At 45.8% G+C, this 57,671-nt stretch carries 49 protein-coding genes (2 of these 49 cut by a window edge); 15 read left to right on the top strand and 34 right to left on the bottom strand.

The window, feature by feature from the left end; all coding sequences use genetic code 11:
* From DPF93_RS02535 to DPF93_RS02390, 30 genes are all read right to left on the bottom strand, one after another.
* Nucleotides 1-710, bottom strand: partial view of a protein kinase domain-containing protein gene (locus DPF93_RS02535; RefSeq protein ID WP_114764652.1) — the 5' portion only. Its footprint begins 31 nt before the window's first position; the window shows 710 of its 741 coding nt (coding positions 1-710); its start codon is at nt 708-710; the stop codon falls past the left edge of the window.
* Nucleotides 701-4,093 carry a type VI secretion system membrane subunit TssM gene (gene tssM / locus DPF93_RS02530; protein WP_114764651.1) on the bottom strand — a complete coding sequence of 1,131 codons (3,393 nt, stop codon included), beginning with the start codon at nt 4,091-4,093 and terminating at the stop codon, nt 701-703. Before tssM ends, DPF93_RS02535 begins: the two co-directional genes overlap by 10 nt.
* A 9-nt stretch (nt 4,094-4,102) precedes the next feature.
* Nucleotides 4,103-5,278, bottom strand: a complete 1,176-nt coding sequence (gene icmH, locus DPF93_RS02525; protein ID WP_114764650.1) for a type IVB secretion system protein IcmH/DotU — start codon at nt 5,276-5,278, stop codon at nt 4,103-4,105.
* Between the two features lie 4 nt (nt 5,279-5,282).
* Complete coding sequence (gene tssK / locus DPF93_RS02520) at nt 5,283-6,611, bottom strand: type VI secretion system baseplate subunit TssK (protein ID WP_244204665.1); 1,329 nt, start codon at nt 6,609-6,611, stop codon at nt 5,283-5,285.
* A gap of 11 nt (nt 6,612-6,622) precedes the next feature.
* A complete protein-coding gene (gene tssJ, locus DPF93_RS02515) occupies nt 6,623-7,123 on the bottom strand; it encodes a type VI secretion system lipoprotein TssJ (RefSeq protein ID WP_114764648.1) in 501 nt (166 codons plus the stop codon).
* 2 nt (nt 7,124-7,125) lie between these two features.
* Nucleotides 7,126-8,106, bottom strand: a complete 981-nt coding sequence (locus DPF93_RS02510; RefSeq protein ID WP_114764647.1) for a type VI secretion system-associated FHA domain protein — start codon at nt 8,104-8,106, stop codon at nt 7,126-7,128.
* A 20-nt stretch (nt 8,107-8,126) separates the two neighbouring features.
* Nucleotides 8,127-8,855 carry a type 2 periplasmic-binding domain-containing protein gene (locus DPF93_RS02505; RefSeq protein WP_244204664.1) on the bottom strand — a complete coding sequence of 243 codons (729 nt, stop codon included), beginning with the start codon at nt 8,853-8,855 and terminating at the stop codon, nt 8,127-8,129.
* A 27-nt stretch (nt 8,856-8,882) separates the two neighbouring features.
* Entirely contained in the window at nt 8,883-11,486 is a 2,604-nt protein-coding gene (gene tssH, locus DPF93_RS02500) for a type VI secretion system ATPase TssH (RefSeq protein ID WP_114764646.1), read from the bottom strand.
* Nucleotides 11,486-12,475, bottom strand: a complete 990-nt coding sequence (locus DPF93_RS02495) for a type VI secretion system baseplate subunit TssG (RefSeq protein WP_244204663.1) — start codon at nt 12,473-12,475, stop codon at nt 11,486-11,488. Before DPF93_RS02495 ends, tssH begins: the two co-directional genes overlap by 1 nt.
* Complete coding sequence (tssF, locus tag DPF93_RS02490; protein WP_114764645.1) at nt 12,466-14,238, bottom strand: type VI secretion system baseplate subunit TssF; 1,773 nt, start codon at nt 14,236-14,238, stop codon at nt 12,466-12,468. Before tssF ends, DPF93_RS02495 begins: the two co-directional genes overlap by 10 nt.
* Nucleotides 14,231-14,659: a type VI secretion system baseplate subunit TssE gene (tssE, locus tag DPF93_RS02485; RefSeq protein ID WP_114764644.1), complete on the bottom strand. Its 429-nt coding sequence runs from the start codon at nt 14,657-14,659 to the stop codon at nt 14,231-14,233. Before tssE ends, tssF begins: the two co-directional genes overlap by 8 nt.
* Complete coding sequence (locus DPF93_RS02480) at nt 14,656-16,080, bottom strand: type VI secretion system contractile sheath domain-containing protein (RefSeq protein WP_114764643.1); 1,425 nt, start codon at nt 16,078-16,080, stop codon at nt 14,656-14,658. Before DPF93_RS02480 ends, tssE begins: the two co-directional genes overlap by 4 nt.
* A gap of 31 nt (nt 16,081-16,111) precedes the next feature.
* The gene (gene tssC / locus DPF93_RS02475) at nt 16,112-17,590 is read right to left on the bottom strand and encodes a type VI secretion system contractile sheath large subunit (RefSeq protein WP_114764642.1); all 1,479 of its coding nucleotides are present in this window, start codon (nt 17,588-17,590) and stop codon (nt 16,112-16,114) included.
* Entirely contained in the window at nt 17,590-18,093 is a 504-nt protein-coding gene (gene tssB / locus DPF93_RS02470; protein ID WP_114764641.1) for a type VI secretion system contractile sheath small subunit, read from the bottom strand. The genes tssC and tssB overlap by 1 nt, the downstream gene beginning before the upstream one ends.
* 23 nt (nt 18,094-18,116) lie before the next feature.
* A complete protein-coding gene (locus DPF93_RS02465) occupies nt 18,117-18,641 on the bottom strand; it encodes an Hcp family type VI secretion system effector (RefSeq protein WP_114764640.1) in 525 nt (174 codons plus the stop codon).
* Nucleotides 18,642-18,688: 47 nt separating this feature from the next.
* Nucleotides 18,689-19,999 carry a type VI secretion system protein TssA gene (locus tag DPF93_RS02460; protein WP_114764639.1) on the bottom strand — a complete coding sequence of 437 codons (1,311 nt, stop codon included), beginning with the start codon at nt 19,997-19,999 and terminating at the stop codon, nt 18,689-18,691.
* 13 nt (nt 20,000-20,012) lie between these two features.
* Nucleotides 20,013-21,068, bottom strand: coding sequence for a hypothetical protein (locus DPF93_RS02455; protein WP_114764638.1), 1,056 nt, complete (start codon nt 21,066-21,068; stop codon nt 20,013-20,015).
* A 48-nt stretch (nt 21,069-21,116) separates the two neighbouring features.
* Nucleotides 21,117-21,416 carry a PAAR domain-containing protein gene (locus DPF93_RS02450; protein WP_114764637.1) on the bottom strand — a complete coding sequence of 100 codons (300 nt, stop codon included), beginning with the start codon at nt 21,414-21,416 and terminating at the stop codon, nt 21,117-21,119.
* Nucleotides 21,416-21,994, bottom strand: a complete 579-nt coding sequence (locus DPF93_RS02445; protein WP_244204662.1) for a DUF6931 family protein — start codon at nt 21,992-21,994, stop codon at nt 21,416-21,418. Before DPF93_RS02445 ends, DPF93_RS02450 begins: the two co-directional genes overlap by 1 nt.
* The gene (locus DPF93_RS02440; protein ID WP_114764635.1) at nt 21,994-24,048 is read right to left on the bottom strand and encodes a type VI secretion system Vgr family protein; all 2,055 of its coding nucleotides are present in this window, start codon (nt 24,046-24,048) and stop codon (nt 21,994-21,996) included. The genes DPF93_RS02445 and DPF93_RS02440 overlap by 1 nt, the downstream gene beginning before the upstream one ends.
* The gene (locus tag DPF93_RS02435; protein ID WP_114764634.1) at nt 24,045-25,109 is read right to left on the bottom strand and encodes an ABC transporter substrate-binding protein; all 1,065 of its coding nucleotides are present in this window, start codon (nt 25,107-25,109) and stop codon (nt 24,045-24,047) included. The genes DPF93_RS02440 and DPF93_RS02435 overlap by 4 nt, the downstream gene beginning before the upstream one ends.
* Entirely contained in the window at nt 25,109-27,229 is a 2,121-nt protein-coding gene (locus DPF93_RS02430; protein WP_114764633.1) for an MFS transporter, read from the bottom strand. The genes DPF93_RS02435 and DPF93_RS02430 overlap by 1 nt, the downstream gene beginning before the upstream one ends.
* Complete coding sequence (locus DPF93_RS02425; protein WP_244204661.1) at nt 27,226-27,981, bottom strand: hypothetical protein; 756 nt, start codon at nt 27,979-27,981, stop codon at nt 27,226-27,228. Before DPF93_RS02425 ends, DPF93_RS02430 begins: the two co-directional genes overlap by 4 nt.
* A gap of 530 nt (nt 27,982-28,511) precedes the next feature.
* Entirely contained in the window at nt 28,512-29,270 is a 759-nt protein-coding gene (locus DPF93_RS02420; protein ID WP_114764631.1) for an SDR family oxidoreductase, read from the bottom strand.
* A 9-nt stretch (nt 29,271-29,279) separates the two neighbouring features.
* The gene (mmsB, locus tag DPF93_RS02415) at nt 29,280-30,188 is read right to left on the bottom strand and encodes a 3-hydroxyisobutyrate dehydrogenase (RefSeq protein ID WP_114764630.1); all 909 of its coding nucleotides are present in this window, start codon (nt 30,186-30,188) and stop codon (nt 29,280-29,282) included.
* 28 nt (nt 30,189-30,216) lie between these two features.
* Nucleotides 30,217-31,347 (bottom strand): enoyl-CoA hydratase/isomerase family protein, encoded by a 1,131-nt coding sequence (locus DPF93_RS02410; protein WP_114764629.1) that lies wholly within the window; start codon nt 31,345-31,347, stop codon nt 30,217-30,219.
* Between the two features lie 8 nt (nt 31,348-31,355).
* Complete coding sequence (locus tag DPF93_RS02405) at nt 31,356-32,132, bottom strand: enoyl-CoA hydratase (RefSeq protein ID WP_114764628.1); 777 nt, start codon at nt 32,130-32,132, stop codon at nt 31,356-31,358.
* A gap of 116 nt (nt 32,133-32,248) precedes the next feature.
* Entirely contained in the window at nt 32,249-33,403 is a 1,155-nt protein-coding gene (locus DPF93_RS02400) for an acyl-CoA dehydrogenase family protein (RefSeq protein WP_114764627.1), read from the bottom strand.
* Between the two features lie 84 nt (nt 33,404-33,487).
* The gene (locus DPF93_RS02395; RefSeq protein WP_114764626.1) at nt 33,488-34,981 is read right to left on the bottom strand and encodes a CoA-acylating methylmalonate-semialdehyde dehydrogenase; all 1,494 of its coding nucleotides are present in this window, start codon (nt 34,979-34,981) and stop codon (nt 33,488-33,490) included.
* 72 nt (nt 34,982-35,053) lie between these two features.
* A complete protein-coding gene (locus DPF93_RS02390; protein WP_114764625.1) occupies nt 35,054-36,232 on the bottom strand; it encodes a thiolase family protein in 1,179 nt (392 codons plus the stop codon).
* A gap of 210 nt (nt 36,233-36,442) precedes the next feature.
* Here DPF93_RS02390 and DPF93_RS02385 point away from each other — a divergent pair, with 210 nt between their 5' ends.
* The 6 genes from DPF93_RS02385 (at nt 36,443) to DPF93_RS02360 (ending at nt 43,501) form a co-directional block, all read left to right on the top strand.
* Complete coding sequence (locus tag DPF93_RS02385) at nt 36,443-36,829, top strand: MerR family transcriptional regulator (RefSeq protein WP_114764624.1); 387 nt, start codon at nt 36,443-36,445, stop codon at nt 36,827-36,829.
* A gap of 82 nt (nt 36,830-36,911) precedes the next feature.
* On the top strand, nt 36,912-38,081 hold the full coding sequence (locus DPF93_RS02380; protein WP_114764623.1) for an isovaleryl-CoA dehydrogenase: 1,170 nt from the start codon (nt 36,912-36,914) through the stop codon (nt 38,079-38,081).
* A 59-nt stretch (nt 38,082-38,140) separates the two neighbouring features.
* The gene (locus DPF93_RS02375; RefSeq protein ID WP_114764622.1) at nt 38,141-39,748 is read left to right on the top strand and encodes a carboxyl transferase domain-containing protein; all 1,608 of its coding nucleotides are present in this window, start codon (nt 38,141-38,143) and stop codon (nt 39,746-39,748) included.
* A 72-nt stretch (nt 39,749-39,820) separates the two neighbouring features.
* Complete coding sequence (locus DPF93_RS02370) at nt 39,821-40,594, top strand: enoyl-CoA hydratase-related protein (protein WP_114764621.1); 774 nt, start codon at nt 39,821-39,823, stop codon at nt 40,592-40,594.
* 1 nt (nt 40,595) lies between these two features.
* Nucleotides 40,596-42,596: an acetyl/propionyl/methylcrotonyl-CoA carboxylase subunit alpha gene (locus DPF93_RS02365; RefSeq protein ID WP_114764620.1), complete on the top strand. Its 2,001-nt coding sequence runs from the start codon at nt 40,596-40,598 to the stop codon at nt 42,594-42,596.
* Nucleotides 42,596-43,501: a hydroxymethylglutaryl-CoA lyase gene (locus DPF93_RS02360; RefSeq protein WP_114764619.1), complete on the top strand. Its 906-nt coding sequence runs from the start codon at nt 42,596-42,598 to the stop codon at nt 43,499-43,501. Before DPF93_RS02365 ends, DPF93_RS02360 begins: the two co-directional genes overlap by 1 nt.
* Nucleotides 43,502-43,526: 25 nt before the next feature.
* Here the strand turns inward: DPF93_RS02360 and DPF93_RS02355 are convergent, their stop codons facing one another.
* Together DPF93_RS02355 and DPF93_RS02350 are read right to left on the bottom strand one after the other, a co-directional pair.
* Complete coding sequence (locus DPF93_RS02355; protein ID WP_114764833.1) at nt 43,527-44,318, bottom strand: CLCA_X family protein; 792 nt, start codon at nt 44,316-44,318, stop codon at nt 43,527-43,529.
* 322 nt (nt 44,319-44,640) lie between these two features.
* The gene (locus tag DPF93_RS02350) at nt 44,641-45,780 is read right to left on the bottom strand and encodes a PDDEXK-like family protein (RefSeq protein WP_114764618.1); all 1,140 of its coding nucleotides are present in this window, start codon (nt 45,778-45,780) and stop codon (nt 44,641-44,643) included.
* 494 nt (nt 45,781-46,274) lie between these two features.
* Between DPF93_RS02350 and DPF93_RS02345 the strand changes: the two genes are divergently transcribed.
* From DPF93_RS02345 to DPF93_RS02305, 9 genes are all read left to right on the top strand, one after another.
* Nucleotides 46,275-47,027 carry an electron transfer flavoprotein subunit beta/FixA family protein gene (locus DPF93_RS02345; RefSeq protein ID WP_114764617.1) on the top strand — a complete coding sequence of 251 codons (753 nt, stop codon included), beginning with the start codon at nt 46,275-46,277 and terminating at the stop codon, nt 47,025-47,027.
* Nucleotides 47,024-47,950, top strand: a complete 927-nt coding sequence (locus tag DPF93_RS02340; protein ID WP_114764616.1) for an electron transfer flavoprotein subunit alpha/FixB family protein — start codon at nt 47,024-47,026, stop codon at nt 47,948-47,950. Before DPF93_RS02345 ends, DPF93_RS02340 begins: the two co-directional genes overlap by 4 nt.
* A 59-nt stretch (nt 47,951-48,009) precedes the next feature.
* Complete coding sequence (locus DPF93_RS02335; protein WP_114764615.1) at nt 48,010-50,001, top strand: acetoacetate--CoA ligase; 1,992 nt, start codon at nt 48,010-48,012, stop codon at nt 49,999-50,001.
* A gap of 555 nt (nt 50,002-50,556) precedes the next feature.
* Entirely contained in the window at nt 50,557-51,651 is a 1,095-nt protein-coding gene (gene pdhA / locus DPF93_RS02330) for a pyruvate dehydrogenase (acetyl-transferring) E1 component subunit alpha (RefSeq protein ID WP_114764614.1), read from the top strand.
* Nucleotides 51,644-52,627, top strand: a complete 984-nt coding sequence (locus DPF93_RS02325) for an alpha-ketoacid dehydrogenase subunit beta (protein ID WP_114764613.1) — start codon at nt 51,644-51,646, stop codon at nt 52,625-52,627. The genes pdhA and DPF93_RS02325 overlap by 8 nt, the downstream gene beginning before the upstream one ends.
* Nucleotides 52,624-53,775, top strand: a complete 1,152-nt coding sequence (locus tag DPF93_RS02320; protein ID WP_164675293.1) for a dihydrolipoamide acetyltransferase family protein — start codon at nt 52,624-52,626, stop codon at nt 53,773-53,775. The genes DPF93_RS02325 and DPF93_RS02320 overlap by 4 nt, the downstream gene beginning before the upstream one ends.
* A gap of 110 nt (nt 53,776-53,885) precedes the next feature.
* Nucleotides 53,886-55,529, top strand: a complete 1,644-nt coding sequence (locus tag DPF93_RS02315; protein WP_114764832.1) for an electron transfer flavoprotein-ubiquinone oxidoreductase — start codon at nt 53,886-53,888, stop codon at nt 55,527-55,529.
* Between the two features lie 375 nt (nt 55,530-55,904).
* Nucleotides 55,905-56,555: a winged helix-turn-helix domain-containing protein gene (locus tag DPF93_RS02310; protein WP_114764611.1), complete on the top strand. Its 651-nt coding sequence runs from the start codon at nt 55,905-55,907 to the stop codon at nt 56,553-56,555.
* Nucleotides 56,509-56,931, top strand: a complete 423-nt coding sequence (locus tag DPF93_RS02305) for a hypothetical protein (protein WP_114764610.1) — start codon at nt 56,509-56,511, stop codon at nt 56,929-56,931. Before DPF93_RS02310 ends, DPF93_RS02305 begins: the two co-directional genes overlap by 47 nt.
* Nucleotides 56,932-56,979: 48 nt before the next feature.
* Here DPF93_RS02305 and DPF93_RS02300 read toward each other — a convergent pair whose 3' ends face one another.
* Both DPF93_RS02300 and DPF93_RS02295 read right to left on the bottom strand, forming a co-directional pair.
* Nucleotides 56,980-57,390 (bottom strand): hypothetical protein, encoded by a 411-nt coding sequence (locus tag DPF93_RS02300; RefSeq protein WP_123777502.1) that lies wholly within the window; start codon nt 57,388-57,390, stop codon nt 56,980-56,982.
* On the bottom strand, nt 57,356-57,671 hold the 3' end of the coding sequence (locus DPF93_RS02295; protein ID WP_114764608.1) for a winged helix-turn-helix domain-containing protein. It continues 320 nt past the right edge of the window; the window shows 316 of its 636 coding nt (coding positions 321-636); its start codon lies beyond the right edge, outside the window; its stop codon occupies nt 57,356-57,358. The genes DPF93_RS02300 and DPF93_RS02295 overlap by 35 nt, the downstream gene beginning before the upstream one ends.

The following is a 57,671-nucleotide window of genomic DNA, read 5'->3' as shown; positions in this document are numbered from 1 at the left end:
AGTTGTATCAACCTCTCTGCTAGATCGGAAGAAAGGTTTGAAGCATCAACGTTCGCTTTGAATTGTTGTAAAAAGCCTAATGCATTGTCAGGTTGGGTTGATGGAGAGTCACCGTACAGTATGGCGAGAGAAACTAACACCGAGTAGTAGTCATATAACACCGAGGCATGCTTGCTATGACGAGGATAGGCAAAACCATGCGTTTGCTGGACAACTCGGCGCTCGACCCAAGCATCCCCTACTCTTCGAGCATTAGAGAAGTCGATGAAACATAGAGTGCCATCTTTTTTTAGCAGGATATTACTCGGTTTCAAATCACCGTGCACTATATCGACTCGATGCAGTTCCTCCAATTTATCGAGTATCAAGCAAGTGATCTGCTGCCTCTTATCAGCGAGAGAGGGAACTCTTTCATGACACTTCATCACCTCATCAAGCGACTCACCTTCAATATAGCTCGTCAGTAGAATGCCCCGTTCGCCATCTTTTTCAAAACCCAGACAGTGGTGAGTTTCAATACCAAGCGTCGAGACGCGCTCTAGCCAAAGCGCCTCCCGCTGCAGCAAAATGGTCGAGAGCAAGTCCTCAGTATACTTAACCCTCACATTCTGCTTTCTATCAGCCAATATCTTTTCGCCGTAAGTCCTCTCTAACTCATATTCAGCCAAATACGTACTCGCCCACTTCGGTGTTAACGGGTCTACAACCATGAGGGGACACTAAGCTGACTAAAATAGGAGCTATCCAACGGCTGCTCTGTACCTTCACCACGCACAAGCAGATTTACTTCATTCGTTCCGCTTTGATAGCGCCATACCATTTCGTTGCTACCAACTTGAGTTGATGCATGCATCTTGTCGGCAACCTTGAACCAGCTCCAAACGCCTGCTTCTTTACTTCGCTGCATCACACCCAGTGTATCCTCGAGCAAAATCGATATTTCTTGCTGTTGATTACTCGGGATGGGCCACGCTTGTGTACGCCAGAGTTTAGGACCATTTTGATATTCAAATAGTTTGCTACTGCTGGTTAGCGCAAAGCGTGTAATATCCGGTGACATCTTGACTGCCTTAACCGCGAACTTAAATCCCAGCTTGTTGCCATCGAACATCTGTTGCTGAATACGTGTGATTGCATCATTGAGCGGCTGATATTGCCACGACAGCGCAAGATATTGGTGTGGGATGAAACCGTGGATAAACAGCTCTCTATTTACCGTAATATCAAACTGGCTCGCGTACTTAGCAGCAAAGCGATCAAACTCTCCATTGGGTTTAAAGAATGCTTCTACATCCGCTAACTTTGCATCCGACGCTGCGCTTGAGCTAAATGGGTAATGATTCGCTAACCTTGCTTGGTAAAAATCACTGACTGTGCTCCAATCCTGATTAATCACTTCTCGAACCGAATCTAAAGCTAAACCATTAACCAACGAGGCTTGCTGTTGCATCAACTCAGGTAAAATAGGCACATTATAGTCGTCCGCCAAACGATTTAACTGCGCAACCGGGTTGCTGGCATCTTTGTTTTCCAATTGCTCAAGGAAGTAGTGACCTTTGAATTGAATCTCTTTCGATTTCGCTGTCCAATCTCGAAGTGAGTTTAAATTGCCTATAGCGATATCATAATGGCTTTGTCCGGTTTGATTCGCTTCAATAACTTGATGCAAATGGCGAAACGGAAAAGAGATCGATTCTGCGACTTTTTCCATTGCAACACCTTCAGATGAAGTCACCGGTGAAGTGCTCTGCTCTTCTGATTTGGTGTTTAGTTGTTTTTCGTCAGGCGACTTCGACAGATTAGTATTAACATCTATCAGTTGGTAAAACTGAAACAGCGACGAAAAATTCGCATCAGTCACCAGAGCTAATTGCTGCTCACTCCCACCCCAACTATTGACCTCGGTCAAATGAACATTATTGGTTAAGGTCATCCAGTAGCGAATATAGTCTTTGACATAACGATCACGCAATTGGCGATTAATGCGGTTCATTTCTGCATCACCGTTAATTCGACCCATTACCCCCTCATAGTCTTGAATCGCTTGTGATGCTAACTGAAAACCAGTTTCATCGCTTAGTTCTTCAAAACCATCACGTGTAAATACATAAGGAATTAAGTAACCACTGAAGTCGTCACTAAAGTGAAAGACCTGCTCATAGCTTGGGTTTAGCTGCTTACGTATATCAACCCGCTTGGCAAACTCTTGATGCTGCATGATATGTTGATAGAGCAGTTCGCTTACATCATTGGACGAAAGCGATGACTTCACCAGTTCAAGCAACTGCTCATCGAATGCTGGAGGTGTCGCGGAAGTCGCCAGTACATCTTTCGCTAACAACTGAAAACGTTCGATAAGGTTGGCATAACCGCTCCCTTCTTCATTCAGTGCCTGCGTATAGTAGTCCACCAACGGTTGTGGTGAGTGGCGCTGTGCATTATAGAGAATTTGTTGCAAGTTAAGTAACTCAAGCGTCTTCACCTTATCATCTAACGAGTTGTAGACGAACATATCTTTCATCAGGTAATCCCGCATAAGGGTCAAAAGTTCTGACTTTAGCTCGCGATAATACGCTTTCGTAACCTCCTCTTGGATACTGGAATTAGGTAGCCAAGAGGAAATGTACCAAGGATGATTATCTTGCTCATAGAGTTGAACAATCTCACGTAGTTCAAACAAACTGAATACGGGTGATGCAAGATCATCAGGCTGAATTTTGTTCACGCTGAGATTTTCTTTGTACTGAGTCAGCATCATTTGTGCTTTGGCGTCTAGATCTTGCTGATAGAGATAGCCCGCTCGCAACATAGAGACAAAACCTACAAATAGCGCAACCATTGCTGTTACGACAACCCATCGACTGGCACGGTAAGTGACCTCTTTTTTCTTATTAACCCCAACCAATGTTGACTCTTTCAAAATACAGGCAGAAAAAAGATCTTTGGCAAACAAACTCAAACTCCTATTTGGCGTCTCAAGTTTTGCCATGGAGTCATAACCAAAATCAGCAGCATGCATCGCCGAAACAATATCTCGAGCTGAATTATCTCCACCACTATTCACCAAAAAATAACCACGGAAGAACAATTCAACATTATCAAATTGATGCTGATTAAAGGTGAGAGAAAGAAAGTCCTCAATTTCGTAACGTAAAGCTGAAAGCTGGAAAACACCTGCAAGTGCCGCATCTCTATAATCAGCGTTTAGCTGATGCTTGAGCGAACTTGGTAGACACCCTGCAATGTTTTTCATCAATTGCTCGAAAGATTGGTCAAACCATGCTTTGTCATATTGATGACTTTCTTCAATATTCCTCAACACACCAAACGGCAAATCGCGTTCATTTTCATCTAGTGGTGAAAACAGCTCACATAAGTCTTTGACTTGCGACATGTCAGTAAATGCGCAGTAGACTGGTAAAGTTAATCCTGATGAATGGTTTAACTCTTCTAACATTGCACGATATTTTTGGCTAAGTTCACTGACCGATATTTCAGAACGATCGAGTAAGCTACCTAAACTCACAGAACACAAGATGCCGTTAAAAGCCTGTCGTGCTCGTTTGGCTAAAACGAGCTCGATCAGCAGTTGATAACTTTTAGATAGGCTTTCTTTCGACTTCGACAGGTCAATTGTTACCATAATTACTGAATCAGAAGCCCAAAAGCGCAGTGCTACTAACTCCTCAGGTAAATCGTCGCTTGGTTCGACTTGCTCAAATCCCATTTGCTGCAACCAAAGTTGCTCAGAGCTTGGAGCTTCAGTCAAATGTACATACCACGGAATGGCATAAGGGTTGCTAAACAATTTGCCATGTTTACGCCACACGAGATTGAACAAACGCCTAATCTCTTCAACTCGCCAATTGTCTAACTGCCTCTCTTCTTGATTGACCTTTTCTCGGCGAAGTATGAGAAATATGCCCCAAAATGTAATAGCGAGAACAGACAGGATAGCTAAAGTTTGGATTACCACTAGCCACGCGGGCTCCAAGCGATAGGCTCCGGTTAACCACATCAATGCGGCGATCACACTGGTAATCAGCAATGCGGCTATGCTCGCGAAAGTGATTGCTTTGTTTTTACTTATCATTGATGAATCCTACTGCTTTGCCCTGGTAATAAAAGCGTCGTCTATCCCTGCACTTTTTGCATCATCAAGTACTTTTCTTGCCTCTTGGCTGGTGGCAACGTAAGTCGAGACTATATAAAACTTACCTTGTTGAATAACTTCTGCATTTGGCAACATACCGCCATTTTCTGAAAGGAAACTCTGCGCTGAAGATTGAGAAGACAGCGTTGCTAACTGCACTCGCCAACCGTTTTTTAATTCAGAATTATTTTTGAACGTAGAAATACCGTTTGCCGTCTTAGAGAGTTCTTCATCCGTACTGACATAGACATACTCTTTTTCTTGCACGTTCGCTTGGCGATAATAATTTTCGGTAAACGCAGGTAAGTTCGTAAAAGCCTGCGCATTAACTGGAATGATCAGGCTATACCAATAAGAAACACCAAACCAACTGCAAACAACTAGCGCGCCAAACAGCATAATGCCTTTTGACAAACGTATAGGTCTCTGTGGTCTCGAGCGACGTTTCTCTGTTGCTGGTTTGGGTCTTGATATGGAGTTTTGTAACTGTGCACTGCCTTCCTCGCTTTCGATAAATATCGCTTCTTCGAGACGCTGAACCAGTACACCCAAGAGCTCCTTGCCTTCAACGCGATACCTGCCTCGAAAACCTAACTTAATCATCAAATAGATAAGTTCCAGCAAATCCTTAAGTAAAACAGGTTGTAACAAAGCTCGCTCGGCGACTAAGTAAAACTGCTCGCCACCATTTTTTACCCCAAACAGCTCACTCACTATAGTTTGATTTACCCAACCAGACTCTTCGCCCCATTCCGAGTGAAGGATCTGCTCATCCAGCATGACAGCAAAAAGAAAACAGGTTTTGTCGGCAACCGAAGGCGGATAGTCGAGTTGGGCAACCTTATATTTTAAGTCAGTCAATTGCCCTTTGATTGCCGAGCGAAACGCGTACATATCTTTTGGTGCTTCAATGCGCTTCACCGAGATAATCAGAGACAGAAGATCGGAACTAACACGCAGGATTTGGTTATCAAATAGATCAGTTTTACGTTGAGCAAGGCTGTATCTTGCCTGATTTTTAATCGCGTTCAGACCACTGAGTCTTACTGTACCTGTTTGCGTATCTTTGTCGTCTGCAGTTGATACTTGTATCGGGACTGTTACTTCGTCGAGCAAATCGTTCATACACTTACCCCAATGCGTAGAGCTTGATCGCTAAGTCAGGAATTCGGCTGTCGACGTGCAGAGCAATCGCCTCACGTTTAGCCTTTAATTGCTGCCAGTAATCATGCGATGTTTCGATTTCAAAATAGGCTAGATCCGCCTGAGCTTTAAGCTCCGAAGGCGCAACAGGTAAAGGTTTTATCGTGACACCTGATTGGCTATTGCGTACCAGTTCTGCGATTAAGCTAATCCCGCTTAACGTGCAAGCGTTAGGAAATACGCTCGTTAGTGATGAGGCTCCCATAGCGGACTTGGCGGAAATAACTAAACGACGACCATCCATCTGCGGTAAAGTTGGGATCGAGAGGCGCAACAAGCGACGTTTTTCAAATAAATTACTATCCCAATCAAATTCAGACACTTTATCGCTTTGAACCATAGATAGTTTTTCACGTAAGCGGGCAAACAAAGGTCCGAAAGCGACATGCATATTCTCTTTATTTAATACAGCATGCTCAATACTCCCCATTGCTGGTGCAAAGCTGTCTAACTCTGCTGAAAAACACGCCAGTTTTTCATACAAAATCTCTACGCGAGTTTCGGTTTTTTCCGCTAATATCGACAGTTGAGGTAGCCAGCGATTCAATGTTTGTAACCACAAAAACTCACGCATCAAAGTAAGGTCGCTTTTGGTTTGTTCGCCGACACTGATGCGCTCTATAACATTATTGGCGCGAGCCTGAACTAGGATTAACAGCTCCTTAAGCCGCTCTTTTAGCAAGGTTGACGCGCCATATTGTAGACACGCAGGAATGAAACCGCGATCTAGGACAACTTCACCGTCCTCTCTTCTTTCCAAGATCCGAGCGACTGGGATAAGCACTAGTCCATTGCTGTCTTGCCCCTCTAACACCAAACGCACGTTCGCTTCTGCCAAGGTTGCACTAATGCCACTTTGCTCAGAATCAGTCGCATCAAATAAGCTGTGTTCGGCGGTGACATAACGCTTTAACTCTTCACGTTCACCATATTCATTCTCTCCCTCTATTGAGAGGGGTAACGCTAAGTAGATAACTTTGTTTAACGTATTTTCGGGGATCTCGATGATCAGTTCTCGAGAACAATCAAATAGTGTTCCGTCTTGAAAGATTCCACTGCAACGCACAACACTAAATTTGCCAAGTTTTAAGTAATTAGCTTCTGTCTCTAGTGCTGATACCCCATAGCTTTTGCCATCGGAGGTAATATCAACGTACTTTTGAATATATTGTGTGATATATCTTTCTGTCTGTTGAAAGTGTTGGGGTGCCACAAACATCCCTTCTTTCCAAACTACTTTTCTCTGATGTTTCAAAATGGGTCTCCTTACCACCATGAACTATCAACTGGCTGAGAAATCTCAATGCTCGCTTGCGAGATTTTTATGATAATTGGGTTTTCATCTGGCTCTTCAACTAACGCAACGACTGATTTAGCCGTAGCCACCTCATAATCAGCAAACTCAGCAAACACCGCTATGTACTTCGTATCCTGTTGTACTTCGACAACAAATGAACGCGCTTCTCCTGGTAAGACGGGCGTCATTACCTTGGAGTCAACCAATGAACCGGCGAGAACACTATCTCCCGATTCATAAATACTGACAAAATCCGCACTTTCAAACGCACCAGAGTCTCGTAGTTGATACAACCTAACCACAAGGGGACGCGCAAGTTCGTCATCAAAAGTGTTGATATCTTCAACCGCCTGCATCTCGACTGGCACTGAGATTGATGGTTGAAAAACAACGTCATCGCCAGAGCTACAAGCCATCAACACAAAAGCCAAGCAAGCAGTTAAAAAGCCATGAAAACAACTTTTACGCATGACTATTTCTCCCTTAGTTCTTCCATCAGCAGCGCCGTAAACTGGCGTTTAAATTCGCTCTTTTGCTGTTTGCGCATAAACTGCTTCTTGTACAAAGACCAATACTTCTTGTCCTTGTTTCCCCAGCCGGAGATATAGTCATTGAACTCATCTTCTAATGCCTCGGGATTGAAGTCAGCGAGAAACTTATCAAGCGTCACTTCAATGCAAGAAAATAGCCTTTCACGATCAATAGCGGCAGTCAGTGAGGTTTGTTGATGTTTAACTAACTGATTGAGACGCTCGATGCTGGTATCCAACGCTTGAAGCTGAAGATCGTTACTCAAGGTGATGCCAGGATCACTAGATTCAGCACTAACTTGATGCTCGGTCACCATCACAACGTTGCCGCTGCTTTCACTCTCGGCAGCCAGCATTGAAAGCTCATCATCTTCTTCAAAAGGGTCGTATGCATACGCATCTTCACTGAAGACATTTTCAGAGGAAAACGTGACTGCATCTTTTCTTGTTTTTTCCGGTGTGATTGACTCAATGTCATTAGCAAAAAAAGCTTCCGTTGGCTCTTCAATTACACTGTCAAAACTAAACTCAGCATTTTTCACCACGTCTTTATCACTGTTGCCCACTCTGCGTTTCTCTGAGTGAGCAACATCGGAGAATAGCTCATCCATGTTGCTGACCAGCATCAGATAGCCACCAATACGAACATTGTCGCCATCATTGAGTTTTATTGATTGGCCAACACCAAGATCGACGCCATTGACCTGACAGCCGTTGACACTGCGATCAATTAACTGAAAGCCTCCGTCCTTTAGAGGGGAAATTTCCACATGCACGCGAGACAAGGTACAGCTGTGGTCTGGCAGTTGAATGGTACACTCGTAGGAACGCCCTATCGTACCGCCACTGCTAGGAAGCGTGATTTGTCGACTTAAGACCTGCTCATTTTCAGGCAGCTCAACCAATTGAAAGCTTATATTCATGGTATTCCCTTACCTCTACTTCAATAACACTTGCGCAAGGAAGTATTAAATTTGTCTAGAAAGCCTGGCGATTGACGTAAAAAGTCATTAGAAAAATGAACCATCAGATCTTGTTTCTTTACCCTCACCCGTTGAAAGTAATCCAGCGGCACTTCGGCTTTTTTCATCGACTCTTCAAAAACCAGTTCATATTCATAGGCAACATCCAAATCACCTTGCCAAAGCATCTGCAGCAGTGAATCTGCATCGCGTGGCTTTCTAATTACATTGTAGCCATCTCTTTTCAAAGATAACCATTTGTTTGTATTAAACTTAGCTCCATACCTTAAGCTGTATTTTGTGGTTTCATCATTTACATCAGCGTAAACATTTGGCGCAATAAACCACGCCAAATTTTCCGACACCACTGGGTATGACGCAGTTGCAAACGTCGCCCGGCGACCATTGGCTGAACCCGAGAAAAAGCCATGCATTTCACCCGTTTCGACCATTAACTGTGCCTTATCCCAGCGCATAACATGAATTTCGTAAGGTTGCCCCATGTTTTGTAAAGCACACTTAACACGCTCAACTGCCAGCCCACCAATCACACCGTTACTGTCCACAGTTTGATAAGGTGTCCATACCTGAGTTGCTAGCACCACTCTTTCTGTGGCAGCTGCGGCAAATGTACTTAGGCTATATAAGCCAAACATTAAACTCAGCTTTAACCCTATTACTCCAGCCAGTTGCCAAGCATGAGTTACCATGCGACCTCCATCACTACATTCATAGATTTAGCTAATCTCGACCAACAACTCGCCATTAGACGGGTTTGTGGTAACAGATACATGGTTAACACCAAGCCCTTGGCTTAAGCGATGAATACAATCAACCGCAAGCTTTGGCATTAAGGAGCGATTGATAATTTGTTCAATCGCACGGCCGCCCGTGGTTGGGTCAGTGTTTCTGCTGACGATAAAGTCGATAAATGCCTCATCCCAGACAAAGTCTGCTTTGTATTTTTCAGCCAGTTTCTTAGCAACACGATTCAAACTGATTGTCGCAATTTGGCTTAACTCTTCTCGATTTAGCGGGTAATAAGGGACAATGGTTGTACGTCCCAAAAACGCAGGCTTGAAGTGTTGTTGCAACGCCGGGCGAATATCTTCAAGCAGCTTCTCATTTTCTAGTCGTTCTTCATTTTGATCACAGATATCGACAATCGCTTGATCTGCCGCATTTGAAGTCATGATGATAATGGTGTTCTTAAAATCCACCGTGCGACCTTCACTGTCTTTGATGTGCCCTTTATCGAAGATCTGATAGAACAGATCGTGCACCCCCTGATGGGCTTTTTCCATTTCATCAAGCAAAAGCACTGAATATGGATTGCGGCGAATAGCCTCTGTCAGTACGCCACCTTCACCAAAGCCGACATAGCCAGCTGGTGAGCCAAGAAGCATAGAAATCTTATGCTCCTCTTTGAACTCGGTCATATTGATAACCGTCAGATTATCTCCACCACCAAACACTTCATCTGCCAACGCCATTGCGGTTTCAGTTTTACCCACACCACTCGGACCACACATTAGAAATACACCAACAGGTTTGCGGCTATCGGTTAACCCTGCACGTGAAATTTGAATACTCTTAACCAATTCACGAATCGCGACGTCTTGACCAATAACACGCTGATGTAAGGCATCTTCAAGAGAGAGCAATTTCGCCACTTCTTCTTGCACCATGTTACCTGCTGGTATGCCAGTCCAATTCTCAATCACTGTAGCGATCACTTGCTCATCAACTACTGGGAAAACTAAAGGTGATTCGCCTTGGATTTCGCGCAGCTCTTGCATGGCAGTATGTAGCTTTTGCTGGCTCTCGGTATCAAGCTCGTTCTGCTCACGGCTTAGCTCGATGTTGTCACATAGAGCGGTGATCACTTCAACCAACTCACGCTCTTTGCTCCACTGCATGTTAAGAGCCTCAAGCGCTTGGCTCTGCCGTGTAATCTTGTCTTTTAAGCTCTGCTGATCTTGCGCTTTATCGATAAACACCGCGCCTTCTGCATCAAGGGCATTTAACTCACTTTCTAGGTAGCGAATATTTTGCTCCAGTGATTCAATGGACTCTGGCTTTGCTCCTTGGGTTAACGCAATACGGGCACACGCGGTATCTAAAAGACTGATCGCCTTGTCGGGTAATTGGCGAGATGGTAGATAACGAATTGATAAGTTTACTGCAGCTTCAATCGCGTCTTCTAAGATGTACACACCGTGATGTTTACGCAGGGCTTGGCCAACACCACGCAATATCTGTTTGGCGTCTTCAGCATTGGGCTCTTCGACACTGATAACTTGAAAACGACGAGTAAGTGCAGGATCTTTCTCAAAGTACTTTTTATACTCAGCCCATGTGGTTGCGGCAACAGTGCGAAACTCACCGCGCGCTAACGCAGGCTTTAATAGGTTCGCCGCATCATTTTGCCCAGCCGCACCACCCGCTCCAATTAGGGTATGTGCTTCATCAATAAAGACGATAATTGGCACTGATGAACTCTTCACTTCATTGATGACATCTTTAAGGCGATTCTCAAACTCGCCTTTGATACTTGCTCCCGCTTGGAGTAAACCAAGATCTAAAGTGTGAATTTCTACCCCTTGAATTGACGGGGGAACTTCACCAGCAACAATACTGTGTGCCAGACCTTCAACAACCGCCGTTTTACCTACACCCGGTTCACCGACCAAAATAGGGTTGTTTTGACGCTTACGACAGAGAATATCTATCACCATACGTACTTCACTGTTACGACCGAGTACTGGGTCTAGCTCTCCGTCACGAGCTTGTTGAGTTAAGTTAACGGTATATTTCTCAAGCGCGCCGCCTACGGTGTTTGCTGGCGCCGTTTCACCATTTACGGCTGGTACTTTGGCAAGTTTCAATGCTGCTAATTGAGCAGACAAGGCTTCAACAGAGATCGTCTCAAGCGCTGATAATTGAAGCTTTTTCATACCCAACGAATCGGCTTGCACAAGCGATAGCAATAAGTGCAGGCTGGTTAGCTCCTGGTGCCCAAAGTTCACCGACGCTTGCATCCAAGCATCTTCCATCAACTCGCTCAGTGCTCGGCTTATGGTTGGCTGACCTGTCGAACCTGTGCGTAAGCGGTTGATTCTATCGGTTAGTTCAGCGAGCAGCACTTTGCTGTCCACATTTTGTTTGCTGAGAAAGTTCACCAGATTGGTTTCATTTGCTGTCAACAGTTGTACAAACCAGTGCTCAATCTCTATCGCTACCACGGTTTGAGCCATAGCAGCACCGGCTGCCTCTTCCAATGCTGCTTTTAAATTACTATCCAATTTAGCAACCAGGTTGCCCAACTTAATTTGTGACATCAAACTTTCTCCTGTTGAATAAGTATCTTGCGAAACTCCGATTTTCGCTTTTGCGGCGCAAGGCAATTTGCTTCACCGAGTCGTAAGCCATGACTGGTTTGAGTGAGTCTTGGTTGTTCGATAAACTCTCGCTTCACATACATGTAGAGTTTGATATCAAGACTTTCGCGCAAATAAGCCTGCACCAAAGATTTCATTGCATGGGCAAAGTGCAGATTGTTGAGTAAGCCCAAATATTCACTGCGCGTTTTCGGCGTGATATTAATTTCAAGCGCTTTGAAGGCTTGCGTTCCCCGCGAGCCCAGCCAAAATCCTTGACCCAGACGTTGATTTTGCCCTTGCAGCTCACCTAGCTTTGACTGGTATTTGGCGTGAATTCGATAGAAAGAAGATGGAGCCACGGCAGGTGAAATGGCTAGGGAAAAATAATTGCAAAGCAAACGCTTCAACCCATTGAGGTTTCGACTCTTGTTTCCAAGCGCTAACCCATGTCGAAGCATACTCGAATTACTCTTTTCTCGATTAGCACCCGGAAGCGCAAACATGCAAGCAAGTGCTGATTGTTGACTCAATCGCCCAATAGAACCAGTGGCTAACATGTCGTTTTCTTGTTTGAGCAGCATGCTGTTATTAGTTTCAATAAACGCTCTTAGCTCAAAGTAGCGCTGATTAAAGACATCGATGAATTTTTGTAATGCATCCTCGTCTTGATGCAAGCTGCCAAGCAATTCAGCGTATAAATAATCTGGCATCAATCCTTTGGCTCCGGACAACGCCTCAAGACCTAATTTGATCCGTACTTTATCGCTATCGAAACGGATGCTGGTTACATTAGATGGACTTCCTTCCGGCATCACCTCAGGCGTTAACGACAAGCGTTTCTCTTTTGGTAAATCCAGCGCGCGCAGTAACCTCACAACTTGGATAAAGTCAAAAGCACTAGGTTGATGCACTAAGCTTTGTTGCACGGTCACTTGTGTTAAAGACATAACTGACTCCCATGCAACTTTTCAAAGTCAACGCCGGGAGCGTCACTACCGAAACGTTGTACCGACAATTGGATAAACCTGTCAAAGCTACAGTGCTGGGCAAACACGGCATTGAGGACCTGAGCAAATACCGAAAAATCGACGCCCAACAACTCATCATCGACGAGCACTTCCACCTCAGTGCCCGAAGCAAAAATACTCTGTCGATCAATCGTGATTGGCGCGACAAGATGACGATAGCTCACCTTTTTAATCGCGTAGGCTTGTGCACATTGAATCGTGTTGCAGCTCAGTCTCAGCACATCTTGTAATGCAAGAGTTGGCTCTTCTGTTTGTACTAAGGTGGCAAAATTAGCATTCAAGATCGCTAAAAAGCGCCATGTTAATTGGTTATCAAGCGATGGATATTGAGGAGCGGTCGGTGTTTTAATCACGGTCAATTCTCCCGGCAGCGAAACCGCTGCCATCGGCACACCCTCACTGCCTGTTGGGATCAAACACGGCGTTCTGCCATTACACACCTTTAACTTGGTCGACAATATCACCGCTTCTTGATCGGTCGGCATTTGCGTATAGCTCACCGACAAATTCATGCATCGGCGACCTTTATGATCCCAATGTTGACTACTTTGCCATTGTGGAGCATCACTGTCTGACCAATACCCACTTTCATACAAAGGGGTGAGTGGAACCTCTCCCGTTGGAAGTACCTCTGATACTGACTCAACGGAAACAACGGTATAAAGATCTTGTTGCTGCGCGTCAGCGATAACCGGCATAGAGAGCTTAGAAAAATCGTAACGCATTGGCTCGCCGCGGCGACCAAATAAATTGAGTGCCGGCACGGTATTGAGGAGAAAAACTTTCGGTCCAAATAAGCTTAAATACTCAACCGGCAGCTGATGAATAAAGAAAGTCAACGTCACTTCATTACTATCAAACGCTGAGAGTTCATCGCCAAGGTTATCGATTCGCATGTAAGCGGCTTTATCGGGAAACGCGAAATAGTCTCGTAAAATATCAAAACCAGTGAGGTGACCATCATAGCTAGGTAACCAGCAGAAATCGTGATCAGCTATGCGCGTTCTCAACCGCTTTGGCGCAATAGAAACTTGCTGCTCTTCATTGTAAAGAGTGATTGCTTCAGTGTTGAGCAACAAAAGGTCAATTAAACCACGCGCATTGCTTTCAAAACCGCGCAAATAGAAATCTAAATGCTCACTGCTCATTTGTGAAAACTGCGCATCTGGATCATTACATTTCAGAGTTACTTGAATGGCAGACTCAGCTCGGCGTAGCGCGTGAGGTGATGGAAAGTTAAAAGGCGCAGTACTCGCACAGGTATCAGCGATATGATACGGCTCTATTTTAGCGTCATCCACTAGGGTAAATATCGACTCAATGTCATCATGAGTCACCGATAGCTCAGTGCCTTTTTCTAACAATATTGGGCTGGTTGCCGCGTCGACGTCTAAATCTAAGCTAAACGGTGTGTAGCTTGGAATGATTTGCAAATAGCCCGGATAAACAATATTAATAAGATCTTGGAGAATTTCTGGAAATTGCTCATCAAGGCGTTTTTCTGTTTTAGCATTAAGTAGCGCAGCTGCTTCAATTAAACGACTGATGTTAGGATCTTCTTGATCGTTTTGGTTAAGGCGCATCGTCGCTGCGTGTTGAGGAAAGTCACTACTGTATTCCGCCAATGCACTGCGAATACTAACAAGTTCACGCTCGAAATAACTTAACAGCTGATCAGACAACTTCCTGCCCCCCCATCGTTGCTAATTGGTTAGACAGATTAATGTTCGAATCAAATAAGAACACATGCTCCCCTTTTGCTGTCTCTACTTTCGCCATTATCGAAAAACACACTGCGTTTTTACTTGGATCGCTCTCTTGAACAAAAACACTCACATCTGACAATCTTGGTTCAAAACTTTTAATCATTTTCTCTAAAGCACGCGCGAATTGATCATGGTCCACTTGGCTACTCAAGCTCTGTGCATTGTTTAAGCCAAAACAAAACAGCGAATTTTGCACCTGAGGAAAAGCATTGGGGACAACTCTCATTGGCGCTTCAGAATTGAGTAAAGTCGTAAGCTGGTAATGGATAGAGTCCAGTAGCGCATCACCACCACTGTTACTCTCTCGGTTGCTGACAAAAGTTTTCCAAAACGTCATGCGCGTGCCCTCGCTGCAAATAAGGAATCATCTGTACCTAAATCGGTGGAGAGCAACACTTCGCCGCAAACATTATCAAATTGATATTGAGGCTGAATGAGTACGTTGCAAACGTAACGGTCACTTTCACCGTGAACCTCTTTTACTTCAACGCGGCTCTTGCTAAGGGGGTACTTCGCCATCGTTGCTTCGTCTGCATTAAACAGATTGCTGGTATATTTTTGTAGCCAATCATTGAGGTAGCGTTCACATTCATCTGCACTCTGGAAGTTACCGATCATTCCTCTAATTTGGACTTTAAGAAAATGCGCGATTCGGCAGATCATTAATGTCGTTTGAATTTGTCCTGCGACCAAATCAGCATCATTTTTTGCCTTGTCCCATATCGAACGGTTACCCCGGAAAAAATACTTATCTGTCGTCGAGCTGTAACACAGGGGAATAAAGCCTTGTTCAGCGTAAAATGTACCCATTTCGGTATAGAGATTCAGCTCGCAAGTTGGCTGATAAGTCGCTGCTGTTCCCACGCCATTAGCGGGCACATTGACCAGCGATCCCATTAGCTTGTCTTGCCAACGAGACTTCATAAAGCCAAACCAGTTGATGCGATTAAATTCACGAATTGCGATTGAGGCAAAGAGAAATGCCGCGCTACCCCACAGCCCCTGCGGCACTTTGTTTGACTCTTGAAAAACTAACGAGCGCGACGACTGTAAACTATAGACTTCCCGCAAACGCACGCGAGGAAGAGTGACACCAATAAAACGTGATTGATTCAAACTGCGTAAACGTTGCCAAGCCGTATAGTCCGGACCTTGCAAGATTTTCTCAATTCGTTCGAGATCGGATAGCCAGTCCGCCCCACTCTCACCGAAAAATGACTCTTCTGGTGATAAGATAAATGGGCACAAACAGAGTTCGCCAAGGTTGGAAAGAAGCTCCAAGGTATATATATCATCATAATCAGATTCAATACCCATCGAGATAGCATGATCGACAACCATCAAACCAAACGGCTGACCACCCGAGGTGTTCAGTTCACGATTGGCAATCAGGTTATAGAGCGCGGTACGCTTTAAGGTCACTGCGGTATTCAACTCATGGGATAACTCATCCCAAGAGACATCTAACAGCTTAACTCTGATTTTTTGATAATTGACGGGAAGAAAAACCAGAGACTCTACTCCCCGCCATGTTGCTTCAAGTTGACTGAAACTAGGATGATGAATGATGTGAGAAAGCTGCTGCGACATACGCTTGTCTATCTCAGCAATCAGGCGAGTCACGCCCGCAAAGAACAAATCTGGTTCTTTGAGCATGTTCTCATCTAACTGAGCCAGCACTGATAAAGCATCTTTTACAAATGATTCATCTTCACTGTTCAATTGGCAAAGCTGCGCCTGCAAATTCTGATCAAACATCCATCATCCCTAACAGTCAGATCACTAGCATTTAGCCAGGAATCTTAGTCACCATACGTACCGAAGTGGTGAGTTCTTCGAGTTGTAGCCATGGTCTTAAATGCGCAACAGCGGAGTAGGCGCCCGGTTTACCCGGTTGCTCTACCACTTGAATTTGTGATTCGCACAGCGGCGTTTTAGAACGCTCTGAGTTACCCACAGCACCCGAGTTGGTGTACTGATCAATCCAAGTTTGCAACTGCTTCTGCACGTCGTTGGCTTCTAGGTTTGAACCTAGCATGTCACGCCCCATTACCTTCAAGTAATGTGCAATACGGCTACTTGCCATGATGTAAGGGATACGCGCTGAAATTGCGGCATTACTTGTTGCATCAGGGTCAGTGTAGATCTTCGGTTTTTGCGTTGTTTGGCTACCAATGAACACACCGTAATTGGTGTTTTTGTAATGCACCAATGGTAGGAAACCAAGATCACTTAGCTCTTTTTCACGTTCGTCAGTTAAGTTAACTTCAATTGGGCATTGTTGCTGGATATCGCCGGCATCAGATTTGAACGTAAGATTTGGCAGGTTCTCAACCTTACCACCGTTGTCCAAACCGCGAACGGCAGTACACCATCCAAATGCAGTGTGTGCTTGAGTCATTTTCAAGCCAAATTCAAACGCGGCATTTGACCAAACCAACTCTGAATTATTCGCTGGTTTCGGGTTGCCTTCTGCGTCGGTATTTAGCTCCTCGTAATCAAACGAATTTGCCGACAAACCATTTTGACCATAAGGCAGACGTGCAAGTGTTTGCGGCATAGTTAGTACAACGTAACGCGCGTCATCACTTTCACGGAACGCATTCCATGATGCGTAGGCTGGAGAATCGAAACCTGCCGCCACGGGTTTGCCTTCATTGAACGTTTCAAATGAGTCAAACTCGAACATTTGTGGGCTTGCTGCTGCGACAAAAGGAGCGTGACTTGCTGCAGCCGTTTCCCCCATATAACGCAGTAGTGCCACATCTTCATCTCGGTGTGAGAACGTATAGTCACCAATCAACGCACCATAAGGTTCGCCACCTGCAGTACCGAACTCTTTTTGGTATAGCGCATCAAACAGAGGACTGCGATCAACTGCCGGAGCATCTTCAAACTGCTCAATCAACTCATCTTTACTAAAGTCCACTAGTTTAATCTTGAGTGAACGACCCGTTTCACTCTCACGAACCAATTTGCTTAGCCCACGCCAAGAGCCTTCAAGACGTTGAAAATCGTCGTTTTGCATTACTTGGGAAAGCTGCTTGGACATCTGCTTATCGATTTGTGCAATCGCGTTTTCAATCGTTTTAGAGACGTTTTTGTCCCAGGTTACCGTGCCGGTAAGAGCTTGCTCTGCTAATACCGAGAACAGTTCTTTAGTGGTATCAGCTGGTGTTTGTGTCGTCGCAGCGATCGCGCGATCGAGCACGCTACCAAGTTCCGCTTCTGCTGTTGCTGCGGTTTGAGTGTCTAATTCAGAGCTCATTACTCACCTCCTTTGCTATCAATACCAAGCTCACTTGAAAGTGCGTTAATTTGGTCTGCACTTTGCAAAACTTCTTTAAGCAATTTTTCAAGATCTCTTGATCGATCAGCTTTAGATAGCAAGGTCTTAAGCTGTTGGCGCGTCTCAGCTAACTTACGCAATGGTTCAATTTGCTCAACTAACGCGTCAGGCTCAAAATCTTTCATTGATGAAAAAGACAACGCGGCTTCAAACTGACTATCATCATCTTGTAGAGTGTTATCTACTTTCAGTTTCAATTCAGGACCAACACGTTTTAATACCGTATCAAAGTTGTCTTTGTCGATTTGATAAAACGTTCTCTCTTCCAAGTCTTCACGGTCTTCTTTATGCGCAGAAAAATCACCAATCACACCAACCACAAAAGGCAGCTCTTTGTTTTCAACTGCGCCGTTTGTTTCGACATCATAGGTAATACTTACCCGGTTTTTACTTACACGTTTGTGTTGTGAATTCAAAGCCACGTCACTTCTCCCTGTTAATCAGATTAGGCTGCTTTCGACTCAAGCTTGCCAGTAGTGCAATCAAACTTAACTGTGTCGCCTTTTTCAATCTTACCGCCAGCACCTTCTTGGTAGTAAACCTTGGTCAACGTGGTGTAAGTCAATGAAAGATCTTCCGTAGGAAGCTGACCATCACTGCCTGAGATGTTGTAGCTAGCAATACGTGCTTGCTCAAGCGTTAACACTAGATATGGATCCGCACCCGCGCCGTCACGTGATGGTTTAGTTAGTAGAATCTCTACCGTTTTACCTTCAGCGCCCGGAGCAAATAAGAAAGTTGTTAAATGTGGTGATGCACCATCTGACGTACGATTGATGGTGATAGCATCAAGAGACACCATGCCTTTGTCGGCGTTATTGGCATTACCAACATCAACCGCAACACCACGGTTGGCACCCCAACTCATGTTGTCGATAGCAAAGAAACCTTTCTTACCACCGATATCACCAATCGTTGCCGCGCCTTTAATGTCGTTTAATCCATCAATTCGCATAAAAATAGAAGCCATGTTTTTTCCCTTTTCTATTAGTAGTCATTGTTGACTGTGAGTAACGTTTACCACTCTATGTTTGACAGTCCCGAGTCGGCACTATGTACATTAGGCGTGGTTGTTTCCTGTAGTTTCACTTCATCCTGAACTGAATCTAACGATGTTACAGCTTGCTCCATCGCTACCTTTGGCAGCGCAGCAGTATGATCTGCGCTTTCCAATCCGGCTAGATGTTCAATTCGCTGGTGAACCGCGCTATTGTCGCCCACCAATTCTTCAAGTAATTCTGGTAATGACATGCCTCCCCAACGAATCGCTCGCTTGAGCAATAGGTAGATTGGGCTGTGAGGTTCATGTTCAAGAAAGTAATCAGCAATGGCTTGTAGATTCGCCAGAGCTTGCTCTCGAGTCGCAACGCCCCCTGTTGGTAGCGTCACCACATTGGATAATGTTTGAGCAGCACTAACTGCTGCTACTGCTGGCTCGCTCCCACTCTGCGGTACTAGAGGCTCTGAGTGTTCAACCTGATTTGGAGATGCCTCTGGTACGGCTTGCACTGCAGACTCAGGATCTAGCGGCCAAAGGGAGAACTGCTCGCCAATGAGAAACTTCAACGATGAAATAAGCCTTTCGATGGCGTCTTTTACAAACTTAAAGCTGATTGGCGTTGCACCAGCATCTCGGCATTTGTCTGCTAGCGATGCTTCTAGACGAACCAAAGTATCAAGCGAATTGCCCAACGCTCGAATTCGAGCTTCTACCTCAGCCTTTTCGTGTCCATATGCAATCACTGCCTCATCTTTTAGATTAGACAAACTGCCGTCTTTTTCCGCTTTGTAAAAACGACCAAAATCAATATCACCGACTAAAGGCAACATTTGCAGTGGCATGTACAGCAAACCGCTTTCTGCCGTGTCGCCAACAAGTTGTAAAAGAGGCTTGATACGATGTTCAATGATCTCAACCGCTTGCTCTTGCTCAGTATCACCTTTACGCTTTTTTTCAGGTAACGTGGGGTGAAGCGTCGACCAGAAATTCTCAACCACTGCTTCCATTGCCGCTAACGCACCGCTTAGATGACTAAACGGCTCTGGGGTAAAAAGCTGTGCCACTGTGAACCAAGAAAAAATCTCGAGATCCTTCGACTTACTCGCCAAACACAAATGACAAGACTCAGAAAGCTTATTCCAGTTTGTGGTATTGGCATCGACTAGCTCAGCATCTTCACGAGCCTCAGGCACTTCAACGAGTTGCCTAAACGACGATTGCGCCATATTGAATTCGTTACGATACCCACGGAAGAGGGAGCGATTATCCTTAAGATATTCTCCGCTCGGTGTGTCTTCTGAGATAGGTGCCAATAAATCATCAAACATCGACTATCTACTCCTATTTTGCGTGGAAGCTAGCCGCGGTACCGGTAATCCCGGGCTTATTCTGAGATTTGGTAAAGTTGGACCAGATAAAACTCGCTAAGCAGGCAATCGCCCATGCTTGTGCCGGACCACTATCTTGGCTTTCTTCTTTTTTCCAATTGTATTTACCACAGCGAATAACCAGTGGATGCTTGCGATTTTTGTAGTCGTAGTGTTTTGCAGAGGGCAAGCTCTCACACTCTTTAGAGGAAGGTAACTTAAACTTGTTAGATAGCATCTTGGAAAGAATATTAGCCGCCAGCAATATCTTTTTGTCGCCTTCAGCTAGGCTGCGGCAATGGGTGATTGCTGTTCTGAGCTTATTTGCGACTTTGCCTGTAATATCGGCTGGAACGGTAATGACACACTTTGGGTCATCCCAAACAAATTTTTCTTCACCATCTAAACGGGCAAGTCGAGACAAATTGTAAAATGCATGACCGTAGGTTTTACCCCACGCCATCTGCCCCACATTCAACTGGAGTTCGACGATATGTGGGATAGTTTTTTTGCCCGTAGGTTTGTTGTTCACCTTGGTTGAGAACTCTATTTCAACCTGAAGGAAAAACTTAACATCTTTGTATTGGTCTTGAATCCCAAGACCCCAGAGATCTTTTACCGCTTTATTTTGCTTACCTTTTAGCGCTTGATATTCCGGCGTGGTGTAGATGTAATCTCTAAACGCAAACATCTGAGCGATGGTACTGAACACGATCGTTGCTCGGGCGATATCCTTTACTTCTAAAGGCGTTTTTACACCCGCAGTTTTGTCCGTCTTAGGATCGTCCCAGTTGGTAATACCACACTTTGCCGCAATACGTTCGCGAGTCTTTAGCGGACCACGGTTATAGGCAATAGGTTTACCACTTTCATTTTTCACGGTATTTGATAGATGTTGCATAAACTTATGTAGCTTGGGATTAGCCAGTTTTGCTTGTTCTACCAGTTCTTCAATTTGCTCACGTTTATGGTCATTGTCCCAAAACGTTGTTTGAGAAATCACACTCTCAAGAGTATATGGTGGTGGCATGGTTCCCTCCGCTCCACTAATCCATTTAAAGTCGAATCACGTTTATCTCTATCCACCGATCTGAACGGTAGGTGCACCGAACACAATGCTTCCGCCATGTGCCGTTGTGTCGCCCATTCGTGCCGCTGGCGTACTATTAATCAATACTGTCGCGCTACCCTTAACTATCGAATCTGGCGGACCTACACAAACGAGTGAATCACCCATTTTCGCCGCAGGTAAACCGCAGATCAGTACGTTAACTGCTCCTGGTCCAACAATCGGTCCCCCTACGTGGGGAATCGGTGGCGTCCCTGGGGTTTGCATTGGGCAAGTATGCATATCCGTTAGTCGCGCTGCACTTGGCATCAGTTAACTCCCTCTACAAGTACACCAGAGCCGCCATGAGCAAGATCAAGCGCCATATCAAATACTTGTTTGTAGTACGTTTTACTACCTGACCATTCTGGTAGCGCTGCTGCCGTATTAACCGCACCAGACACCGCTTTGGCATGGAGAAAATCTGCTGGCATCACAACAGGGTTATCAACTGGTGCAATGCTCCCTTGTCCACTCCAAAACACAGCTTGACCCACCCACTTTGCCGCACTCTGATTTGGCAAAGGTTTAATCAATTGCTCTAATTGCCTGCGAACTGCCTCGTTAGGCTGCTTAACCCAATTAGCACTCTTCACAATTATCTGATTTTCTTGCTCGGAGAAATCTTTGCCACGTATACTGGTTGCTTGAGTCGCCCACCAGATGGCTTCTCTCATTGGTAAGGCGTGGGCAAAGAAAGAGGCTAAGTCGATATTTAGTTCGGCTTTTTTTAGCGCCTTAATCACCGCAATTGGGCTATCTTTGCTGTCGATGACTTGCTGCGCCTCATCCGATAAATCGAAGTAGCTCAATAATTTTGCTGAATCTTGATACGGAATTTTCTTCATCAGTTCACCATCAAAATAGTGCCTTTAATGGCAGTTTGCCCTGACGAGCTGACTTCCGACGTCGCAGCACCAGATAACTTGGCACTGACGTCCCCTTTCACTTCTGCATTAAGCCCCTGTAACGTAGCGCCGGTGCTTCCTTTGGCAGAAAAACTGGTTGATGCACTTAACGCCATTGAAGTTCCTGCTTTAGCACTTAGCGACCCATCAGAGGAAATACTCACTGAAGTCCCTGATTGCGATAGGCTGCCGCCATCGATGCTCACTTTAGAACTCCCACTCACGCTCACCGTGTCACTTGTTATCTCAATCTTGTCTCCGGACATTACGATTTTGCTACTGCCGACTTTGAGCGTCAGAGTATCGTCTGCAGATAGAGTTATCTCTTTTGCGGTTTGCGAAATGGATTCTTTGGCATCAAGGGCATAGCTTTTCTGTGTTGCTAGCTCAATGCCTTCTTTAGCGGTGAGGATATTTTTTTGCTCTATCGTCTGCGTAACGTTCTTTGTCACCGTCGATTTCATCTCACCTTTAACCGTTTCGCTGTAGTCATTGACTACTTCACAAGTTAGGTCTTTCGCTGCATGCAGATAGAAAAGCTCATTGTCTTTTTTATCATCAAAGCGAAGTTCATTACTTTGACCAGCAAGCTTAGTCATTACCCCTGATTGGGTTGTATTCGCCGTTGGATAAGGTGGCTTGTTAGTGCTGTTGTAGAGGCTAGAAACCACCACAGGTTGATCCGGGTCGCCATTTATAAAACTCACTAGCACTTCTTGTCCTGCTCTCGGCAAAAATTGCGCCCCATAACTCTTACCGGCCATGGGCTGTGCAACGCGCACCCAACAACTGGTCTTATCGCCGGTCTCAGCATCCCAATGGAACTTAATTCGTACTCGACCAAGGGCATCATTGGCAGGCTCGCCTTCCGTACTGCCCGCAACGGTTGCCGACTGTAAACCATGTAAAACTGGTTTCTCTATTCGTGTTGGATAGAAAACTTGCCCTTCAGGAACTGCTTTAATCTGGGCGTCAAAGCTTCCCGACTCGTCATCAAATTGGTATTGAATCTGAGCAACTAAATATTGACCAACTTGTGAACTATTTGAGTGCGCAGCAAGCTTTAACAAGTAGCCCGCGCACAGTGCTGAGGAATTGGTGCTGGCAAGTACGCTATCATAATCGCTGTCTAGTTGTGCTCTTTGCACATCAATTAATTCCGTCGATAAATCGGTATATGAGCCCGTACTACTTGATGACGGATAACGGTATTGCGTCAGTTTAGTGTTGTTTTGCAGCGAGTATTTTGACTTCTGGGCTTTGCTGGTGATCAGCTTACTCTGGTTATAGTCGTAGCCCGCAATTTCTAGAGAAGCGCTATGAAATCTCTGTTCACGCTGCCAAGTATCAAGCACTTCGTAATCACCGGAAGGTGTGGCTGCGTAATCCATTGTGACCTGCTTGTCACTCGAGAATGGTTTACTTGCCTGCTGCAAATAGAGCGTTTTTGCATCATCATCTTTACCGAAGTAGTAATGTACGCCCTCTTCTGCCAGCAAACGAGTGACAAACTGAAAATCAGTCTCGTTAAACTGCACACAATACTCGCGCTTTGTACTTGGCATACTCTTGATGCTGTAGAATCCTTTAAAGCCAAGTTCATCAAAAATGCTAGTTACAATGCTTTGCACCGTAGTCTCTTGGAACACACGACAGCGTTGAGAATGTTGCAGCAGATATAGCCATGGTTTTAGCGTCAGTTGAATGCTTGAATGTGCAGAATCAATACGTTGAGACTGCAATTGCGCTTTTACAACATAACCATAGAAAGAACGAAGTGCTGTGCGGCTGCTCCCCGTATCTGCGTATAATTTGCATGTAATAGGCTCACCGATCCAATCAGCAGGATCCCCCTGAGAAACTAAAACAGACAGTTGCCATTCATAATCCAGACTTACCACTTCTGCACCACTAAATCCAGTGGCAACAAACTCTTTATTGCTCGAATTACTCGCAACCAACAAGCTTCCTTGAGGCTCAATAATCTCTCTCATCGGGTCTCCACTTGGCTTAGCTTAGTTTGTTGTTTATCACCCATCTGCGCCCTCTTGCTCACATCAACATTAACGAGCTCAGCAAATCTCAGTAGCTGAATCGGTGGATAGAGTGCCATTGCACGTGCAACCGCCATGTTGATAGTGATGGAATAGCTTTGTAGCTCCGCAATAGGTAAATCCCCCGGCGTTGCGTTAGCGAATAACACTTTTTGTGCTTGGTTCGCAGCGAGTTGACCTACGCGATAGTATTTATTTGATACAGATATCAGCGCGTTAGACTCAGTCACCATCGAGTCATAGGCTGAAGCGACAGGTAAATTATGCTTTAGTGCTGCTTGAGTGAATGCATCGCGATGAGACAAATTGTAAGAGCTAGAGCCAACATAAATTACATCGACATTTTGCTCGGCTAAACGTTGCATCTTTTTATCAAACTGATCCGCAAGGGGCTTATCGTCATCTCCAAGCTCATAAGTTTCGATAACCGTTTCAAACTCCATCTTATCTTCTAATTGTTTAAGCTTTTCTGTATTTAACGCCGAGTTAAGCTCTGAAGGCGAATAGAGCACTCCGATCTTGTTGACTGGGAAATATTCACGCATGGCACGAACTTGAACTTCTTCTTCGATACGATTTCGAATCCCCGTAACCGTTGGGCGACCTGAAACATCAGCACTTTCAATAATCCCAGCCCCCACAGGATCGGCGACTATCATAAATAGTGCTGGGATTTCACCTAGCTTAGTTTGACTACCATAATCTTGGCGCGAACCGATTAAAGCCTTGGTGACACTGGTGCCCCAGGTCACAACTAAATCCGGTTTCATTTGCTGAGCTTCAAGCAAGAAGCCATCAAGTTTGCTCTTATCGCGGTCAGCATTTCTCAATACCAGCTCAACGGGCAGATCATTGGTTTTTAGGTAATCTTGAAAGCCTTGGCATGCCTCTTCACAGCCACGCCAAACGGTCATATAAACTGTCTTTGTGGTCTGCGCGTGGGCAGTGCTGGCAAATAGCCCTAGAAGTGAAAGCAGACAAGGAAAAAGTACCTTTTTCATCACCGTTCCCCCTCACAAACTGAAGCCTCAGGTTTTCTGAGTACGACCACCATCGCCAGACCTGCGGCAATAATACCGCCACCCACAATACTCATCGCTTGACCAAAGCTATAGCTAGCTAACAAGGTAGCAACAAGAACCGGTCCAATCACACTGCCTATACGCTCAGCGGTACGCAAAAAGCCAAGTGTTTCAGTACGTCCAACTTCGGGGGTATCTTCTGATGCCTCAAGCGCGCAAGCAATCAGCGGCGCTTTGAGAATGGAATGTGCGATACCCATTAAGGCAACAGCGAGTAGCAGTTTATAAACAGAATCATCGCCATATAGAGAAACTAAAATTGCCCCGGACAAAATGGTGCCTAATACCACCAACTGTTTAGTTTTCTGGGTTCGATCGGCAATTCCTGAAGCAATTGGGCTTAATGGAATAATGATCAACGAATAGATCATCATGATACGACCAATCTCTGATTGGCTGGCATCGAGTGAAACCAAATAGAGCGGAACTAAAAAGTAAAGAAAACCAGTTAAGACAATTTTGGCAGGAATGGCGCAAAACAGAATCACTGCCATAAAACGTGCGTTTTTTAGCAGCAGTAACACACTGCCACCGCCTGAGGACTTGCCTTTTTTGACTCCGCCATCAAGCTCACCAATAAACATACGCCACGCCAAAATACCCGCAAAGGCAGCGAGAACAGCCGAGAGAATAAACACTGGTTGGTAGCCAATTCGGTCGGCAATAATCGCACCTAGCGCGGTGCCGCACATAGTTGCAGTCATCAAGACTCCAACAAAAATCGCCATACCTTTTGCTCGATTTTCCGATGTGACCACCGCGGCAATATAGCTCTGACAGCTAATGGTAATAATCGCGTAGCCAAATGCCGTCACGCCACGAGCTATGACGATATCCATACTGTCATTCGCCAACGCACAACCTAAATAACCAGCAATCGCGGGAACCAGACCGATAAGAAACAGCTGTTTTTGCCCCCAACGGTCGACCCACTTAGCAGCAAAAGGGGTGCAAACAGCAATTACCAGCATAAAGACGGAAATCGGCAAACCGAGCATTACATCCTTTGAAATCCAGCTATCAGGCTGATAGAACTCATTAACAAACAAAGGCATAAATGATTTGGATAGTTCTTCAGCAAAGGAGAATACAAATAGCGGGATACGGGCATCAACGATGTCCCCTTTATGAATACCAAGCTTACTTTGCAGACTAAAACGTTGAGATACTGATTGGAATTTAGAATCGATTTCCTTACTCTCATTACTGCTTGGAAGAAGCTTAGCGACCAACTGCTTAAAGCGTGACTGCAGCTCTTTTGAATCTTGGTTTAGTTTATGAGCAAAGCTACCAATCACCCCTTGAGAGGCAGTATGTTCATTGACAGAGAAATCCCCTTTCACCTGTCTTTTCAAAATAGATTCCGACTCTTCAAGTGGACCTGAGATGTAAAACATCACCACCACCATAACCACTTCAAAACAGACCAGTAACACGGCAACTAATACGATCGCGATATCAAAGAAAATGTCGGTGAGTTGCGATTGAACATATGTCGAACTCAAACCGACATAAACCCGTGCGTTTCCGTTCTCAATACCTTCGATCGGCAATTGAAATAGATCGCTTTGGGCAGCATCGGCGCTAAAGAGCGCTGGCATCAACAGAGGCAGCTCTTGCATAACAACCGTGACGCGCTGCCAGAACGTGGCACTGAGGTATTGATTGGAGTTCTTCTCGAAAGCAACCGCATAGCTAGGGTCAAGAGGCTCTAGGTCACCCGCGTGATAAAGCACTTGTTCATTTTGCGTTAAAGCCACAAAGTTCAGTTCAGGATACTTATTCAACGTGTCGGTCAAATAACTCTCCATACCACGTAACTCTTGATATGGCACGCCCACATCAATGGCTAATGCAACATCATCATGAATAACCTGGGCAATAGCATTCGCTTTCTTTAGTAACTCAGGCTTAATCGAAAAATTGAATTCAACCAAGGTATAAGCAGCACTTAAAAACGCAGCGACAAAAGCACTTAAGATAGTGATATAAATCAGCCGACGATTAATTAAGCTCGCAATAGTCTGTACTTGATTCATTTGACAACCTCCGGCTTTTCTCTTGTTTGAGATTTGCCATGGTTTGCCAATGCTTGTAACTGTTCGAGTTCTGACGCGACTTGAGCTTTCATGTCTTCGCTTTGTCGTATCTGTTTGGCAAAGCTTTCACTCATCGCTCCTTTGGTAGCGCTCTCATCAAGTGGATTATTGCCGGAAGAATAACTGTGGATGAGCTTAAATAGATTGGCAATATCACGAAAGCCCACACGCACAACAAAAAACACCACCAACGAAGTGACTAAAAAGATAACGACCGTTGCTTCTAACAGATGAAGTCTCACTGTCGAATAGACGCCATAGAGTGCGGTCTTATCGTACTGAATGACCAAGCTGCCAGTTAAGTTGCCAAATCCACCAAATGTCTGCAGTCCACTGAAAAGTTGGTTGTTGTCACTATAGAGCCATTTTTCCTCATTAGAGGTTAATGCTCGACGGACAACCTCTTCAGGAATAGTTGCCAGATCGCCTTGCTCGCTCGTGGTTTGCATCAGCATGTTGCCACCGCTATCAATTAGGCTAATAGCGATTACGTTAGGCTCACGCTCACGTGCTTGATTAAATTGATCAATGAGATTGTCTGCAGAATGGTATGGGATCCCCAAGCGTTCAACACGCTTGATTGAGGTATCAAGGGAAGACGAAATAACATCAAGTTTTGAAGAGACAACCCCAGACATTAGGCTATCAAATTTCATGTAGTTCATGAGATAGAGAAGCCCAAGCACTGACATTAGTATTACCCAAACGGTAATAACTAATCGCAAGTGGACCTCAAAAAATGCTCTCATCTTCTCAACCTCTATAAGTGCTCGCTTTCCATCACTTATCGTTTGTTGTAGTAAGAATATGCGCTTTATGAATGACGGCTAAATCATCAAACTCATACTTATTTACTATAAATCAAACTTTTCTCTAATTACAAAATAACAATAGAGCAACATAATAACAACCACGCATTTACTGGGTGTAACCGATGTAAATGATAATTATCTCAGCAAAACATAGGTTAGCGAATTTTATAAAACCACACTGCGCCACCGAAGAAAGCCGCAAATGTCGCATATGCAACTGCGCTGCGACGGTCAACTAAGATATAGTCGCCAGTAAGAGAGTTGATTTAGATGAAATCACTAGAGCTAGTGTTCTAGTAGGAAGGTTTATTCTGATAAATGTGGCTATATGATATGAAATAAATGACTAAATATGGTTAAGATACAACCATACTTTTAAGTGCTGGTCATACCTAACAATGTCGATTTCGTCACATCCGCATCCCGCCATCGATCTCCAGTACCCGTCCGGTGATGAAATCATTTTCCAAAGCAAATTGGATCGTTGCCGCAATCTCTTCGGCTTGCCCTAACCTGCCAACCGGAACCATCGAAAGCAATCGCTCCATTGCCAGCGGTTTTATTTGATCGGTCATCGCCGTTTTCACGACCCCAGGCGCTATCGCGACTGAACGAATCCCGTAACGACCAAGTTCTTTTGCCCATACCACTGACATTGCAGCAACCGCGGCCTTTGACGCTGAATAGTTACTCTGCCCAATATTACCCGCGCGAGCGACACTGGATATATTGATCAATACCCCTTTGCTATCGGTCTTGAGCATTACTTTGCTCGCTTCTCGCCCGCAAAGGAAAGAGCCGGTTACGTTAACTTCCAAGACCGATTGAAACTGCTCAAGCGACATCGCACTCAACTTACCTTCTTTCTGCTTGACCAGTAATCCATCTCGCATAATACCAGCATTGTTTATTAGGCCATTTAAGCACTTGAAGTCCGCATCAATTTGACCAAATGCGCGCACAACTTGCTCTTCGTTGGTGACATTCGCTTGGTAACTCTTGGCTATCACCCCCATTTTCTGGCATTGCTGTTCAGTTTGAATGAGCCCCTCAAGTTCAATATCAATCAAAGCAAGGTTAGCGCCGCATTTTGCTAACGATAATGCCATTTGCTGACCTAAGCCCTGACCCGCGCCCGTTATGGCGATAACCTTATTTGCAAGATCCATCACATCCCCTTAGCTTTCCAAGCGTTTTAGATAGGATTCAAACAAACTAGAAAAGTCTTTCTCTCCATTACCTTGGCGATTGTGCAAACAAAACAGGTTGCGCGCGACGCCTCCCATAGGCGTGGAAGTCTGACTTGCTACTGCCGCTTGCATGGCTAAGCCAAGATCTTTTTCCATCAGTTGGCTCATAAAACCGCCCTGATAACCGTTGCTTGCTGGCACATTTTTCATTACGCCAGGACATGGGTTGTACAGTTCTAACGCCCAATTCCGACCTGAGCTTTGCAGCATTATGTCTGATAGCACCTTAGGGTCGAGTCCATTATCAATGCCCAGATTTAATGCTTCACAGGTACCGCTCATTAAGATGCCCAACATCATGTTGTTGCAAATTTTCGCAACTTGCCCCGCCCCTGCCTCTCCGGCATGGAATATGTTTTTACCCATGTGCTGGAGTACATTTTTCGCTTGGGTAAATCCTTGCTCACTGCCACCTACGATGAAGGTCAAGGTTCCAGCCGCAGCGCCTGCCACTCCGCCTGACACAGGTGCATCGACAAATAACAGGTCTTGTTGAGTCGCCTGCTCAGCAACTTGGCGCGCGGTTTGTGGGTCAATGGTCGAAGAGTCAATCAAAAGCGTGCCTTTTGCCACATGGGCTAAAACACCATCTTTTGCAAGATAGACACTTTGTACATGCTGACCTGCCGGTAGCATCGTCACCACGATACTGGCGCCGTCTACGGCTTGGTGCAAAGAATTAGCGCGGGTCGCGCCTAACGCAGTTAACTCATCAATGGCAGTTGGGTTTAAATCATAAACTTCTAGACTGCCGCCTTCTTTTTTTAACGCGTTTAGCAGATTTTTCGCCATCGGCGAGCCCATATTACCAAGCCCGATAAATGTTACTTTGCTCATGCTTAAGTCCTTTAATAAATGGCTGCCGTTATAGAATGGCACTGACGCTTTTGGCTTTTGCCAACGGGTACTGCACTGAATCCAAGGGCGAGAAGAAACGTGTAACATCATCACAAGTTACTGCCGTCACATCCGAGTGCATCCAACTCGGTTGATTGGTTTTATCGATCAAAAGCGCTCTTACCCCTTCACGAAAATCCCCCTCTAGTCCACAACGAAGAGTCAAACCAAACTCCAATTCAAAGCACTGTTTTAAGGTTAAATCGCTATATTTCGTGAGCTGCTGATAACACAAGTGTAGCGATAGAGGACTAGCATAACTGGTCGTTTTCTTAGCATTGATTAACCATTTATCATCCGTCTCAAGCGCGGTGATGGCAGCAACCATTTGCGATAATTCACCTTGGCAAATCTCACTAACTAATTCGGAGTGAGCGATTAACCACCCCTCTTGATGATCGGCTTGATGGCGGCTTTGTAAAACGTCGGTTATCGCGCTACCAATATCAGCGCATTGCTTCCATTCAATCTGCGCAAGGCTTTCCAATACGTCCTGTTTGCGCTCAGCACTAATCACCCAATGGCTTAGCTCTAGTGATTGCATATCTGCAGCATTGATCTGACAAGCGGTTAAGGCAATAAATAGCGCATAGTGGCGAGGAATTTGATTAAGGAAGTAAGTTCCGCCAACATCAGGATAGAGACCAATTTTCACCTCAGGCATCGCAAAGCGGGTATTGCTATCGACGACTCTGTGACTTGCGCCCATAAATAGCCCGACACCGCCGCCCATTAAATAGCCATGTCCCCAAGCGATGACAGGTTTTCGGTAGGTGTGAAGTAAATAGTCACAGCGATATTCTAAGGTGAAGAAATCACGAGTCATTTCATAGGCGCTATCGAAGTCTTGCTCTTTGATCTCTAACGCGCGATACATTGCCTGTACATCACCACCAGCGCAAAATGCCCTCTCACCGTGACCGTGTAACATTACCGCAATAACCTTGTCATCTTCCTGCCACTCAAGCAATTGATGGTAAAGCTGATCTATCATTGGATAATCAAGTGCATTCAGTGACGATGGGTTGTCTAGCTCTGCAATACCAATCAGTGAGCCGTCAATACATTGTTGGTGTGAAAAGTTAACCTTACCGACCATGATTTCTCCTAACTGTTAGTCCATTGCGCTGGGCGCTTTTGCAAAAATGCATTAACCCCTTCTGTTTGATCTTGGGTGTTAAATAGCTGCATAAACAGTTCACGTTCCAACACCAAACCTGCTGCATGCGTGCCTGTTCTGCTTTGTTGAATTAGTCGCTTACATGCTTTGACAGAACTTGGAGATTGCTTTGCCACCCTTTCAGCAAGTTTAATCGCCACACTTAAGGCATCACCAGATGCCACCACTTCTTCGACTAAGCCGATACTTTGCGCGGTCTGAGCCGTGACTCGTTCCCCACACAAGATCATCCGTTTTGCCCAGCCTTCACCGACCAAAGCGGTTAAATTTTGCGTACCACCAGCGCAGGGCAACAAACCGACGGAAGCTTCCGGAAGCGCGAGCTGCGCGTGTTGTTCAGCAATGCGAATATCACAAGCAAGAGCGGCTTCAAGCCCACCGCCCATCGCGTAGCCATTAACAGCTGCTATGGTTACGCCATCAAAAGCGGACAAAGCTTCAAATGCTTCACCAAACGCATTCGCCATATCCAATGCCGTGCCTTTATCGCCAGAGACAAAAGTATTGAGATCCGCCCCTGCTGAGAAGAACTTGTCCCCTTCACCGGTTAACACCAAGGCATAAATAGCGCGCTCTTGACTCAACTCTTGTACAAGTTGCTTTAACTGTTTAAGCGAGTCTAATGTCCAAGTATTGGCAGGAGGATTAGCTATCGTGACAATGGCGATGTGTCGTTCGCGATCTAACTTCAGTAGTTGTGTCATCTCCGCTCCTTAAATGAATCTATCGGCACCTAAGTGGTTTCTCCCGCAACAACATCGAAACGACTTAAGTAGACATAACAAATTTATGATTAAATCTGCTGTTCCCTAATAGCTGATTAAAGCAAATCAGCCCCTTCAGAGAGTAGCCTTCTGGCAATGATCAAACGCATGATTTCGTTAGTACCTTCAAGGATCTGATGCACTCGCACATCCCTAAAATGCCGCTCTACGGGGTACTCTTTGATGTAGCCGTAGCCACCGTGAATTTGCAATGCTTGATCGCACACTTGAAAGCCAACATCTGTGGCAAAGCGTTTTGCCATCGCACAATAGGCAGTTTTGTCAGCATGATCATTATCGAGTTTACTCGCGGCTAGCCGTACCATTTGCCTTGCAGCAACCACTTCAGTAGCCATATCCGCTAACTTAAACTGCAATGCTTGAAATTGAGCAAGTGTGCGTCCAAATTGCTTGCGCTCGTTCATATACTGCTTAGCTTCATTGAGCGCCTGCTGCGCGGTTCCGACCGAACATGTCGCGATATTAACGCGCCCACCATCCAACCCCATCATGGCAAACTTGAACCCTTCGCCTTGCTCACCAAGTAGAAATTCAGCCGGAACACGGACATTGTCAAAAGTAACCATGCGCGTTGGTTGACTATTCCAGCCCATCTTGGCTTCTTTCTTTCCGTAACTGATCCCCGAGCAATCTGCTGGAACAATAAATGCGGAGATGCCACCCGCCCCCTCACCACAAGAACGCGCCATCACAACCAACACGTCGGTTTCACCAGCGCCTGAAATAAAGACTTTAGAGCCATTTAATACAATTTCACTGCCCTCTAGCTTTGCACTGGTAGTTAGCGCTGCCGCATCAGAGCCCGCGTTCGGTTCAGTTAAGCAGTATGATGCTAGCATTTCACCACTAACGAGGGACTCGCTAAACTGAGCGGCGACCTCCGGTTTGGCGAATGACGTAATCATCCAAGTCGCCATATTATGAATAGTCATAAAGGCAGTGGTAGAGGTACACCCCATCGCAAGCTGTTCAAAAATAATTGCCGCATCCAAGCGAGACAAACCGAGACCACCGTGCTGCTCAGAGGTATAGAGACTCAAAAAACCAAGTTCTCCCGCTTGACGCAATACCTCTTTGGGAAAATGAGCTTGCTGATCCCAATGGGCAGCACCTGGTGCGAGGATCTGCTCAGCAAACTGCTTTGCGGCTTCAGCAAACGCGATTTGATCTTCATTTAGTTCAAAATCCATCACACTACCTCGCTTAGTAGGAACTCTCTGTACGCTCAGCGGCTCAAGCTCTCGATATCAGAGTGACCGCTATTTTAGTGACGGCTACTTGAGTTCAATCGTCATATTAGGTCCGCTTGGAATATCCTCATCAAACCAACGTGCAGTCACGGTTTTGGTTTCAGTGAAAAAGCGCACAGCCTGTTTACCATATGCGTGTAAATCACCATAAAAACTGCCTTTCCAGCCAGTGAAGGAAAAGAAAGGTAATGGCACAGGGATGGGCACGTTTATCCCGACATTACCCACCTCAATATTGTGCTGATATTTGCGTGCAGCAGCACCGCTAGCGGTAAAGATCGATGTACCATTGCCATAAAGGTTGGCATTAACGAGCGCAATCGCTTGGTCAAGGTCATCAACTTCAAGCGTCAAAAGCACCGGACCAAAAATCTCTTCAGTATAAATCGACATGTCAGTAGCGACATTGGCAAACAGTGTTGGTCCGACCCAGTTACCTTTAGGGTAGCCTTCCACTTGGCAATCTGAACCATCCAACAAACAATCCGCGCCAGCTGCTTTGCCTTGCTTGATAAGTTCGACCACACGTTGCTTGGCTTGTTGGCTAATTAACGGACCATAACCTGCGTTTTCATCATTCCATGCCCCTGGCTGAACTTGTGCTAACGCCTGCTTAAGCTCTGGTATCCAAGCTTTGGTATCGCCAACAAAGACTGCCACCGAAATTGCCATACATCGCTGCCCCGCCGCACCAACCGAAGCGCCAACCAAGTTATTGATGACCTGTTGCTTATTGGCATCGGGCATGATCACCATATGGTTTTTCGCCCCAGCAAAAGACTGCACGCGTTTAAGGTTGTCAGTACCAGTTTTGTAGATGTATTCCCCGACAGAAACCGAACCAACAAACGAGATCGTACGGACGCGTTTGTCGGTAAGAATATGGTCAACTTGCTCTTTTTTGCCATGGACGATTTGTAGTACGCCAGAAGGAGCGCCTGCTTGAGTAAAGAGCTCAGATAACAGCATTGCCGTTAATGGCACTTGTTCAGAAGGTTTTAAGACAAAGGTATTGCCACATGCAATCGCCAAAGGGAACATCCAAAGCGGGATCATCGCTGGGAAGTTAAAAGGGGTAATACCCGCGCACACGCCAAGCGGTTGCACATAAGAATAACCATCAATATCACGGGCGATATTTTCAACGGTTTCACCCATCATTGAGCTACAGATATTTGCCGCCTGCTCGACGACCTCAATGCCTCGCCAAACATCACCTTTAGCATCAGCCAGTGTTTTACCGGTTTCGCTCGACAACAGGGTCGCAATGTTATCGTGATTTTCTTTAAGAATATGTTGATAGCGCAGCATTAATCGCGCGCGCTCCGGTGCGGCGACTTCACGCCAAGTTTTAAAGACCTCAGCGGCACTGGCAATCGCCGCATTCATTTCGCTTTCGGTGGCACAAGGAACTTGGGCTATCACTTCATTGGTGGCAGGGTTAGTTACATCAACCCATTGTTGAGATTGCGATTCAATATATTCTCCACCGATGTAAAGCTTCACTTTTTCTATCATTGTCACGTCCTTGTATCGTAAGTTTCAGGCTAACACGCACACAGAGAAAGTGAGTTCAGCCAATAAAGCCATTTAACAAATTTCTATCGCGATTGCCGTTGCCTCGCCGCCGCCAATACACAAGCAAGCGATACCACGCGTGCCACCACTCTGTTTCAGTGCGTGGAGCAGCGTCACGAGGATACGATTACCACTGGCACCAATCGGATGCCCAAGCGCACATGCCCCGCCGTGGATATTGACTTTGTCCGCATCGAGCTCAAGTGTTTGCACTGCATATTGAGTAACCACAGCAAATGCTTCATTAATTTCCCACAGATCAACATCCGCCTTTTGCCAGTTAAGTTGTTTAAGCAATTTTTTAATCGCGAAAACGGGCGCGACAGTAAATTCTGCTGGCTCGCGTGCGTGCGTGGCATGTGCGACGACTTTCGCCAAGGGTTGTAAGCCATGCTGCGTGCCATATTCACTGCTAACCAAAACCAGTGCGGAGGCACCGTCAGATATCGAACTGGAGTTAGCCGCGGTCACAGAACCATTTTGCGCAAAAGCGGGGCGTAAGGTTGGAATTTTGCTCGCATCCAGTTGGCTAGGTTGCTCATCATTTTGACACACAAAACTGCTCCGCTTGTGCTTAACCGTAACTGGCTCAATTTCTGCCCGAAATTTACCTTGCGCGATTGCTTGCTGCGCGCGACTGAGCGATTGAACTGCCCAATTATCCATACTCTCGCGGCTAAACTGATACCGCTCGGCAGTTTGTTCGGCATACACACCCATCAAATTGCCTTGATAAGCATCTTGCAAGCCATCATAAAACATATGGTCGAGCACTTGGCAGTGCCCAAGTCGTAAACCGTCGCGAGCTTTGGGCATCATATAAGGAGAAGCCGTCATGTTCTCCATCCCTGCGGCAAGCAGGGCTTGGGCACTACCCGATTGAATAAGATCGTGCGCCAACATAACGGTTTTCATTCCAGAACCGCACACTTTATTAATGGTTGTACAGCCTGTAGACATGGGAATTTCAGCTTTGAGGCTGGCTTGACGTGCAGGTGCTTGACCGACGCCTGCGGTTAACACACATCCGACATAAACTTCTTCGATTTGATCCGCAGTAACCTTACTCTGCTCAAGCGCCGCTCGCATCGCGGTAGCGCCAAGCTCACTGACGTGTGTGTGGGCAAAAACGCCTTGAAATGCGCCGATAGGTGTACGTTTTGCCCCAACAATCCAAGTTTGTCGTGTCATTCGCATACCCTTTGTTTGACGTATAGCTAATATATAAACTAGCATTTACGTTAACGTCAAGTTGCAACACTGTTAATTATCAGATCAACAAAATGAATTCAAACGAAGTCTCATGTTTTCAATTACTTTAAGTCAACGGGCTTAGTTGACTTTAACGTTAACGAAATGCGTTGCTGAACGGTAGCGACGCAAGATCGCAAGGTTTAAGCAATGGATACATTTAAGATCAGTGAGCTTGCTAAAGAGTTTGATATTACAACCCGCAGTATTCGCTTTTACGAAGACTCAGGTCTGCTTAACCCCCGACGTAAAGGCAATACCCGAATTTATAACGGGCGCGACCGCATTCGATTAAAGCTGATTTTACGCGGTAAGCGTCTCGGCTTTTCACTGGCCGATATTAAAGAGCTGTTCGAGCTGTATGACACGGATCAAAGCACCGAACAGTTGCAATACATGATCCAATTGATTGAACAAAAACAAGCCACGCTGCAACAACAAGCCCATGATATCAATGCGGTAATGATGGAGCTTAGCGCAGCAAAGTTACGCTGTGAGACGACTCTAAAATCAATCAAAGGCGATAGTGTCAACTAGCCCACTAAGCAAGCTAATAGTCTAGAAAGCAAGTTAATAGCCTACAAAGAAAGCTAGGCGACACCAGCGGCGAGGATACGCAATGAAATCGACTTACTCTTCCCTAAACTTTATCCATGATGAAGAAATCAACATGTTACGTGAGCAAATCAACAGCTTTGCTGCGTGCGAAATCGCGCCACTTGCGCAATCCATCGATCAAGCGAATCAGTTTCCTGATCATCTTTGGGAGAAATTAGGGCAAATGGGTCTACTCGGGGTGACCATTTCTGAAGAGTATGGTGGAGCAAATATGGGCTATCTCGCTCATGTTATTGCCATGGAAGAGATCAGCCGCGCGTCAGCTTCAGTCGGTCTTAGCTATGGCGCGCACTCCAATTTGTGCGTCAATCAAATCTATCGCAACGGCACAAAGGCGCAACAAACTAAATATCTACCCAAGCTGATTTCCGGTCAGCATGTTGGCGCGTTGGCGATGAGTGAGCCGGGTGCGGGTTCTGACGTGGTTGCGATGCAGCTTAGAGCAGAAAAACGCGCTGATCACTACGTGCTCAATGGCAACAAAATGTGGATCACCAACGGTCCTGATGCGCACACCTTGGTGGTGTATGCCAAAACCGATCCCAATGCAGGAGCTAAAGGGATCAGTGCCTTTATTATCGAGCGAGATTTTGATGGGTTTTCCCATGCACAAAAGCTAGACAAACTGGGAATGCGCGGCTCAAACACCTGCGAACTGGTATTTAACAACTGCCTAGTTCCGGAAGAAAATCTGCTGGGAGAGGAAAACCAAGGGGTACAAATTCTTATGAGTGGGCTTGATTATGAGCGAGTGGTGTTGGCTGGCGGTCCACTTGGCATAATGCAGGCATGTATGGATATTGTGGTGCCCTACATTCACGAGCGTAAACAGTTTGGTCAATCCATTGGTGAATTCCAACTTGTACAAGCGAAAGTCGCCGATATGTATACGCAGATGAACGCCGCCAGAGCCTACGTCTATGCAGTTGCCGCAGCATGCGATAAAGGCGAAACGACACGCAAAGATTCTGCCGGCGCCATTCTCTATAGCGCTGAACTTGCGACAAAAATGGCGCTGGATGCGATTCAACTACTGGGTGGCAATGGTTATATCAACGAATACGATACTGGGCGATTACTGCGTGATGCCAAACTGTATGAGATTGGCGCAGGCACCTCCGAAATTCGCCGTATGCTAATTGGTCGCGAACTCTTTAATGAGAGTATTTGAGGAACGGATAACGGATAACGGATAACGGAGTATAGCTCGTTTGCAAATGGAGAAGAGTAATGGCACATATCGTGAGCAAGATAAACCCACAGTCGCCGCAATATCAGCAAAACTATTACTCGATGGCTGGCTTAGTCGATGAACTCTATCAGGTTGTCGAGCAAATCGAAGATGGCGGCGGTGAAAGCGCGCGCAAACATCAAAGCAAAAAAGGCAAACTCTCTGTGCGAGAACGTATTCTTGCACTGCTTGATCCTGGCTCTTCCTTTCTCGAAATCGGGCAATTTGCTGCGTGGGAGGTTTACCCAGATTATGTGCCATGTGGCGGAGTCGTCGCGGGCATTGGCATGATAAACGGCACTGAATGTATGATTGTTGCCAACGACGTTACCGTAAAGGGTGGCAGCTACTACCCGTTAACGGTTAAAAAGCATCTAAGAGCACAAGAAATTGCACTGAAATGTCACCTACCCTGTATCTATTTGGTCGACTCTGGCGGCGCTAATCTACCAAGACAAGATGAAGTCTTTCCCGACAAAGAACACTTCGGGCGCATTTTTTACAACCAGGCACGTATGTCCGCCCAAGGAATTGGGCAAATCGCCGTTGTGATGGGGCTGTGCACCGCCGGCGGTGCCTATGTTCCAGCTATGTGCGATGTCTCTATCATCGTCAAACAACAAGGTACTATCTTCCTTGCCGGACCGCCATTGGTCAAAGCTGCCACCGGTGAAGAAGTTAGCGCAGAAGAACTCGGGGGTGCCGATGTTCACTGCCGTACTTCCGGCGTCGCTGACTACAGTGCCGATAACGATCATCATGCGCTTGAACTCGCGCGTCAAGCTGTCTCGCAGCTCAATAACTTAAAGCCTCAACAACTCAAACAGCAAAGCGTATTACCCCCTCGCTACGCTGCAGACGAAGTGTACGGCATTGTAGGGACTGATCTCAAAAAACCGTTTGATGCCAGAGAAGTGATCGCCCGAATTGTTGACGACTCCCAGTTTGATGAATTCAAAGCCTTGTTTGGTGACACTCTGGTGTGCGGTTTTGCCCATATTCATGGCATGCCAATCGGCATAGTCGCGAATAACGGCATTCTATTTTCAGAAGCGGCACAAAAAGGCGCACACTTTATTGAATTGTGTGCACAGCGGAAAATTCCGCTGCTGTTTTTGCAAAACATCACCGGCTTTATGGTCGGTAAAAAATACGAAGCCGAAGGTATTGCCAAGCATGGTGCCAAGATGGTGATGGCGGTGTCATGTGCCGATGTACCTAAATTTACCGTGATCATCGGTGGCTCATATGGTGCGGGTAACTATGGCATGTGTGGACGTGCTTATGACCCGACCATGATGTGGATGTGGCCCAACGCACGCATTTCGGTAATGGGGGGTGATCAAGCTGCCAATGTGCTGGCACAAGTCACGCGCGACATTAAAAAGCGCAAAGGCGAAGCATGGAGCGATGAGCAAGAACAGCAATTTAAGCAGCCCATTATTGAGCAGTACCAGAACCAAAGCCACGCCTATTACGCCAGTGCTCGTTTATGGGACGACGGCATCATTGACCCGGCTAAAACACGTGATGTGGTTGGTATAGCACTCTCGGCTGCGCTCAATGCACCGATTTCAAACAGTAAGTTTGGTATTTTCCGGATGTGATTTGTGTTGCTGGTGGCTGCAACAAAAGACTCAAACTCCATATTTAAGGCAAACGCTGACAAAGGACGTCATATGACAGATCTACTGCTCGAACAAGATAAGAACGGCGTGGTTTGGCTGAGCCTAAATCGCCCGGAAAAACACAATGCTTTTGATGATCAGTTAATCGCTGAACTGCTCGTGCAGTTAGATAAATTCGCATCCGATCCGTCAGTCAGAGCATTGGTTCTTGGCGCGAACGGGAAGCATTTTTCCGCTGGCGCCGATCTAAACTGGATGCAATCAATGGCAAAACTGTCGCAACAAGAAAATGCTGAAGATGCCAAGCAACTTGCTTTGCTACTGCATAGACTCGACACCTTTGCCAAACCAACCATTGCTTTAGTACATGGCGCGGCTTTTGGTGGCGCACTTGGTTTGATCTGCTGCTGCGACATTGCCATTGGCACACCGGATAGCCGCTTTTGTTTAAGCGAAGTAAAACTTGGTCTACTGCCTGCAACCATCGGTCCTTACGTTATTCGGACTATTGGGCAGCGACACAGCCGTCGCTACTTTCTTACAGCAGAATTGATTGACAGTAACACCGCTTTGCAGCTTGGTATTTTGCATCATCTTGATGAACAACCCGCGCAATTAGCCAAAGCGATCACAGCGCAACTAACCCAACATGGTCCACAAGCGTTAATGGCAGCGAAAGCGCTCTGCTTACGATGTAACAATCAACCCATAGACCAAGACTTAATGGCTTACACCAGCAAAGCTATTGCCGATGCGCGAGTCTCACCTGAAGGGCAAGAAGGTCTGCGCGCGTTCTTTGCAAAACGATCACCAGTTTGGAGGTAGTATGTTTAAGAGAATTCTTATCGCTAATCGTGGTGAAATAGCCTGTCGCGTGATCCGCACTGCCAAAAGCATGGGAATCGAAACCGTCGCGATCTACTCAGAGGCGGACCGAAATAGTCAGCATTGCCAGCAAGCAGATATCGCCGCTTTTGTTGGTCCCTCTCCTGCCGTCGAGTCGTATTTAAATATTGCAAAGATCATTGAAGTGGCAAAATCTCATCATGTTGAAGCTATCCATCCCGGATACGGTTTTCTCTCTGAAAACGCACATTTTGCCCAGGCTTGCTTTGACAATGGCATTGTCTTTATCGGTCCTACGGTTGATGCGATCAGGCAGATGGGTTCTAAATCGCAAGCCAAATCCATTATGGCGAATGCGCAAGTACCGTTAGTGCCGGGTTATCACGGCGAGAACAACTCAATCCCCCATTTAGTTAAGGAAGCTGACAACATCGGTTATCCGGTAATGATAAAAGCGGTGATGGGGGGCGGTGGTAAAGGTATGCGTGTGGTTAATAACGCGCAAGAAATGCCACTGGCTATCGAAAGTGCTCAACGTGAATCTCAATCTAGCTTTGGTGATCAACAGCTTTTGGTTGAAAAGTGCATCGTTAAGCCCCGTCATGTCGAGATCCAAGTGTTTGCCGATCAACATGGAAACTGCGTTTATCTCTCCGACCGAGATTGCTCGATTCAGCGCCGCCATCAAAAAGTCGTCGAAGAAGCCCCTGCACCCGGATTAAGCCGCCAACTACGTCAGCAAATGGGAGAAACTGCGGTACAAGCTGCGAAAGCGATCGACTATGTCGGTGCCGGTACAGTGGAGTTTCTGCTTGATAGCAGCGGAGAGTTCTACTTTATGGAAATGAATACCCGCTTACAAGTCGAGCACCCAGTAACCGAGCTTATTACTGGTGTCGACTTAGTTGAATGGCAGCTTCGCATTGCATCGGGCGAGCCTTTGCCTATTTCGCAACCAGAGATTGTCCATAACGGTCACGCTATTGAGTTACGCATCTACGCTGAAGACCCACATCGCGATTTCATGCCCTCCACCGGACAAATTTGCTACTTATCCGAACCGAGCCAGATAGCCAACGTGCGGGTCGATAGCGGTGTGATACAAGGGGATAGCATCAGTGAATATTATGACCCTATGTTTAGCAAACTGATTGTGTTTGGCGATGATCGACGCAGTGCAATATCACTGCTTAAAAAGGCATTAAATCACTACCATGTGCTAGGGATTAGTACCAACATTGGCTACTTACATAGCATTGTTAGCCAACCCCAGTTCGCTGATTGTGAGTTAGACACCGATTTTCTGCCCCGTCACAAAGTCGATATTGAGCAGCGACAAACTTATCCGCAATCCATTTGGTTAACCCTAGCCGCCGTGGCGCGATTGACGAAACAAATGCAGCAATCATCTGCGCTGCCAGCACCAACCACACATGGGTTTCGTCTCTCTCGCCAGCAAGTTATGCGCTTTACCTTTTCTGCCAATAAAAACAATCACCAAGTTACGATTACAGCTGACAAACAAATCGATAAGCAATTTTGCATCGCCGCAGATGGGCAAGAGCACAACGTGGTTATCTTTAACCAACAAGACGAACTCTGTGTTGAAATCGATGCTAAGCGCTATCACTACCACGCGCTGGTCAATCGAGATATCACGCATATTTTCTACCACGGACAAGTGGTCAACTTTAGCCATCAAGGCAACTACCAATCAAGCCAAGCTGACCTTGAGGAGCTCTCCCCCACCGCGCCGCTCAACGGAATTATCTCTGCCTTGCTGGTAGAAAAAGGCAGCCAAGTTAAGCAAGGTGACCCACTTTTGGTGGTAGAAGCAATGAAGATGGAATACACCATCAATGCGACTCAAACTGCGATTGTAGACGAAATCCTTTGTGAGCTCGGCGACCAAGTGCAACACGGCGATATACTGCTCAATTTGTCGAATTTGAATGATGATGTCAGTTTGGAGGGGAAATAATGCTACCAACCAAAGTCAATATCGTCGAAGTTGGTGCTCGAGATGGGCTGCAAAACGAGCAAACCGTTAGCTTAGAAGATAAGGTGCGTCTGATAGAAAGTCTAAGTCTAAGCGGATTAACACACATTGAAGCGGGCTCATTTGTTTCGCCCAAATGGGTGCCACAAATGGCAAATTCTGATCAGGTCTTCGCTCAAATCCACCAGCAGTCAGGAGTCATCTATAGCGCTCTCACCCCGAATCTCGCGGGGCTTGAACGAGCGATTGAAAGCGGCGTTAAGCAAGTTGCTGTATTTGGCTCCGCTTCAGAGTCGTTTAGCCACAAGAACATCAACTGCTCGACCAAAGAGAGCTTAGAGCGCTTTAAGCCAGTAATCGCCCTTGCTCATCAGCACAACATCAAGGTAAGAGGCTACCTATCTTGCACCATGGTTTGCCCTTACGAAGGTAATATTGAACCCAAACAGACAGCCGCTATCGCCGCTCAACTATTTGATATGGGGTGTTATCAAGTTTCTCTTGGCGATACTGTCGGAAAAGGCACCCCTAATCGAGTCGAAGCCATGCTGACTGAACTGCTCAAATCGCATCCAGAACAAGTATTGGCAGCGCATTTTCACGACACCTATGGGCAAGCATTAGCCAATATCTACCAAGCATTATTAATGGGTATTGAAACCATAGATAGCGCGGTTGCGGGCTTAGGCGGCTGCCCCTACGCGAAAGGGGCAAGCGGTAATGTCGCCACCGAAGATGTGCTCTATCTGTGCCACCACCTTGGCATCAAAACAGGTGTAGACTTAGAAAGAATCAATCAAGCCGGTTGGCAGATCTGCCGCGCTTTAGGTAAACAACCAGTGTCCAAAGTGGCGCTGGCGCTAGGAGAGCCGAGAAACAAAGTCTAATCACATCAACTCTTGCGCATCATGGCTAACGACTTAGTGCTTCACCAAGCGGGCGAAAATAGTCCTGCAAAGCGAGGTAGATAGTGCGGCGGTGAGCGATATCAGGATACAAACTAAACGTGTCTTGCTTAGTCGTCCCAGAAACCAAATAACTATTTTCAATACCTGAGCACGATTCAACCACTGCTTCAAAAGCGCGCGCCATCATCTCTGTTGGCATAGAAAAATAGCTTGAGCCCATAGCTCGATCCGCTTTGACACTACGTGAGACATAGTCGTGCTGCGCTTGCCCATCGTCACTCAGTAACGTTTTATCAAAAATCTCTAAAAGTTTCTCATTCAGTGGATGCGCAAAATGAGTCTTGTTTTTCAACCAACAATCACTGGCGAACAATATTTGTTGCTGCGGACCGGTTCTATCACCGATATCGAATGCTTTCTCGGCGATATAGTGATCAAAAGCATGCCAAAACTCATGTGCTAGCGCACCCGCCCCCGCATTTTTAGCCAGCGCTAACTCGCGCTGATTGGGCGCATAATGCGCTTGGACACCTTTACGGCCACCAGTACCAAAAGCTAAGTTAAGATTGCCACGCAGACCAATAGCACTTGGTGGTAACGCCAAGATAAACGCCAGATCAGCCAAGGAATCAAAAATCAAATTTGCGGCGAGGTCTTTTTCTTCTCTATCGACCCACTTGCCAACACGTATCCCACCAATACCAAAAGTCTGTTTGATATCAACGAACGATACTTGTTCACCATGGCGGTAGTCGGGTCCCTTGCGAGATTTGTATTTAAAGTTCGTTAATCGCAAAGCACCCTTCACTTATTGAATTTATCTGGTAGCCATCGCTGCTACTTGTATTGGGGCATTATACATTATCTACCAAACGAACTACGACTTGCTTGCGTCCATTGTTCTTATCCTGATAGAGCGCTGAGTCAGCGCGATCTAGCAATCGCTATTCAGCAAGCCTCCATCGTCTAAGATGGTTCCACCAAAACCATCACCAATTACAAGCGAGACGCTAAAAACCTAGCTGAATATGTCAACCTGCGCAAAAATGCGCGCTGACTGTCTGCACTACAGCGACGGACTGCGGCACACACGCAAGCAATTCCCAAATGATTAACTACTACGCTTGCATGATCATTCGGTGCATCTTAACAAGCTCATCAACGATTTGCTGAGTGAATTCATTTAGTGATTGAGGATTTGAAAGATACTTAACGTCATCTGCACTAAGGTTACGAAAGTTTATATTTCGCGTTGGATACGCATAAAAAGTGTCGTCTTCTTCTCGAGCATAATCATGCTTTAATTTGGGAATTTTTGTTTTCTTAGCATGCTTGGATTTTTCATTTTGATAAAGCCCAAAATACAAATGGTGGTCTTGTTGTACATACAAATAGAACGAAGGGTAATCACGTAACTCAAACTCTTGAGTGATCCATCTAGAATTACGTCTAGCTTGCACATATTTTCTGACTGTTTCCCTCGGATCATGTTCCAGAGCAATTGAGTCGTTTGATAACTCACCCAACTGTTCAGTCATTTTCTCTCCAAGCATCTCCCACATTGACAACTGAGCATCAACAACGATTTCTTCATACGCTTGATTTAATTCAGAGACAGACTCTAAGTTGTCGTCTTCTAGTAACAGTTTCTTCAATTTTTCGATGTGTTCCATATTCTCAACGCGATTAGTTAAATGACTTATAAGGTCTAGGTATTGGATGAAAGCTTCACGCAATGGCGCATTACGTGCAGAGAGTTCCGTGCATCGGTCTATCCAGTCATGTATGTCTGAGCGATAGCTTATATTGGTTATCTTCTTATCAAGATTACCTACGCTCTCTGGGCTAGGTTCTTTACCATCTAACGTAAGATAAAAAAGATGGATATCTTTGTATCCTTCGTCACGCATGGTTTGGTAGTAACGCTGAAGTTGCTTATCCTGATCAGTAGCATAGATTTTATTTTCTATTATGACGGCTGTCTTTTCAGAGCGTATTAAAATGTCGATGTTCTTGTACTCGCAAAGAACTTCAATGTCCCCTGCAATCTCTATCCCTTGGCGTTTTAGAAAATCAGTGAGAAACCGTTCGCCTTGATTATGGCTACCACTCGGGTTAAGAACATCGACTAAAAAACGAGAGTGGAGTCTAACTTCATCTGAGTAAGATCTAAGGACACTAAAAAGATTGTACTGTGAAGGTTCTTCATACTTGTCTCTCAACAGTTTTAGGTGACTGAAGAATTGTCTACTAATCATAAAAGCCTCATATGCAACAATAGGCAAACAATAAAGCAGAACTATTTATAACAACATGATTAAAAGTGATTTTTGATAATTTAAACGTAGGTTTTTTTATGGACTTTACGGATATTTGCACGTTTCATAGAGTATTCCCTAAACACCCAACTGCTCATGAAGGCTAAGATGATATTTTGAAAGAACTTACAAACGATCATCAATTTTCTCGTTCAAACCCGTACGTTTGTTATATGTCAGATAATCATCAAAACACTCTCTTTTAGACTTCAACTAAACTTGAAATTAAGAACAAAACCAGCAGTCAACTCCGTTGCTCTCACAACTCGTGAAGAATTCGACACTTCCTCTACCGATAGCAATCATGGTGTCAACGCCCCATACGAAATAACTCATTAAACTTCAACCACTTCAAAATTGCCGCATACGTAAACGTCAACTAACCTTAATAAAAAGTACCTTCACATTTTCGTCACTGTAAAAAGGAATCGAGCGTGAAAATACTAGTGCCAATAAAGCGGGTAGTTGACCCATACACCAAAGTTCGCGTAAAGCCAGATAACAGCGCCGTTGAAACCAATAACGTCAAAATGACCATCAATCCCTTTTGTGAAATCGCGGTTGAAGAAGCCATCCGGTTAAAAGAAAAAGGTATCGCGCAAGAAGTCATCGTGGTTAGCGCCGGAGAAAAAGTTTGCCAAGAACAGCTAAGAACCGCGCTTGCACTTGGTGCCGATCGCGCAATTCACATAAACAGTAAAAGTAACCTCGAACCTTTGATGGTGGCAAAACTACTGCAAGCTATCGTCAAACGAGAGCAGATTGATCTGGTGATCACAGGCAAACAATCCATTGATAGTGATAACAACCAAGTAGCGCAAATGTTGGCGAGCTTGCTTGATTGGCCACAAGCCACTTTTGCTTCACAAGTTGAGATATCAGGGCAACAGATGCAAGTTGTACGCGAAGTTGACGGTGGGCTAATGACGCTATCCATGCCACTGCCTGCCGTAGTCAGTACCGATTTACGCCTTAACGAACCGCGCTTTGCCTCTTTACCCAATATTATGAAGGCAAAGAAAAAACCGATGGATAGCATCACCGCTGAAGATCTTGGCATCGAAATACGCTACAGCCAAACGATCTGTGAGGTCACACCGCCCCTACCTCGTCAAAGCGGCATTAAAGTCGACAGTGTAGAAGAGCTTCTCGACAAACTTCGCAACGAAGCAAAGGTGATTGAATGAAAAACTTAATCATTGCAGAGCATGATAACCAACAACTGCATGCCGATACGCTCAAAGTCATCAATGCAGCCAGCCAAGTCGGCAATGAAAATACCGTTTTAGTGATTGGTTGTAATTGTAAAACCGTCGCCGAACAAGCAGCGCTTGCAGAGCATGTCTCTCAAGTGCTGCTCGTCGACAACAGCGAGTTTGCCGCTCACTTCGCCGAAAATACCACACCAGCGATCACCCAAATCGCAAACGAGTATGACGCAATTTGGTTAGCGGCTTCATCCAAAGGCAAAGACCTCGCCCCTCGCATTGCGGCAAAGCTGGACGTTGGTCAGATTTCCGACATTGTCCAAGTCGTTGATGAAAACACCTTTGTTCGTCCTATTTACGCTGGTAACGCTTTTGCCAAAGTCACGACCAGTGATCGCATTCGCGTCGTCACGGTTCGCACCTCAGCATTTGATGCAGTAACCCAAAATAACAGCGCCCCTGTCGACAACTACTTGCTGGACCCAATGCAGCCCTTGGTTTCATTGGTTGGCTTTGCCCAAACCAAAAGTGAACGCCCTGAACTCACTGCCGCTGAGGTCGTCATCTCTGGCGGTCGAGGTTTAGGAAGTAAAGAAAACTTTGCCTTAATCGAGCAGCTCGCCGACAAACTAGGAGCCGCTATTGGCGCATCTCGCGCAGCAGTCGATGCAGGTTTTGTCGCTAATGACTTGCAAGTTGGTCAAACTGGTAAAATTGTCGCGCCCAAGCTCTATATCGCGGTAGGCATTTCCGGCGCGATTCAACATTTAGCCGGAATGAAAGAGTCAAATGTGATTGTGGCAATCAATAAAGACCCAGACAGTCCAATCTTCGAAGTCGCAGACTACGGTTTGGTTGGCGATCTGTTTGATGTGTTACCGAAACTCATTGAACATCTCTAAGCGCCTCAACATAAACCTTCAATCTCAACTCTTTAACTAGCAAAGGCTCGAGGATCGACATGGCACAGCAAGCTCCTATATGGTCACCATCTAAACAGAGAATCGCTGAGAGCAACCTTACAAGTTTTATCAAACGGGTCAATCAATCCCGACCTTCTGCCCCTATTGGTGACTATGCTGCGCTCCATCAATGGTCAATCGAAAACGACGTTGATTTTTGGCGGCATACTTGGCACTTTTGCCAACTAAAAGGTGACTTAGGAGCGGAGAGCAGAACATTAGGCGATGCAAAATGGCAAGATAGTGTGGCAAATCGCGATACCATTTGGTTTGCAGATACCAAGCTAAACTACGCAGAAAACTTACTCCGTTATGCTCAGCAAAACCCCGAAAAAGTCTTCATCCTGTTTGCCAATGAGCGCGGTGAAAATCAGCAACTCACAGGACAACAGCTTGTCGACCAAGTCTCTTCCATTCAGCAATGGCTAATAGAATGCGGCGTACAGCAAGGCGATGTAGTTGCCGGCTATCTTCCTTATATTACTGAATCCGTGATTGCGATGCTGGCGACCACTAGCCTAGGTGCGATTTGGACATCAACCTCGCCCGATTTTGGCGTTGAAAGCGTTATTGAGCGCTTTGGGCAAGTTTCACCTAAAGTACTTTTTTGCTGCAATAGCTATCAATTTAATGGCAAAAACTATTCAATGGCGAGCAAAAATGAATCCATTAGCACAAGCTTAAGCTGTAACAAAAAGCATGACGTAAAAGTCTGTCAGATCGATTACCTCAAAGCTTCATCTAGCGTAGAGACCAACGCGACACAATGGAGCGCAATACTGGCTCACTACCCCGCGAAATCCGTTGCGTTCCAGCGAATATTATTCAACCATCCATTATTTATCCTCTACTCATCCGGAACCACAGGGCAGCCTAAATGTATTGTTCACTCTGTGGGCGGCACACTGCTTAATCATGTCAAAGAGCATGCGCTGCACTGCGATATAAAGGTTGATGATAAGGTTTTCTACTATACGACGTGTGGTTGGATGATGTGGAATTGGCACATCTCCACGCTTGCAAGTGGCGCGACACTTGTCATTTATGATGGTAGCCCGGTTTACCCCGATAGACGAACACTGTGGCAATTAGCTGACAAGCATGGCGTGACGCTATTTGGTACGTCAGCCAAGTACCTTGAAGCAATAGAGCATCAAGGCTATGCACCACAACAAGATTTTCAGTTGCACGCTCTGCGCACGCTCTGCTCTACGGGTTCTGCGCTCTACCCTGAACAATTTAGCTATGTGTATCAACACATAAAATCTGACCTGCACCTAGCCTCGATTTCCGGTGGTACCGATATATGTGGCTGTTTTGTGATCGGCAATCCTATCTCCCCGGTGTTTAAAGGCGAATGCCAACAAGCGGGCTTAGCGGTTGATGTTCAAGTGCTTAATCCACTTGGCGAACGGGTTATAAATCAGCGTGGGGAACTAACCTGCACCAATTCGCTGCCTAATTTTCCTCTGGGCTTTTGGAACGACAGTGGCGAGCGATATCACAACGCCTACTGGGATCAGTTTAACAACGTTTGGCACCATGGTGATGATGTTCTACAAACACAAACCGCCGGCTTTGTATTTTACGGGCGTAGCGATGCGACGCTCAATCCCGGCGGCGTGAGAATTGGTACGGCGGAGATCTACCAACAGGTTAACCATATTGAAGGAATCAGCGACTCAATCGCGATTGGTAAATTGCAGCCACAAGGCGAAGAGATCTGGCTATTGGTTTGCTTAGATCAAGGTATTGAACTAGATGAGACGCTGGAAAATGCCATTCGCTCAAGACTAAAAACCAACTGTTCGCCCCGCCATGTACCCAAACAGATCTTTACTATCAGCGAGATCCCTAAAACTCGCTCTGGCAAGTTAGTTGAACTCGCAGTCAAGCAAGTGGTCAATGGGCAAAGTGTCGGCAATATCGGTGCTATCGCAAACCCTAATGTATTAACGGAAATTGAACACGTTACCGCAGGCTATCGTTAAACAAATTGAATCGTTACTAAAAAGACTAACTCACGCCATTTAGTCGCTCGTGAGTAAGATAGCCAGTTTATCTTACTCGCCAAGGTTTCATGTTAGCGATTGAGCATCAAGCTACTGATTTAGCAGCAAATTACGCCGAAACCCATTTTATTATCTGGCGAATTAATCAGCAATATTAGTGATAAACTTCACATTTACACTTACCGCATGCAATTTTCTAGTATATCGCACTAAAAATCATCGCTGTAAGGCAGAGTTTACTTTTCGCTCCTCACTTTATCAATGCAACATTTAACATCTTGTTTACACTTATACGTATAGGTCTATATCGAAATTCGTCACTGTTTAACGGCTTTTTGCCAGCAGTAACAATCAACACTATCCAGATTCGCAGCAGACAGTGTTGTAGTAAAGCGGTAATTCCGCGTTCGACGGTGAGGACTTTAAGGAAGATCGGTTGAGACAAAAAGTCATGTCGAAGCCTGAATAATCAGACAGGCTTCGGTCAAACTAAGCGCTGCATGGCAAAAACGGCAGCGCGGAAAGGAGCTTGAGATGAACATTCAGGCATTACCCATGAAGCGATTTATCGACCATGATGGGAACCTTGTCAGCCAACTACCAAGCTGGGCTGATTTATCTACCTTAACAGGCTTTTATCAGGATATGGTGTTAACCCGTACCTACGACAATAAAGCCGTAGCCTTGCAGCGCACGGGGAAACTCGGCACTTACCCTTCTCACCTTGGCGCAGAAGCGATTGGAATTGCGGTTGGGCGAGCGTTAAAAGCCAGTGATGTCTTCGTGCCTTATTACCGTGATATGCCTGCCATGTGGTGTCGAGGTATTGGTATGGAGAAAAACCTACAATATTGGGGAGGCGATGAAAGAGGCAGTGATTTCGCCCCCGAAGGTAGCCCCTTCGCTAGTCGCGATCTTCCCTTCTGCGTCCCTATCGCCACACAATGTACTCACGCGGTTGGGGTTGCCGCTGCGCTAAAGATCAAAGGCAATCACGACGCGGCGCTGGTGATGTGCGGTGATGGAGGCACATCCAAAGGCGACTTTCTTGAATCAATCAACTGCGCTGGCGCCTGGAATATTCCGCTGGTATTTGTGGTGAACAATAACCAATGGGCAATCTCCGTCCCTCGTTCACTGCAATGCGCTGCCGAATTTCTGTCTGAAAAAGCCAAGGGAGCTGGTATTCCGGGTGTCACCGTTGACGGCAACGATGTGGTTTCCGTTTTTGATGCCGTATTTCATTCACTAGAGCGAGCACGCAAAGGGAAAGGTGCTACGCTAATTGAAGCGATAAGCTACCGATTAAGTGACCACACCACTGCCGATGATGCTAGCCGTTACCGTAATGAAGATGAGGTGCAAACTGCGTGGCAATATGAACCTATTCGCCGCTTGAAAGCTTTTTTGATCAGCCAAGGCGCTTGGGATCGAGACCGAGAGCAACAATGGCAAGCGCATTGTAAAGAGCAAGTTGAATTGGCAGTCGAGCGCTATTTAAACCTTGCCAATCAAGCCCCCGAAACTGGCTTTGATTTTCTCTACGAATCGCTTCCGCAAGAGCTTCATCCGCAACGAGATCAGTTGATCAATAAAGCAATGCGCATGCAAGGAGGCAAACATGGCTGAGCTAACACTAGTAGAAGCGGTTAACCTCGCCCTGCATCATGAGATGGCAAATGATGAAAGCGTCGTAGTACTTGGCGAAGATGTTGGCGATAACGGCGGCGTTTTTCGCGCTACCGTCGGGTTAAAGAAAAAGTTTGGCTTAAAGCGCGTAGTCGATACGCCGCTTGCCGAAGCGCTGATTGGCGGAGTAAGTGTCGGCATGGCAACGCAAGGCTTACGCCCTGTCGCCGAGTTTCAATTTCAAGGCTTTGTCTTCCCCGCCATGGAGCACTTAATGTGTCATGCAGCTCGTATGCGCAACCGAACTCGCGGTAGACTTACCTGCCCTGCGGTATTTCGCGCTCCGTTTGGTGGTGGCATCCACGCGCCAGAGCACCATTCGGAGAGTGTCGAAGCCCTCTTTGCCCATACAGCCGGCTTTAAAGTTGTCATCCCTTCCTCACCCCAACGTGCTTATGGGCTTTTACTGGCGGCCATTCGTAGCAATGATCCGGTGATGTTTTTCGAACCTAAACGAATCTATCGCACGGTGAAATCAGAAGTCATAGACAATGGTGAAGCACTACCATTAGATACGTGTTTTACACTGCGCAAAGGACGTGACATTACCTTGGTGACATGGGGGGCGTGCGTAGTGGAATCCTTGCAAGCGGCGCAAGCACTATCAATCCAAGGCATTGAAGCCGAAGTAATTGATTTAGCCAGTGTTAAGCCCATCGATACTGCCACGATTTTCCGTTCCTTGGAAAAAACCGGACGCTTACTCATCGTACATGAAGCCAGTAAATCTTGTGGTGTCGGCGCTGAATTGCTCGCACGCACCGCAGAGCATGCGATGTGTTTACTCAAAGCGCCACCAAAGCGCGTAACGGGAATGGATACCATCATGCCCTACTACCGCAATGAAGATTATTACATGATCCAACGCGATGACATTGTGCTTGCTGCACGTGAACTTATGGAGGATTGGCAATGAAGACATTTAATTTACCTGATCTTGGTGAAGGGCTTGCTGAATCTGAGATCGTCAAATGGCACATCAATGTTGGAGATATGGTCAAGCTCGATCAAGTCGTGCTGACGGTTGAAACGGCGAAAGCCACCGTCGATGTCCCTGCTCCCTACAGCGGTCGTATTGTCTCTCGTCATGGCGAAGAAGGCGATATCGTCAATATCGGCGCGCTATTGTTAGAAATCGATGAAAGTGGTTCGCTGCAATCTAAAACTGAGCAAGGTGCGAAATCACAAACCACAGACGCAGCGACCGTGGTGGGAAACGTTTCTCAACATGCGCACAACGTTAATGTCGACGACTTCTGGATTGGTGGAGAACACAACCCCTCACCCGATAATCTTGTTACCGCGCTGCCTTCTGCTCGTCTACTGGCAAAAAAACTGGGCGTAGATCTAAACAAAGTTCATGGTAGTGGTCCTGATGGGCTAATTGTTGATAATGATATATACCATGAGGCGGGTAAACAACGTCCCGGCACCGAAGTGCTTAAAGGCGCTCGCCGTACTATGGTCGCTGCAATGGCAGAATCTCACCACAATGTAGCCGCAGTCACCATCACCGAAGAAGCAATACTCGATGGCTGGCAACAAAATGAAGACGTCAGTATTCGCCTAATTCAAGCCATCGTCCATGCCTGCCAAGAAGAGCCCGCCATGAATGCCTGGTTTGACGCCGAAACCATGACGCGATGCGTGCACAGTACCGTCAATATCGGTATTGCGGTAGACAGCCGCCACGGATTGTACGTACCGGTTCTGCGCCACGCAGATGAATATCAACCTCATGATGTGCGCCGTTGGCTCGACCAAACAGTACAAGGCATTCGAGAGCGAAAAATTGGTCGAGAGCAACTCCAACACGCCACCATCACTCTTTCCAATTTTGGTGCGATTGCGGGAATCTACGCCACTCCGGTGGTTACGCCGCCTCAAGTCGCGATTGTTGGCGCGGGTCGCATCATAGAAAAAGTGGTACTACGTGATGGCAAAGCTGTCGCGATTAAAGCAATGCCACTTTCCATCACCTTCGACCATAGAGCATGCACCGGTGGTGAAGCAGCACGATTCACCAAAGCCCTTACCCAGCATCTTGCCAAAGCAAGTAAATAACAAATCGAACGGAGAAAGCCGGAACTCAATAATTACGCTATGAACAAGCACACAATCAATAAATAGAAAGGAGCTCCATTATGGCAACAGAAGCAGTAGAAAGAGAGTGCATGGAGTTTGATGTCGTGATCATTGGCGCAGGTCCTGCAGGTCTTAGTGCCGCATGTCGCCTCGCTCAGCTCAATCAAACGGCTGAAGCTCCCCTATCTATTTGTGTGTTGGAAAAAGGCTCTGAAGTTGGCGCGCACATTTTATCTGGCGCAGTGTTTGAAACTCGCGCGTTGGATGAGCTATTTCCAGATTGGCAATCGATGGACGCACCGCTTGTTGCCTCGGTGCAAGACGATCAAATGCTCTATCTCACCACCGAGCACAACCACATACGTTTACCAAACTTTCTTACGCCCAAGCCGATGCATAACAATGACAGCAACTACGTAATTAGCCTCGCTAACTTATGCCGCTGGTTAGCCACCCAAGCTGAAGCGATGGGAGTCGAAGTTTTCCCGGGGTTTGCTGCCGCTTCGATTAACTATGATCAGCAAGGTAATGTTACCGGTGTTAATACCAGTGACATGGGGCGAGATAAAAGCGGGCAAGCAAAAAACAACTTTGAAGCAGGCATTGAACTTAAAGCCAAATTTACCGTCTTTGCCGAAGGCTGCCGTGGACATTTGGGTAAACAGCTTATCAAACATTTTGCGTTAGACTGTGGAAAACAGCCGCAGCACTACGCGCTAGGTCTCAAAGAGATTTGGCAACTGCCTGACAACGCCTCACCAAGTGCAGGCTCGGTCATTCACACCACAGGATGGCCACTGAGTGAATCAAACACCACCGGAGGTGGCTTTGCTTACCACATGGAAAACAACCAATTGTCTGTTGGGCTGATTGTCGACCTCAACTACTCTAACGCCTACTTAAGCCCATTTGATGAGTTCCAACGCTTCAAGCACCACCCTACTATTAAACACCACTTACAGGGCGCAGAACGAATCGCGTATGGCGCCAGAGCCATAGCTAAAGGCGGGTTATCTTCACTGCCTAAACAGCAGTTTCCCGGTGGGTTACTTATTGGCTGTGACGCAGGAACCCTCAATGTCGCCAAAATAAAGGGCAGCCATACCGCGATGAAGTCTGGCTTACTTGCCGCCGAAGCTATTTATGCGGCGGTTGTGCAATCAGCAAGCGAGCCAGATTACCAAACACTGTTTGAGCAATCATGGCTATTCGATGAATTAAATGAAACACGCAACTTTGGCGCGAATGTGCATAAGTTTGGTACCTTACTCGGCGGTGCTTTGTCGACACTGGAGCACAACCTTTGGCAACCGCTGCTCAATCAACCCTTGCCTTGGACAGTAAAAGATAAAGCGCATGATCATGAAACGTTAAAGCCCATCCGTGACTGCCGACCCATTCACTATGCTAAACCGGACGGCATCATTAGTTTTGATAAGCCGTCATCGGTCTATTTGTCTGCCACTCAGCATGAAGAGAATCAACCTTGTCACCTACACCTTACAGAGCAAACCATCCCGATTGATGTGCATTTAAGTGAATTTGATGAGCCGAGCCAGCGCTACTGCCCCGCAGGTGTATATGAAGTGATAGCCGATAATGGCTCACCAAGATTTCAAATTAACGCCAGCAACTGCGTCCATTGCAAAACCTGCGACATTAAAGACCCTTCACAAAACATTACTTGGACCACGCCAGAAGGAGGTGGCGGACCGAATTATCGGAATATGTAACCCTTAAATTGCTTTACGTTCGGCGACAAAACCAAGCGAAGGTTATCGGTTCACAATTATCAATGCGCGCAAAAAAGAGGCCCCAAAAGGCGTAATGACAGCAATTATAAATCGATATAAATCTTACTTACATTGAATTACATTCCTTTATTATCAATAAGATACAAACAAAACAACAAGAGTAAAGCAACAACACACACATCGAAAACAACATTGCATTTTAACTTCTCAGATAGTTTGTATGGTTTCTATAATCCATCTCAAATTTGGTATAGCAAAAACATAATTCTTTCGCTATCCCAAACAATTAAATGGCTCGCTGTAAATTACTAAATTTTTTGGCTTCACCTTCGCTTAAACAGTACTAACTTAACAATGAATAATACAACGCTTATTATTGGCGGTTTTACATGGGACGTAAGATCTAGAAAATTAGAACGCATCAATGCTGGCACACTAGCAGATAACGATGCGAGTGATGATAAGAAACTCTCACTCACTCCAAAGCAGTTTAGGCTGTTGCACTGCTTGTTTCACGCCCATCCAAATGTATTACAAAGGCAAGAAATCGTCGATTTTGTTTGGGAATCAAAACCAACCTCTCCAGAGAGTTTGCCGCAACTGATTAACCGAACAAGAAGCGCTTTAGAAGACAGCAACAAGAACATTTTGGTGAACCAACCGGGAATTGGCTACTCGCTAAACTTCACGGTAAAGAAAGAGCCACTAGCAGTTAACGAGCAAAACGATTTTGAAAATTCAGCTCAGCCAATACCAACAGATGGTGTTGAAGCGAAACCAGCAGACCTGAAAATAAAACTAGTAATGCCTGTATTGATGCTATTGACCCTATTTAACTTTGGTTCGGCTGTTGAGGCTGCTTACTACAAACATCAATTTATAAGCGCTTTTTTCGCTATGCCGTACCCTTACGCAAAACAAATTGACAACAACAATATTTCTATCGTGATTGATAACAATGAATGTAACTATACTAAGAACACTCAACTACTTACATGCCAATAAAACGATTGCGATAGCTGTTCTACTACTACTCAATATCGCATCGTTTTTTGTGATATCGAACTCTGAAATCAATGTTTATGGTCGTATTGAGGCTGAAGGTTACCGATGGGCGATACACTCAACTCTGTATAAGCAAGATTTCAAAACCCGCATCATCTACTCAAACGTGGATGACCCACATGCAAAGACAATTTCTCATACCAACACTTATGTAGAGTCTGAGACGCATGGCAATTCGTTTATATCACTAGGAGACGATGACTCGATTGCAATTAGTCACAACCGACTATTTGCGATCGATGATAAGTGTGCGCTCTTCTTTAGCGGCAGGGATAAACTCGCAATGGAAAATGCCTCACTGCGATGTTTCTACTGACAAGCCCCCAGAGCAACTGCTCTGGGGTTAATCGTTAGACAGAAAATTCTAATACAGACAGCGCAATGCAACATTGCGCGTTGTCATTTCAACGAGATTACTAAAAATTAATCCGCACTGCTCATCTAGGTAAAACACACTATTATATTTAATCGGGATCGACTCTGATTGACCAATAGCAATATATTCGCCGCCTTTCGCCTTACTTAAACGATAATCGTAAGAAATGGATTTAGTTTGCTCCTCGTGCTCCTCTTTCATCACATAGATAACGTCACTTTTAATCTTCTTATTATGGAAGTTGGTATAGCTGCTCCAAGATGCAAATGACGTTTCGACTGTTCCATAGAGTTCAACAACACTAAATTGGTTAACCGCAAGTAGAACAGCATTCACAACCATGAATGACAGAACTGTCTTTAGCCTATTGGCAACGAAGAGTGAGTTTTTTCTTTTCATAAATACACTTAGTTTCACCAATTAAAACCTCAACTTTATCGTCAGTCGCAGTCAAAATATTGGGGTAAGGGTTTGTATGATGGACCTGTTTAAAAACAGATGCATAGTAAAATGAACTACCAACTTCATATACATGGTAAGCGGTACCTAAACACATCAAAACAAAAAGAAATTGCCACCAACCAAACTCTTGTCTTGTGTTAGTTACTTTTGTTGTATTAGCGACTATTGCTGTTTCACTGTCACTTACCACGCTATCAACCTTATTGCTCGCTAAGACT

It is taken from the genome of Vibrio rhodolitus, from assembly GCF_003350325.1.
GTDB lineage: Bacteria > Pseudomonadota > Gammaproteobacteria > Enterobacterales > Vibrionaceae > Vibrio > Vibrio rhodolitus.
This window is presented reverse-complemented; position numbering and strand designations above follow the sequence as displayed.

Coding starts and splice junctions, on each gene's coding strand:
- DPF93_RS02405 (WP_114764628.1), bottom strand. CDS start 32,132: ATGACACAACTACTGAAGTTAGATCGCGAACGACACATCGCCATTGTC.
- DPF93_RS02495 (WP_244204663.1), bottom strand. CDS start 12,475: ATGTCTTTAACACAAGTGACCGTGCAACAAAGCTTAGTGCATCAACCT.
- mmsB (WP_114764630.1), bottom strand. CDS start 30,188: ATGAGCAAAGTAACATTTATCGGGCTTGGTAATATGGGCTCGCCGATG.
- DPF93_RS02360 (WP_114764619.1), top strand. CDS start 42,596: ATGCTACCAACCAAAGTCAATATCGTCGAAGTTGGTGCTCGAGATGGG.
- DPF93_RS02400 (WP_114764627.1), bottom strand. CDS start 33,403: ATGGATTTTGAACTAAATGAAGATCAAATCGCGTTTGCTGAAGCCGCA.
- tssE (WP_114764644.1), bottom strand. CDS start 14,659: ATGACGTTTTGGAAAACTTTTGTCAGCAACCGAGAGAGTAACAGTGGT.
- DPF93_RS02300 (WP_123777502.1), bottom strand. CDS start 57,390: ATGAAAAGAAAAAACTCACTCTTCGTTGCCAATAGGCTAAAGACAGTT.
- DPF93_RS02350 (WP_114764618.1), bottom strand. CDS start 45,780: ATGATTAGTAGACAATTCTTCAGTCACCTAAAACTGTTGAGAGACAAG.
- DPF93_RS02455 (WP_114764638.1), bottom strand. CDS start 21,068: ATGCCACCACCATATACTCTTGAGAGTGTGATTTCTCAAACAACGTTT.
- DPF93_RS02420 (WP_114764631.1), bottom strand. CDS start 29,270: ATGGATCTTGCAAATAAGGTTATCGCCATAACGGGCGCGGGTCAGGGC.
- DPF93_RS02335 (WP_114764615.1), top strand. CDS start 48,010: ATGGCACAGCAAGCTCCTATATGGTCACCATCTAAACAGAGAATCGCT.
- DPF93_RS02315 (WP_114764832.1), top strand. CDS start 53,886: ATGGAGTTTGATGTCGTGATCATTGGCGCAGGTCCTGCAGGTCTTAGT.
- DPF93_RS02445 (WP_244204662.1), bottom strand. CDS start 21,994: ATGAAGAAAATTCCGTATCAAGATTCAGCAAAATTATTGAGCTACTTC.
- DPF93_RS02440 (WP_114764635.1), bottom strand. CDS start 24,048: ATGAGAGAGATTATTGAGCCTCAAGGAAGCTTGTTGGTTGCGAGTAAT.
- DPF93_RS02395 (WP_114764626.1), bottom strand. CDS start 34,981: ATGATAGAAAAAGTGAAGCTTTACATCGGTGGAGAATATATTGAATCG.
- DPF93_RS02460 (WP_114764639.1), bottom strand. CDS start 19,999: ATGTTTGATGATTTATTGGCACCTATCTCAGAAGACACACCGAGCGGA.
- tssC (WP_114764642.1), bottom strand. CDS start 17,590: ATGAGCTCTGAATTAGACACTCAAACCGCAGCAACAGCAGAAGCGGAA.
- DPF93_RS02340 (WP_114764616.1), top strand. CDS start 47,024: ATGAAAAACTTAATCATTGCAGAGCATGATAACCAACAACTGCATGCC.
- DPF93_RS02465 (WP_114764640.1), bottom strand. CDS start 18,641: ATGGCTTCTATTTTTATGCGAATTGATGGATTAAACGACATTAAAGGC.
- DPF93_RS02305 (WP_114764610.1), top strand. CDS start 56,509: ATGAATGTAACTATACTAAGAACACTCAACTACTTACATGCCAATAAA.
- DPF93_RS02390 (WP_114764625.1), bottom strand. CDS start 36,232: ATGACACGACAAACTTGGATTGTTGGGGCAAAACGTACACCTATCGGC.
- DPF93_RS02430 (WP_114764633.1), bottom strand. CDS start 27,229: ATGAATCAAGTACAGACTATTGCGAGCTTAATTAATCGTCGGCTGATT.
- DPF93_RS02320 (WP_164675293.1), top strand. CDS start 52,624: ATGAAGACATTTAATTTACCTGATCTTGGTGAAGGGCTTGCTGAATCT.
- DPF93_RS02385 (WP_114764624.1), top strand. CDS start 36,443: ATGGATACATTTAAGATCAGTGAGCTTGCTAAAGAGTTTGATATTACA.
- tssJ (WP_114764648.1), bottom strand. CDS start 7,123: ATGCGTAAAAGTTGTTTTCATGGCTTTTTAACTGCTTGCTTGGCTTTT.
- tssH (WP_114764646.1), bottom strand. CDS start 11,486: ATGTCACAAATTAAGTTGGGCAACCTGGTTGCTAAATTGGATAGTAAT.
- DPF93_RS02450 (WP_114764637.1), bottom strand. CDS start 21,416: ATGCCAAGTGCAGCGCGACTAACGGATATGCATACTTGCCCAATGCAA.
- DPF93_RS02425 (WP_244204661.1), bottom strand. CDS start 27,981: ATGTCAGTGCTTGGGCTTCTCTATCTCATGAACTACATGAAATTTGAT.
- DPF93_RS02505 (WP_244204664.1), bottom strand. CDS start 8,855: ATGGTAACTCATGCTTGGCAACTGGCTGGAGTAATAGGGTTAAAGCTG.
- DPF93_RS02380 (WP_114764623.1), top strand. CDS start 36,912: ATGAAATCGACTTACTCTTCCCTAAACTTTATCCATGATGAAGAAATC.
- DPF93_RS02325 (WP_114764613.1), top strand. CDS start 51,644: ATGGCTGAGCTAACACTAGTAGAAGCGGTTAACCTCGCCCTGCATCAT.
- pdhA (WP_114764614.1), top strand. CDS start 50,557: ATGAACATTCAGGCATTACCCATGAAGCGATTTATCGACCATGATGGG.
- DPF93_RS02435 (WP_114764634.1), bottom strand. CDS start 25,109: ATGAAAAAGGTACTTTTTCCTTGTCTGCTTTCACTTCTAGGGCTATTT.
- tssM (WP_114764651.1), bottom strand. CDS start 4,093: ATGATAAGTAAAAACAAAGCAATCACTTTCGCGAGCATAGCCGCATTG.
- DPF93_RS02410 (WP_114764629.1), bottom strand. CDS start 31,347: ATGGTCGGTAAGGTTAACTTTTCACACCAACAATGTATTGACGGCTCA.
- DPF93_RS02375 (WP_114764622.1), top strand. CDS start 38,141: ATGGCACATATCGTGAGCAAGATAAACCCACAGTCGCCGCAATATCAG.
- DPF93_RS02370 (WP_114764621.1), top strand. CDS start 39,821: ATGACAGATCTACTGCTCGAACAAGATAAGAACGGCGTGGTTTGGCTG.
- DPF93_RS02480 (WP_114764643.1), bottom strand. CDS start 16,080: ATGTTTGATCAGAATTTGCAGGCGCAGCTTTGCCAATTGAACAGTGAA.
- icmH (WP_114764650.1), bottom strand. CDS start 5,278: ATGAACGATTTGCTCGACGAAGTAACAGTCCCGATACAAGTATCAACT.
- DPF93_RS02310 (WP_114764611.1), top strand. CDS start 55,905: ATGAATAATACAACGCTTATTATTGGCGGTTTTACATGGGACGTAAGA.
- DPF93_RS02510 (WP_114764647.1), bottom strand. CDS start 8,106: ATGAATATAAGCTTTCAATTGGTTGAGCTGCCTGAAAATGAGCAGGTC.
- DPF93_RS02365 (WP_114764620.1), top strand. CDS start 40,596: ATGTTTAAGAGAATTCTTATCGCTAATCGTGGTGAAATAGCCTGTCGC.